The organism is Aeromonas sp. R6-2 (assembly GCF_040908155.1).
GTDB classification, from domain to species: domain Bacteria; phylum Pseudomonadota; class Gammaproteobacteria; order Enterobacterales; family Aeromonadaceae; genus Aeromonas; species Aeromonas schubertii.
The window spans coordinates 223,034-267,264 of record NZ_JBFODE010000032.1; the positions used below are offsets into that span (position 1 = coordinate 223,034).

Sequence of the window (44,231 nt, forward strand, 5' to 3'; positions counted from 1 at the left end):
TGGCGCAGCGGCCTCTCCCGCATCGAGGTGGCGGCCTTCGTCTCCCCCAAGCGCGTTCCCCAGATGGCCGACTCTGCGGCCCTGCTGGCCGCCCTGCCCCGCCACCCGGACCTGCGTCTCGGCGCCCTGGTACCCAACGAGCAGGGACTCATGGCCGCCCTTGGCGCCGGCGTGCAGGAGATTGGCCTCTTTACCGCCTGCTCCGAAGGCTTTACCTTGGCCAACATCGGCATGGGTATTGAGGAGTCTCTGCTGCGCTTTGGCCCCCTGGCCAGCGAAGCCCGCCGCCACGGGGTCCGGGTGCGGGGCTACCTCTCCACCGTCATCGCCTGTCCTTATGACGGCATCACCCGCCCCAAACGGGTGGCTCAACTCGCCGCCCGGCTGCTCGACCTTGGCTGTGACGAAATTTCCCTCGGCGATACCATAGGGGTCGGCACGCCGGGCAGCGTGGCGCCCATGCTCGACGCCGTGCTCGGCGAGGTACCTGCCGGCCAGGTGGCGGTCCACTTTCACGACACCTATGGCCAGGCCCTGGCCAATCTGTTACCGGCTCTGGAGCGGGGTATACGCATCATCGACAGCTCGGTGGCCGGGCTCGGCGGCTGTCCCTATGCACCGGGGGCCTCGGGTAACCTGGCCAGCGAAGAGGTGGTCTATCTGCTGCAAGGGCTGGGGCTCGACTGCGGAGTCACTCTCCCGCTCCTGGCCGCGACCGGAGAGTGGGTCAGCCGGGCGCTGGGGCGCCCCAACGGCTCGCGCACCGGGCGAGCCCTCTGTGCCAAGGCGCGTCAGGAGGTGCACTCATGAACCGAACCTATACCATCTCCCAGCTGGCCCAGGAGTTCGACATCACCCCCCGTACCATCCGCTACTACGAGGATGAGGGGCTGCTGACCCCCACCCGGGAGGGGCAGAGTCGCATCTATAACCAGCGGGATCGCACCCGCCTCAAGCTGATCCTGCGGGGCAAACGGCTGGGTTTTAGCCTGGCCGAGGTGCGCGAACTGTTTGAGCTCTACGATGCCGATCCCTCGAGCCGCACCCAGCTGCACTCCATGCTGGCGCTGATCACGGTGAGACGCGCCGCCCTGGATCAACAGATGGAGGATATCCGCATGGTGATGGCCGAGCTCGAGGCAGCCGCAAAACGCTGTCAAAGGGCCCTCGATGACTTGAATTCCGGTGCCGCCTAGGAAAAGCTGAGAGTGGGGCTTGAGCGGGGGATGATGGATGAGGTGGCTGACTGGATTGGGGTTCTTTTTCGCCTGCTTCGCCTGGGGTACTGTCGAGGTGAAGGTCGGCGGCTATCCTTTCGCCCCCTTCGTGGAGAAGCGCGCCGATGGGGGTTGGCAGGGGCTGACGCTGGATTTAATCGAGGCGCTCAACGCCGGGCAGTCTGACTATCACTTCCTCTTTGTCCCCACCTCGAGCGCCAACCGCTATGAGGCGCTGCAGCTTGGTCGTTTCGACATGATGCTGTTTGAAGACGTCAACTGGGGTTGGAGCAGTGAGCGGATCATGATCTCCCCACCCTTTCTGTTTGACGGCGAGCGTTACATCGCCCTCAACAAGCCGGGCCGGGACCAACGTCTGTTCGACCAGATCGACAAGCTGCGTCTCATCGGCGTCAAAGGGTATCACTACGGCTTCGCCGACTTCGAAGGGGATCCCGCCATCTTGCAACAGCGCTACGACATCCTGCTGGTCAAGGATAATGTCAGTATCATCAAGGCACTGCTCCTGGGCAGGGGCGATGTGGGGATCATCACCCAGGCCTATCTGCAGCGCTATCTTGACCAGCACCCCGAGCTCAGGAAGCAACTGCTCATCTCCCATAACTGGGATCAGCGCTATCAGCTCAGGGCCCTCATCCATCCCGCATCCAGGGTGAGCCTTCCCATGCTCCAGCATTATCTTGGCGAGCTGGAGCAAAAGGGGGTACTGACCAAACTGTGGCAAGCCTATGGTTTGAGCGCCGTCGCGGTGCGATAATGGCGCCATCAAAGGCCTGAGTGAATCCATGTCGTACTCCCAGCTTCGCCGTTACTGGCCCCTCATTCCGTTTACCCTGCTGATCTTGCTGATCTGGCAGACCCCCGTGCTCCTGCATCGCTATCTGCCCCCCTGGCTGGCCGAGCACACCGGCCTGCAACTTGAGTGGCAACCTCCGGTATTTGGCCTTCACACCCTGAGCCTTCCCGCCCTGAGCCTCAGGGACAGCGCAGGAGCCCCCCTGCTCGCCTGGGACGAGCTTACCGTGGCGCCGGCCTGGTGGGACTCACTGCGTCAGCAACGCCTCATCCTTCACACCCTGTATCTGGGCGGGGCTCGCCTCGAGCTGGTACGCACCGGTGACGCCACCCTCAATCTGATGACGGCGCTGGCCCCCTTGCGCGGCGATGCCAGTGCCGCGCCCTCCGGCACCCCACCCGGGCTGGAGATTGGGCAGCTGAGCGTGCGGCGCGGTGCGATTCACTATCGCGACGAACGCGCCCTGGCCAAAGGCCGCCGGGATCCGTCGCTCACTCTGGATAACATCGACCTGACCCTGCCCGGCGTTAACCTGATGGCCGCAGCGCCCCTGCCCTATACCCTGACCGCTCGCCTCAACGGGGCGGCGCTGCAGAGCAAGGGAGAGGTGCGTCTCTCCCCCTGGACGGTCAGTGGCGACAGCCGGCTCGAGGGGCTCTCCCTCGCCCCCTTCACCCCGCTCTGGCAACCCTGGTTCAAGGCAACGATCACCAAGGGCACCCTCACCGCGGCAGCCCGCTGGCAGGCTGGCGAGGCGGGCTGGAAGATAGAGGCAGGCAAGTTGCAACTGGGCAAGGTGCATCTGGCTCGCAGCAAGGCTCAGCCCGGCCGACCGGGCGAGTGGCTCAACTTCACCACCCTCGCCCTCGACGGGATCAAGGTCGATGGCCAAAAACAGCAACTGAGCGTCAAGAGCCTGAGCTGGCAATCCCCCCATCTGGCGCTGCTACTCGACGAGCGCTATGAGCCGGACCTGATGGCCCTGCTGCCCCCCACTGACACCAAAGACACTGCGCCTCCCACACCCTGGCGCTGGAAGCTGGATAAGGTGCAGCTCAAGGGGGGGAGTATCGACCTGTGGGAGTCCAGCTCCGGCAAGTCCCGCCAGCGTGCCTTCTCGAATCTGGATCTGACCCTGGGCGCTCTCTCGGAGCGGCTCGACAAGCAGAGCCCGTTCACCTTCTCAACCCGGCTCGACCAGGAGGCCAAAGGCTCGTTCAACGGAGCGATAAGCCTCTCCCCCCTGCGCCTGACGGGGGCCCTGGCGCTTGACGAGATTCCCCTGGGTTGGGCCCAGGCCTATGTACAAAACTACCTGAGGCTGCGCATCGAGTCGGGTGCGCTCACCACCCGCCAACAGCTGCATCTCGAGCAGGACAGCGCCGGACGTTGGCGCCAGGCCACCCTGGAAGGGGGGCTGACCATTCGTGATGTCCGGGTGGTGGACAAGCGCGACAACCAGCGACTGCTCGCCTGGCAGGAGCTGCAGGTGGAGCGGCTCAAGAGCGATCTGCTCACCCTCAAGAGCGAGATAGGCCGTGTTCTTCTTGAGCAGCCCTTCAGTCGCCTCGAGATAGACAAGGAGGGCAACACCAATCTCGCCTCCCTGCTGCTGCCCAACGCCCCGACCCGGGATCCGCAGAGCGCGGGCCCAACCCCTCGCCTGCATATCGATGAGGTCGTCACCCGTCAGGGCAACCTGCGCTTTGCCGATCGCCGCCTGAGCCGGGACTTTGTGGTCGATATCGCCGCACTCAACGGCATCACCCGCAACGTCAGCAACATCCCCGGCAATCGCTCCCGGATCAGCCTGCAGGGCAAGGTAGATCGCACCGCCCCCGTCTCTATCGAGGGGAGTGCCAACCTGCTGATCGAGGAGCCGGTGCTGGATCTGGTGGCCAATTTCAAGAGCCTGGAGCTCACCACCTTCACCCCCTACAGCGCCACCTATGCAGGCTACGCCATCGATCGGGGCCAGGTCTCCATGACCCTCAAATACCAGTTGGAGGGGAGCAGGCTCGAGGGGAGTAACGACATTCGCATCACCAAGCTCAAGCTGGGCGAGAAGGTGGAGAGCCCCCAGGCACTGGATCTCCCCCTCAAGCTCGCCATCGCCCTGCTGTCGGATGCCAATGGCGTGATCAACCTGGATCTCAAGGTCAAGGGGGATCTCAACCAGCCTGACTTCAAGATAGGCAGCCTGCTGTGGAACGTTCTTGGTAACACACTGAGCAAGGCGGTCACCGCGCCCTTCTCCCTGCTCGCCTCCCTCTCGGGGAGCAGTGAGTCTCTCGATGAGGTGCAGTTTGCCCCCGGTGAGAGTGAACTGGCGCCCGCCCAGCGTGAACGGGTCGCCAGCCTGGCCGATGCCCTGCAGCAGCGCCCCCGGCTCGGGATCAACCTGCGCGGTGAGGTCGACAAGCGGGGAGATCTGCTGGCGCTGCAGCGCCAGCAACTGGAGAACCAACTCGGCAAGGAGCTGGATCGCAGTATCTCCCTCGGCGACATCGGGCAGGATCCCGAGATGCAGGAAGCCCTGGAGGATCTCTTCCAGACCACCTTCGCTGGCCCGCTCAAGGAGCAGGCTCTGGCCCATCAACTGGTCCCGGGCAGCAACGGCGCCTGGCAGTGGGGCATAGAGACACTGGCCACCCGCCAGGAGGTGAGCGACAAGAGCCTGCGCCGGCTGGCGACACGCCGAGCCCAGGCCATCAAGGCAATGTTTGTGGATGATTACAAGATCCCGCCAGATCGGGTCTTCGTCCTCGACAGCCAGATAGCAGGTGAGCAAGGGGGGCCCCGCGTCCTCTTCTCTACCGAGCTCAACTAAAAAGAGCCGTTTTCACACCAAGTGTGCAACAGCGCAAAAACAGGGGGGAAACAATCGGTTTCTCCCCTTCCCATGTTGTGGTTTTTTTTCACCAAAGCCGAGCTTTCCCCCTTGTCTCGTCCCGTGGCCATGACTAGAATCCCGCGACTTTTTAATCAATCCCCCACCTTTGGAGATCCTCACGTGAGTGAAAAACTGGCCAACCCGGCACCCCTCGGTCTGATGGGCTTCGGCATGACCACCATCCTGCTCAACATCCACAACGCAGGTTTCTTCCCGATCAGCGCCATGATCCTGGCCATGGGTCTCTTCTACGGCGGCGTCGCCCAGATCATCGCCGGCATCATGGAGTACAAGCGTGGCAACACCTTCGGTGTGACCGCCTTTACCTCCTACGGTCTGTTCTGGCTGACCCTGGTGGCCCTGATCGTCATGCCGACCATGGGTCTGGCTGAAGCCACTCCCCACGCCTACATGGGCTGGTACCTGCTGATGTGGGGCGTCTTCACCCTCTTCATGCTGTGCGGCACCGTCAACTTCCCCAAGGTGAAGCAGTTTGTCTTCGCCTCATTGACCGTACTCTTCTTCCTGCTGGCCGCCCGCGACTTCACCGGCAGCACCCTGATCGGCACCATTGCCGGTTTTGAAGGGATCATCTGTGGTGCCAGCGCCATCTACCTGGCCATGGCTACCGTGCTGAACGAGCAGTTCGGTCGCGTCGTGCTGCCCATCGGTGAGAAGGCCAAGCCGGTCGCCACCCTGAAAGCCGCCGCCTGATCACGGCGCGTCGAGATGAAAAAGGGCTCCCGATGGGAGCCCTTTTTGTTGCCAATATCCCTCCCCCGTCGGGGAGGGCGAATGCACTTAAGCACGATCGAGCAGGATGTTGAGCATGCGGCGCAGGGGCTCGGCGGCGCCCCACAGCAGCTGATCACCCACGGTGAAGGCGGAGAGGTACTCAGGCCCCATGTTGAGCTTGCGCAGACGACCGACCGGGATGGCCAGGGTGCCGGTGACGGCGGCCGGGGTCAGCTCCCGTGCCGTGATATCGCGCTCGTTCGGGATCACCTTGACCCAATCGTTGTGGGCCGCCAGCAGGGCCTCGATCTCGGCCAGGGGCAGATCCTTCTTCAGCTTGATGGTGAAGGCCTGGCTGTGGCAGCGCAGGGCGCCGACGCGCACGCACAGACCGTCGACCGGCACCGGGGCGCCGTCAATGCCGAGGATCTTGTTGGTCTCGGCCTGACCCTTCCACTCTTCACGGCTCTGACCGTTGGGCAGGGCGGTGTCAATCCAGGGGATCAGGCTGCCGGCCAGGGGCACGCCGAAGTTATCGACCGGCAGGGTGCCGGAGCGGGTCTTCTCGGTGATCTTGCGCTCGATGTCGAGGATGGCAGAGGCGGGATCGGCCAGCTCCACCGCCACCTCGTCGCGCAGCAGCCCCATCTGGGTGACCAGCTCGCGCATATGGCGGGCGCCGCCGCCGGAGGCGGCCTGATAGGTGGCCACGCTTACCCACTCCACCAGATCGGCCTTGAACAGGCCACCCAGGGCCAGCAGCATCAGACTGACGGTACAGTTGCCGCCGACAAAGGCCTTGACGCCCTCGTCCAGGGCCCGCTCGATGACATCGCCGTTGACCGGGTCCAGGATGATAACCGCGTCTTTTTCCATGCGCAGGGCCGAGGCGGCATCAATCCAGTAGCCTTGCCAGCCGCTGGCCAGCAGGCGCGGGTAGACGTCCTTGGTGTAGTCGCCACCCTGACAGGTGATGATGATCTCCTGGCTGGCGAGCGCCTCGATGTCGAAGGCATCCTGCAGGGTGCCGGCATCGATACCGAAGTTGGGGGCGGCCTCGCCGGCTTGCGAGGTGGTGAAGAAGGTGGGCTGGATGCGGGCGAAGTCCTTCTCTTCCTGCATGCGGCTCATCAACACCGAGCCCACCATACCGCGCCAACCGACCAAACCGACTTTTTTCATGATATTTCCTACCCTGGATAGCTGAGAAACTCTCGATAAAAACGCCCTGAGCCCCTTTGGCAACAGAGCGGTAACAAACATTGCGCTGCGAAAAATGCGTCTCTCCACATTACGGATTGTGGGCCGACGCGCAAGTCGATTTCTGCAATATTCCTCGTCGCTTGCTGCAACAGTGTCCCATCCGGGCCAAAGATGGCGCAAAGGCCTCTCTCCCCATTATGATGAGGACCCATGGCAGCGCGCTGCCCCGCCGGGGACGACCCTGGCGGCCCTCCTTTCGCCGGGACGACCCGGCACCGATAGTGACGCGCTCATGTCCTGGATAGTGCTACTGCTGGCCGGCCTCTTCGAGGTCGCCTGGGCCATTGGCCTTAAATACACCCACGGGTTTAGCCGCCCCCTCCCCACCCTGCTCACCCTGGCGGCCATGGGGGTGAGCATAGCGCTGCTCGCCCAGGCGGTGCGCCAGCTGCCCCTTGGCACCGCCTATGCGGTGTGGACCGGCATAGGCGCAGTCGGTACCGTGCTGCTCGGCATCCTGCTCTTTAACGAGCCGGCCAATGGTGCCCGGCTGCTCTGTGTCGGGCTGATTATCGCCGGCATACTGGGGCTCAAACTGGTCGGTAAATCCCCTGAACGGGGTGGCCGCAGGCGAGCGAGAGGGTGGCGCGCCAAATTCCTCGCCCAATGGCCTGCCAAGCCCCCCCGCTCCTGCTATTATCTGCGACCAAACATGAGCCTATCAGGAACAACAGTGATGACTGACCATACCTTTATCCCCGGCAAGGACGCGGCACTGGAAGACTCCATCGAGCGCTTCCAGACCAAGCTGCAGGCCCTGGGCTTCGATATCGAAGAGGCCTCCTGGCTTAACCCCGTGCCCAACGTCTGGTCCGTGCACATCCGCGACAAGGAGTGCCCCCTGTGCTTTACCAATGGCAAGGGTGCCAGCAAGAAGGCCGCCCTGGCCTCGGCTCTGGGCGAATACTTCGAGCGTCTCTCCACCAACTACTTCTTCGCCGACTTCTACCTGGGTGAAGAGGTCGCCAATGGCGACTTCGTCCACTACCCGAACGAGAAGTGGTTCCCCATCGAGGGCGACAAACTGCCGGCGGGTCTGCTCGACGACTTCACCCGCAAGTTCTACAACCCGGAAGGGGAGGTGACCGCCGACATGCTGGTGGATCTGCAATCCAACAACGACACGCGTGGCATCGTGGCCCTGCCCTTCGAGCGTCAGTCGGATCACCAGACCGTCTACATCCCGATGAACATCATCGGCAACCTCTATGTCTCCAACGGCATGAGCGCCGGCAACACCAAGACCGAGGCGCGTACCCAGGGCCTGTCCGAGGTGTTCGAACGCCACGTCAAGAACAAGATCATCGCCGAGGCCATCAGCCTGCCGGAGATCCCGGACGAGGTGATCGCCCGCTATCCGGGGATCAAGGCAGCCATCGACGCCCTGGAGGCCGAAGGCTTCCCGATCCTGAGCTATGACGCCTCCCTCGGTGGTCGTTATCCGGTCATCTGCGTGGTGCTGCTCAACCCCAAAAACGGTACCTGCTTTGCCTCCTTCGGCGCCCACCCGCGCTTCGAGGTGGCCTTCGAGCGCACCGTGACCGAGCTGCTGCAGGGCCGCGGCCTCAAGGATCTCGACGTCTTCATGCCGCCGGCCTTCGATAACGACGAAGTGGCGGATCACCACAACCTGGAGACCCACTTCATCGACTCCTCGGGCCTCATCAGTTGGGATCTGTTCAAGCAAGACGCCGACTTCGAGTTCGCCGACTGGAACTTCGCTGGCTCTACCCAGGAGGAGTTCGACCATCTGATCGGTATCTTCCACGAGCTCGAGCAGCCGGTCTACATCGCCGACTACGAGCACCTGGGCGTCTACGCCTGCCGCATCCTGGTGCCGGGCATGTCCGACATCTACCCGGCCGAGGATCTGCTGCTGGCCAACAACAACATGGGCGCCCACCTGCGCGAGGTGATCCTGGCCCTGCCCTCCCTGGAGTGGGATGCCGAGCAGTACATGGCCCTCTACGACCAGCTGGAAGAGGAAGGACACGACGAGCGCACCCGGGTGCGCGAGCTGCTCGGCATCGCCGCCGCCAAGGGTACCGCCCTGCACACCCTGCGAGTGGGTGAGCTCAAGGCTATGCTGGCCCTGGCCGCCGGTGAGCTGGAGACCGCCCTGGAGTGGATCGACTGGACCATGGAGTTCAACCAGTCGGTCTTCACCCAGGATCGCGCCAACTACTACCGCGCCCTGAAGAGCTCGGTAGAGCTGCTGCTCGATGACGAGCGCGAGCCCGAGCAATACTTCGCCGTCTTCACCCGCATGTATGGCGAGGCCGCCTTCCAGGAGGCGTGGCGCCATGCCAACGGTGAGGCGCGCTTCCATGGCCTTGAAAGCGGCGACGAGTCGCTGGTTCAGTTCCCCCTGCACCAGAAACTGCTGGCCGCCTATGAGAAGCTGCAGCGGGCCAAACGAGCCTTCAGCTGGCAGTAACCACAAGAGGGGGCTCAGGCCCCCTCTCTCTTTCCCGACGCTGTGCCCTTCATCACAAAATGGTGATAAAGAACAATAATTACCCCTTATTGGCTAACCCATTTAGACGTAGCAACCTGTTGAAGTAGCACGACTTTTTTTTAGCGGTAATTGGCGACTGCCAATTTAAACGTTATCAATCATAGGGTTATAAACCCATTAAAAGTGGTTTCACCGGCAACTCAACCCTAAAATAAAGCCTCAAAAGAGGCCGATTAATGTAGTAAAATTACATTAATGATTTGCGAAAATTGATCATGGTCAACTTTGGCGCCAGGTGCCTTTGCTATGATTTCACCAGACATCAACTCTCGGGTGACACTGAATTGAAAGCCGAATCCCCCTTCGATAGTCTCAAGCCTGAAGCCATCGCCGCACTGGCAGAAGACATTACCTACGGAAAAGCCACCAAACCCGCTTACAAGGCTTTCCCCCTGGCCATCACGGCCGGTGCCTTTATCGCTATCGCCTTCATCTTCTATATCACTGTCACCACGGGTGCCGGCACCATGCCCTGGGGCATGACCAAGCTGGTGGGTGGCCTCTGTTTTGCTCTGGGCCTCATCCTCTGTGTGCTGCTCGGTGGTGAGCTGTTCACCTCCACCACCCTGACCCTGGTGGCCAAGGCGGCCAACCGCATCACCTGGGGTCAACTGTTTCGTAACTGGGGTATCGTCTATTTCGGTAACCTGGTGGGGGGTCTCATCATGGTGGCCCTGATCGCCCTCTCTTCCCAATACATGGCGGCCGATGGTCAGTGGGGCCTGAACGCCATGAAGGTGGCCCAGCACAAGATCCACCATACTTTTATCGAAGCCGTAGCGCTGGGCATCCTCTGTAACCTGATGGTGTGCCTCGCCGTGTGGATGGCTTTCGGTGCCCGCAGTGCAACCGACAAGGTGATCGTCATGCTGCTGCCGGTGGCCATGTTCGTCGCCTCCGGTTTCGAGCACAGCATCGCCAACATGTTTATGATTCCGGTCGGCATCGTCATCCACGCCATCGCAGGCCCCGAATTCTGGCAGGCCATCGCCGTGGACCCGGCCAAGTTTGCCGACCTGACCGTATCCAACTTTGTGTTCAACAACCTGATCCCCGTCACCATCGGCAACATCATAGGTGGTGGTGTCATGGTTGGTCTGACTTACTGGTTTATCTTCCGTCGTCATCATTAAGGATGATTGCGGACTACATCAATACCGTGAGAGGTAATGAAAATGGCAGAACTTAACGAACAGTTCCAAAAAGCATGGGAAGGCTTCGCAGCCGGTGAATGGCAGACCTCTGTCAACACCCGTGACTTCATCCAGAAGAACTACACCCCGTATGAAGGTGACGAGTCCTTCCTGGCTGGCGCGACCGAAGCTACCACCAAGCTGTGGGACAAGGTCATGGAAGGGATCAAGATCGAAAACCGCACTCACGCGCCGGTCGATTTTGATACCGACCTGCCCTCCACCATTACTTCTCACGATGCCGGCTATATCGAGCAGTCTCTGGAGAAGATCGTCGGCCTGCAGACCGACAAGCCGCTCAAGCGCGCCATCATCGCCAACGGCGGTATCAAGATGGTCAAGACCTCTTGCGAAGTCTACGGTCGTCAGCTGGACCCCATGGTCGAGAAGATCTTCACCGAGTACCGCAAGACCCACAACCAGGGCGTGTTCGATGTCTACACCAAGGACATCCTGAACTGCCGTAAGTCCGGCGTTATCACCGGTCTGCCTGATGCCTACGGCCGTGGCCGTATCATCGGTGACTACCGTCGTGTCGCCCTCTACGGTATCGACTTCCTGATGAAGGACAAGCTGGCCCAGTTCAAGTCCCTGCAGGACGATCTGGAAAACGGCGTCAACCTGGAAGCCACCATCCGCCTGCGCGAAGAGATCTCCGATCAGCACCGTGCCCTGGGTCAGATGAAGGAAATGGCCGCCAAGTATGGCTGCGACATCTCCGTACCGGCCACCAACGCCCGTGAAGCCGTGCAGTGGACCTACTTCGCCTACCTGGCGGCGGTCAAGTCCCAGAACGGCGCCGCCATGTCCTTCGGTCGCACCTCCAGCTTCCTCGACATCTACATCGAGCGTGACCTGCAGAAGGGTCTCATCACCGAGCAAGAAGCCCAGGAGCTGATGGACCACATGGTCATGAAGCTGCGTATGGTTCGCTTCCTGCGTACCCCGGAATACGATTCACTGTTCTCCGGCGACCCGATGTGGGCCACCGAGACCCTGGCCGGTATGGGCGTTGATGGCCGTACCCTGGTCACCAAGAACAGCTTCCGTATGCTGAACACCCTGTACACCATGGGTCCGTCCCCGGAGCCGAACCTGACCATCCTGTGGTCCGAGAAGCTGCCGACCGCGTTCAAGAAGTACTGCGCCAAGGTTTCCATCGAAACCTCTTCCGTTCAGTACGAGAACGACGACCTGATGCGTCCGGACTTCAACAACGATGACTACGCCATCGCCTGCTGCGTCTCCCCGATGATCGTCGGCAAGATGATGCAGTTCTTCGGTGCCCGTGCCAACCTGGCCAAGACCATGCTGTACGCCATCAATGGCGGCGTGGACGAGAAGCTCAAGCTGCAGGTCGGTCCGAAGACCGCACCGATCACCTCCGAGTACCTGGACTACGACGAAGTGATGGACAAGCTGGACCACTTCATGGACTGGCTGGCCAAGCAGTACGTCGCTGCCCTGAACATCATCCACTACATGCACGACAAGTACAGCTACGAAGCCTCCCTGATGGCGCTGCACGATCGTGATGTGTACCGTACCATGGCATGTGGTATCGCCGGCCTCTCCGTTGCCGCCGACTCCCTGTCTGCCATCAAGTACGCCAAGGTCAAGCCGGTGCGTGACGAAGACGGTATCTCCATCGACTTCGAAATCGAAGGTGAGTACCCGCAGTTCGGTAACAACGACGAGCGCGTCGATGCCATTGCCTGCGACCTGGTTGAGCGCTTCATGAAGAAAATTCAGCAGCTCAAGACCTACCGTGGTGCCGTTCCGACCCAGTCCGTGCTGACCATCACCTCCAACGTGGTGTACGGCAAGAAGACCGGTAACACCCCGGATGGCCGCCGCTCCGGCGCTCCGTTTGGCCCGGGTGCCAACCCGATGCACGGTCGTGACCAGAAGGGTGCCGTTGCCTCTCTGACCTCCGTCGCCAAGCTGCCGTTTGCCTATGCAAAGGATGGTATCTCCTATACCTTCTCCATCGTGCCGAACGCACTGGGCAAGGATATGGATGCCCAGAAGGCCAACCTGGCCGGTCTGATGGACGGTTACTTCCACCACGAAGAGAGCGTAGAGGGTGGCCAACACCTGAACGTCAACGTGATGAACCGCGAGATGCTGCTCGACGCCATGGAAAACCCCGAGAAGTACCCGCAGCTGACCATCCGTGTCTCCGGCTATGCCGTTCGCTTCAACTCCCTGACCAAGGAGCAGCAGCAGGACGTCATCACCCGTACTTTCACTGCCACCATGTAATTCATAGGTTCAGTGATAAAACCGGCGCCTCGTGCGCCGGTTTTTTTTTGGCCTCTTCAGGGCGACCGGGGTCAGGATGACCGGAGGCCCGGACTCTGGCGGAGATCCAATAAAAAAGCAGGGTCTCCCCTGCTTACTCTTTCTTGCCAAACCCTGACTGTTTCAGGGTATGGCCGCTGCTGTTGTGCCAGGCATCGAGACCGCTTCGGTTGTTCCCTGCCACCAGGCTGGCGGCGAGGCTCGGGCTGTTGAAGAGTTGATCCACCGTGAAGCGATATCCCTCGTCATGACGCGCGAGGGCCCCCTTGGCCAGCAGCTCTTCGCGCAGCTCGATCACCGCCTCGCGCAGGGAGGCCGCATCCTCGCCGTTGGCGGTGGAGCCCGCCAGCACCATGAAGCCCGGGCTCTGGCGCTTGCCCACCGGGTAGCCCTGCGCCTCAGCACCCTTCACCGAGAAGTGGTAGATCTCCCGCTCGCCGGGGCGACTCTCGGCCAAGGCCCGTTGCAGGGCCATCAACTCTTCATAGATGTCGATCGGCACCACAGCAGCCTGCCGGTTGCCCTTGCTATCGACGATGAAACTCACCTGTTTCTGTAACAGCATCCCTGAGATCCCCTGAGCCAGAATGGCTTCTATTTTAACCATCCCGGACAGAGGGGATCCAGCCTCGGGCGCCTCTGGTTTTGCCACCCATGTCACCAACTGGCATAGTAGTAACCTCTTGACCTGGCTGGATATCCCCATGATCACCCTGAGCGGCGTGCGCAAGTGTTTCGATACCGGACGCCAGTCCCTGACCCTTTTTACCGGGCTCGACCTCACCCTGGCGCCCGGCCGTCTGCACCTGCTGCTTGGGCAGAGCGGCTCGGGCAAGTCGACCCTGCTGCGCCTGATTGCCGGACTCGAGCGGCCCGACGCCGGCACCATTACCCTCGATGAGATCCGTCTCGATACCCTGGCTGCCGATCCCATGGCACGCCTGCGCGGTCGCCACTTCGGCATCGTCTACCAGGAGTACAATCTGCTGCCCACCCTCAAGGTGTGGGAGAACCTGGCCCTGGCCCTCGAGGTCAACCGCCTGCCGGTGGATAAGGGCGCCATCATGGCCCTGCTCGATCGCCTCGGCGTGGCGACCCAGGCCGATCGCTTCCCCGATACGCTATCCGGTGGGCAACGCCAGCGGGTCGCCCTGGCCCGCGCCCTCATCCACCGCCCGCGCTGGATCCTGGCCGACGAGCCCACCGGCAGCCTGGATGAGGCCAACGCCGCCCAGGTGATGGATCTGCTGGTGGCGGCGGTACGCGAGCAGGGGTGCGGCCTGCTGCTGGTCAGTCACAACCCGGCCTATGGGGCTCTGGCCGATCGGGTGCTGCACCTGGAAGGCGGCGCCTTGCACGAGTCACGCCCATGAGCCTGGCCCTGCGCTCCCTGCTGCGCCTCTATCGCACCCATCCCTGGTTGCTGCTGATGAGCCTGTTTGGCCTCATTCTGGGGGCCGCACTGGTGGTGGCTATCGATCTTATCAATCACAGCGCGCGCACCAACTTCGTGGCGGCCCGCACCCAGATAGAGGGAGAGGCCAACTGGCGCCTGGCTCCCGAGGGGGGCATCGACGAGCGGCGTTTCGTCACCTGGGCCACCTCCCTCCCGGGACTCGATGCCGCCCCCCAGATCCACGCCTGGCTGCGCGACGAGACCGGCCAGCCGTTTCAGCTGATCGGCATCGATCCTCTCTTCGGCGGACCATTGCGCCGCCTCATTCAATCCGGCGCCCCCGAGCCGGCCAGTGAGGATGAGCAGGCGGTCTGGATCGCCCGAAAAGAGGCGGCCCGCCTCGATTGGCAGCTTGGGCAGCCACGCACCTTCCTGCTCGCCGAGCGACGCCTCACCCTGCGCCTGGCGGGTCTGCTCGAGGAGGGGGAGATCCCCCTCGATCACCTGCTGGTGACCGATATCGGCCTGGCCCAGCAGTGGCTGGGACGCGAGGGGCGCATCGATCGGGTCTACTTTCGGCTGGACGAGGCCGGGGTGAAGGCGTTGACGGCCCGGCTTGCTCCCGGCGAAGCCCTCGAGCGCACCGGCCCCGAGCTCGATGCCAGCCGGCTCGGGGATGCCCTGGCCCTCAATCTCACCGCCCTCTCCCTGCTGGCCCTGGCGGTGGGGCTCTTCCTGGTCTTCAACGCCCAGCGCTTCGTGCTCTCGGTGCGTCGCCCCCATCTGGCACGTCTCATCACGGTCGGGCTGGGGCCAACGCGCCTGCTGCGCCTGCTCGCCACCGAGCTGCTGCTCATCACCTTAACCGGCGCCCTGCTCGGCATGATGCTGGGGGTGGCCCTGGCGGCCGCCCTGATGGGGCAGGTGGGGCAGGCCCTGGGGGATCTCTATGGCCCCAACCCCATCCATCTGCTGCGCCTGACCCCCCTCACCTTTATCAAGACGCTGCTGCTCTGTCTGGCCGGGGTGGTGGCCGCCAATCTTCCCGCCTGGTATGGCCTGCTGCGCCGCCCCCTGCGCGAGCTGGAGCTACCCGGCCCCGGGATGAGCCGGCCTCGCCTGCGCCGATGGATGGCGCTGATGCTGCTCGGACTTGGCGGCGTGCTGCTCGGTTGGCAAGCAAGCGGCCTGCCCGGCGCCCTGCTGCTCTCGGCCTGCTGGCTGCTCTCCATGGCCCTGTGGCTGCCGGATCTGCTCACCCCGCTGCTGGGGCGACTGCGCCACCTCAGGCGCAGAGAGCAGTCGAAGAATGGACACAGAGGCGGCCCCTGGCTGCTACGCCTGGCCATGAGCGATCTCGACTTCGAGCGCGAGCGCAACACGGTGGCGGTGATGGCCCTGCAGCTCGCCATCGCGGCGGCCATCGGCATCGGCGTCATGGTGGCGAGTTTTCGCCTGAGCGTGGAAGGGTGGCTGGTCCAGCGTCTGGCGGCCGATCTCTATGTGACGGCCCCTCGAGCCCCCCAGGGGGGCTATGCCAGCCTCCCGCCGACCCTGATCCCCTGGCTCGAGGCGCAAGGATCGCTTCAGCTCTCCCGGCGACGAGTCGACTCGGCCCTGCTCGGGGATCAGGCCATCGAGCTGGCGAGCATGGAGATGATCCCGCCCCTGATGCGCGGCTATCCCCTGCTCGCGGGGCGTCTGCCCGGCCCCGGCGAGGCCCTCGCCAGTGAGCCCCTGCTGCGCCGTTTCGACCTTAAGGTGGGAGACAGGGTGCACATCGAGGGCCCCTTCGGTCGACTCACCCTGCGCCTTTGCGGCAGCTACCGGGACTATGGCAGCGACAAGGGGCAATTACTGCGCCCCTGGCAGACAACTCTTAACCCCCACTCCCTGGCGCTCTTTGCCCCCCCACCCGGATTGGAGGCCGAGTTGGCGGCACGCTTTGGAGATAGGGTGCGCCTGCTGCCCGCCCGGGGGATCCTCACCCAGGCGCTGGCCATCTTCGATCAGACCTTTGTGGTGACCGAACTGCTCAAACTGCTCATCCTCGCCATTGCCTTCGCCGGGGTCGCCATCGCCTTCATGGTGCAGGGGCTGGCCCGCGCCCCCTGGCAGCAGACCCTGCACGCCCTCGGCCTCGCCCGGGGGGAGCTGCTGCGCCTGCAACTGTGGCAGGGGGGTGTGTTGGGGCTGCTCACCGCCCTGCTCGCCCTACCGGTGGGGTATGGCCTGGCCTGGATCCTGATCGAGGTGGTCAACCCCCGCGCCTTCGGCTGGAGCCTCGCCTTCACCCCGGCCCCCGCCCACGCCGCCCTGACCCTGCTGCTCGCCCCCCTGTCGGCACTGGCCGCCTCGGCCCTGGCCTGGCACCTGACGAGAAGAGCCTCATGACGCGCTTTCTGATCCTGCTGCTGTGCGCCCTCCCCCTCTGGGCCAGCGAGCTCGGCTCCCTGCTGGGGGGCGATGCCACCGGCTTTCGCAAGGCGAGCCGGGAGCATCCCCTGCGCCTGCCCCTCGATCACGGGGCGCACCCGGACTACCGCTCCGAGTGGTGGTATCTCACCGGCCATCTCAAGGATGAGCAGGGGCGCGAATATGGCCTGCAGTGGACCCTGTTTCGCCAGGGGATAAGACCCGGCGAGGCGGCCAGCAACCCTTGGCGCATTCCCCAGATCTGGCTGGCCCAGGCGGCCATCACGGATCTGGCCAGTGGCCGTCACCTGAGCGACGAGCGCATCAGCCGCCAGGGGCCCGGCCTTGCCGGGGCAAGCCGCGGGCGCTACTGGCTGCGGGATTGGGCGCTGATCGCCCGGGGTGACGATCTCTTCCCCGCGACCCTGACCGTGAGCGCCGCCCCCTTCACCCTGGACCTGGCGGCGATCGCCAGCAAGCCCGCCGTGCTGCAGGGGGATGGGGGCTACAGCGAAAAGAGCCCGGGTAACGCCTCTTACTACTACTCCTACCCGAGGCTCTCCTTGCGCGGCACCCTCACCCTGGACGGGGAGGCCCGTACGGTGCAGGGTCAGGGCTGGTTCGATCACGAGTGGAGCAGCTCGGTGTTGGCCCAGTGGCAGGCGGGGTGGGACTGGTTCTCCCTGCAGCTTGACGACGGGCGCGAGCTGATGCTCTTTCGCCTGCGCACCAAGGCAGGGCGCACTGAGCCCGAGAGCCGCTACGCCGTGGTGATTGAGCGAGACGGCCGCCAGCGGCAGATCCCGGCCGGGCAGATACGTTTTATCCCGGGCAAGGTGTGGCGCGGCCCCAAGGGGGAGGCCTATCCCATCGAGTGGCGACTCAAGGCCGGGGATCTTAACCTCACCATCCGGGCCCGCCAGGCGAGTCAGGCCATGAGCGGACGCTTCAACTACTGGGAGGGCGCGGTGAGCGTCTCGGGGGATGCCAGCGGCCTGGGTTATCTGGAGATGACCGGGTATTAGGTTGGCATTGAGCGCCACATGATCCCACGCCGGGTGAACCAGCGATTCGATACCGCCCCGACGGTCCTGACCGAACGAGGGTGACGTTCTGGCCACTGCTTAGGGGCGACTGTCACCTGTTTCTCTTTCCTGACTCAGACTCCCCATTGACGCCTCCTGTTTTGAGGCCAGGATCCCGGCCGGGATCCATCGCCCCCGACCACCCTGAGTGTCGATCTCAACAATTCATCACCTAAACTGCGCGCTCGCTCACAGCGTCACAAGCACAAAAGACACTCATCCTCCCGTGTCAGCCCCAGTACAAGGTGGCAACCCTATGATCGACCTTTATCGGCGACCAGAACCCGCCACCAGTACTGTTCGAAGGTTAATACCATGCACATGAGCACCCTCACTGCCGCACTGTTACTCCTGACCACCTTTGCCTCTCAGGCCGCCCAGAGCGACCCTCTGCCGGCCTGGAATAACACGGCCGCCAAACAAGGTGTCCTTGACTGGATTGCCAACGCCACCGACCCCGCCAAAGGAACCTTTATTCCCCGGGAAAAACGCCACGTAGTGTTTGATAACGACGGCACCCTCTGGCCAGAAGCACCGGTGACATTTCAACTGCAATTTGCCGTGGACGAGATCAAACGCCTGGCCCCGGCACACCCCGGGTGGAAGGCGGATCCCATCGTCCAAGCCGCACTCAACAACGATTTCCAGGCTATCGCCAAGTCCGGCCGGCGAGGCCTGGCACGCTTGCTGGCCCTGACGCACAGCGACATAGATTCGAGCGAGTTTCGTCAACGCGTGACCACCTGGCTTAACCACCACCGGGATCCACGTTATGGATGCCAGTACGATCAACTTGGCTACCTACCGATGAGACAGCTGCTTGATCTCCTCAGGGCCAATGACTTCCAGACCTGGATTGTCTCCGGCGGTGGCATCGATTTCATGCGGGTCGTGTCTGAAAAGATGTACGGTATCGCGCCTCAACAGGTTATTGGCTCCTTTGCCATCAACACCTTCGCGCTCAGCCAGGAGGGGAGCGAGATCCAGAAAGGCATGAGCGGGGCCTTCTTCAATGACGGGGCGAGTAAACCGGTGGCTATCCATCTCTTCATGGGTCAGCGCCCGGTGGCGGCGTTTGGTAACAGTGATGGGGATGTTCCCATGCTGCAATACACGTCGACCAACCCTGACTACGCCCCCCTTGGATTACTGATCCACCATACCGATGGCGAGCGTGAATACGCCTACGATAGCCATCCGCCGGCAAGCGGCAAGCTGGTCGATGGGCTTGCTCAAGCCAAGCGACGGGGCTGGGTCGTTGTGGATATGAAAAACGACTGGAACAGGGTTTTCGACCCGGCCCTTTGCCCGGGGACCCCTTAAGGGAGCTGCCGCCCCGCCAGGAGTGGGCGATTCAGGCCGGTATCCGGCCATTGCGCACCAGGGCCCGGCGAATATTGCGGCACATCTTGCCAAAGCGGCTGAGTTCGTCGAAGGTGGGGGGAATGCCCCGCTCGATCTGATGCTGCCAATAGCAAAGTTCGGTATCGACCAGCTCCATCAGCTTCTTGGGGCAACCGAGGCAGGTGTTGTCGGGACCACAGCGAAAGGTATCGGCCCGGTAGAGGGGGAACTCCCTCTTGACCGCATCGATAATTTGCTGCATTGCAGTGATCCTGTCCGGTTTTCTGCTCATCATGCGGCCCCCTCTCACTGGCCGGGGATGATAGGGGGGCCACGCCTTGAGATCCATACCTCCTCCGGTCGAGCACCGTGCCTGCAAACCCGATTTTGACCCGAAAGCCGAAGTTGCTTACTCTTGCCTCCTCTTTCCCTCTGGATCTTCCCATGTGCACCCTCTTTACTGGCCAGAGCCCTGACCACTATACCTGCACCACCCGCTCGCTCCGGCTCTGTGGCCACAGCACCAGTATCCGGCTCGAAAACAAGTTCTGGGATATCCTCGAGCAGATCTGCCAGGCCGAGGGACGCACCATGGGGCAGTTTCTCTCAGCGCTCTATCAGGAGTCTCTGGCCAGCGGCATGGACAAAAGTAACTTCACCTCTCTGCTGCGCTGCTCATGCCTTATCCACCTCGAGACTCGTACCGCTACATCCTAGGCAAAACGGCCGCTGCGCTCGATAAACTCGATCTTGTAGCCGTCGGGGTCGGTGATAAAGAAGAGGCGCGCCAACAGCATCCCCTCATGGCGCATCTCTCTGATCGGTGAAGGGGCAAGCCCGAGGCAGATCAGCCTGTGGTGGGCCGCCTCTATCTCCTCCACCGTCACGGCCATATGGCCATAGCCGCTACCGTGGCTGTAAGGCTCGCGCTGGTCGTGGTTGTGGGTCAGCTCGAGCTCGTAGCCGCTCTGCTCATTGGCCAGGTAGCTCAGGGAGAAGTCCTCGAAGAGAAAACGATCCTTCACCTCAAGCCCGAGGGCATCACGATAGAAACGGGTCGACGCATCCAGGTCGCGGACCCGGATCATGGTGTGGGCTAATTTGGTCATCTTGGCTCCTTGGTAACGAGAGCCTTAGGGTAACGAGTCGCTCATCGTGTGGGGTAGTAGCGCGCTACCACAGGCGCATGCCCCTCACACCCGCCCCGGTGCCGTCAGGGGAAAGCGCAGGATAAAGCGGCAACCCGCACCGGTAAGCACGGGGGCCAGATCCAGACTCCCCCCCAGGATGGCACTGGCAATACGCCGTGAGATGGCCAGCCCCATCCCTGAACCTTGCCCAAGTCGGGTGGTGAAGAAGGGATCGAAGGCGTGGGCCCGCACCTCGGGTGCCATACCGGTGCCATTGTCCTCCAGTGTCAGCTCTACCATTCCCCCTGTCACCCTGGCCTCCAGGGTGATTTGTGGATCACTCACCCCCGCCAGTCCGTGGCGCAACGCGTTTTGCAACAGATGGTGGAGCAAGAGTCCCAGTGGCTCGGGGAAGCTGTCACAGCCAATACCCTGCGGTACCCGGTTCTCGACCCTCACCCCCCCGGGCTCCAGCCCCTCGACCCTGACTTGCTCGGCAATACGCTCGCACAGATCGAAACGATGGCGCTGCTCGGAGACCTGCTCGACAGAGACCCGTTTAAAGTCATTGATGAGGCGGCTCAGACGCTGCAGCTCCTTGTCGGCCACCGAGCAGATCTCACGCCCACTCACCACAAACTCTTCGAGCAGTGAACGGGCCAGCGTCTTGCTCTCTAGCTGCCTCTCCAGGGCGGCGAAACGATCCCCCAGGGTGGTGAGCAGGGTGATCACGTTGCCAAGAGGGGTATTGAGTTCGTGCGAGACGCCCGCCACCATGGCCCCCAGCGCCGCCAGCTTCTCGTGATTAAGCAGCTCCTCCTGCTGCACCTTGACCGAGTACAGAGCAGTGGCAAGCTGCTCCCCGCGCTCCACCAACGCCTGCTGGGCCGATTCAAGCTGCAAATTGTCGAGCAGGATGTGCAAGCTGGCCTGCACGCTGTCGCGAAACTGCTCGAGCAGCTCGGGATAGGGAGAGGGATAGGGGTTCTCTTCCCGGCTCAGCACACAGATGGTGCCGAAGATATGGCCATCGGGCCAGAGGATGGGGAGACCGCAGTAGGAGATCATCTGCAGCTTGATATCGGGGTTGTGATCCCACAGGGGATCCTTGAGGGCATTGGGCACGATCAGGGGACGGCGGGTATCCATCACGTGCTCGCAGTAGAGCCCGGAGTCGAGGTGCTCCCGCGCCCCCTCCCCATAGCAGTTGTCGGGATGGTTACCGCTGACGAAGACCTCTATCTCCCGGGCATGGACCCGCATGATGAGGCTCGCCGGTACCTCGAACAGGCGGGCGATGAGATCCAGGGTCTGCTGCCATGAGGCCTTCAGGTTAACCGGGATCTCGATATCGGCGTGGATGGGGTACTTGGGGGAAAAGGCACTCATGGTGAACAGTCCAACGGGTTATCTCTGAATAAGATAGACCCGCGCCACCCGGCTCACCCGTCTTGAGCGGCAAGAAAGGCGATGGACTGACGATTGAATCGCTCCGGGCTCTCTACGTTACAGACGTGGCCGCATCCCTCGATCACCGCCAGCTCGCTATAGGGGTCGCGCGACACCTGCTCGCGCACCGGCGCGAGGAACATGTAGTCCTCCTCTCCCATGATATAGAGGGTCGGAATCGAGACCGGTCGCTCGCGAAAGTAGCGCATCAGGGGGTTGACCTCGGTGGCGAGACGAAACCAGCGTTTGAACTCCTTCTGACACAGGCGCCGCGCCTCGCGCACGAAGAGCAGGCGCGACTCGCGATGGCGATCCCGTGGCATGATGATGAAGGCAAACAGACGATAGAGCCACATATAGGGCAGGATGTGCTGGCCGAGGCGTCCCAGTTGCACCAGGATGCGTGAGCGAATATCGAGGCGCAAGATGGCGCCGCCCAGCACCATGCTCTTGACCCGCTCGGGGCAGAGCTCGGCCAGATGGCGGATAAGGATGGTGCCAAGGGAGATGCCGACGAAGTGGGCACGCTGGATCCCCAGGTGATCGAGCAGGCGGACGATATCCTCGGTCACCGCCCGAAAGCTGTATTTGCCCTGCACCACCTGCTGCAGGCGATGGGAGTGGCCGTGACCGCGCAGATCGAGCAGCAGCACATTGAAGCGCTCCCGGTACGCCTTGAGCTGGCGAAACCAGATGTTGGAACTCCCCCCCGCCCCGTGGACGAAGACAACCCAGGGCCTGTCGGGCCCAACTTCATAGGTCTTGTGATAGAGCATCCGCGCATGCGCCTCTGTCGGGGTTATACTGGGTCGCCGATTCTAACAGAAAAGCCGGAGCGAACCTTGATAACGCTCACTGCCGTGCGGGATCACCTGCTCAGCCTCCCCGCCGCCACCGAAGATACCCCCTTCGGCCCGGAAGTTCTGGTCTACCGCCTGCACGGCAAGATGTTTGCCCTGCTGCGCTGGGAGGCCAATCCCATGGTGCTCAACCTCAAGTGCGATCCCGAGCTGGCGCTGCTGCTGCGCGAGATCCACCCGGAAGTGACCCCGGGCTGGCACATGAACAAGCGCCACTGGAACAGCGTTACCTTGCAAGACACCCTGGCCGACGATCTCTGGCAGGGGTGGGTGCACCACTCTTATCAGAGGGTAAGTGCCACCCTGCCCCGCCGCCTGCAGAGGCCTCTATGATGCTGACCATCAGCCCCATGCAGCCAGGCGATCACGACGCGCTGGCAACCCTGTTCGAGCACTCGGTACGCCATAGCGCTCCCGGGCACTACACACCACAGCAGGTCGAAGCCTGGGCGGTCGGCGCCCGCAGCCCCGCCTTTCTAAGGGAGCTGGCCGCCAGCGAGGGCTGGGTGGCCTGGCTGGATGCAAACCGGGTGGGTTTCGTCACCCTGACCAGAACTGCCCATCTGGGTCTTCTCTATGTGGCACCGGATCACCAACGACAGGGCATAGGCGAACATCTGGTGACCACAGTGCTCGCCTCTGCCAGGGAGAGAGGCTGGCACGAGCTGCAAACCGAGGCCAGTCTGCTGAGTCTTGGGCTATTTTTAAGACTGGGTTTTCGGGTGACGGCGCTCGAGCAGATCCGGCGCGGGTCGGTACTCTTTTCCCGCCATCGTCTCCGTTACCGATTGTCATCCCCGGTGGGCTCACTACAATAGCTCCATTTCCATCACACATTGAGTAGCGCGACATGGTTGTAGACGGTGAAGGGTATCTGGCGCTCATCGAATATCTGGTCGAGAGCCTTGGACTGTTTGAGCAAAAGGGCGACGAGGCCGGAGGTGAGACCATCGAGCATCTGGTGAGCGACCAGGTCGCCGAGAGCCTGATCGCCTTGTGCGAGCAGAACCCTCAGCTCGACTCCAAGGTCCGCTTCGTCATTATGCGTGAAGCCGACTCAGTGGTGGCCGACCTGCAAGAGGTCCTCTCCGCCGTCTGGGAGCGTCCGGCCACGGCCGCCCAGCGGGAGTTTCTCATCGAATTTATCATTCTTATCAAGAACCTCTTCGACAGCGCCATCCGCTAACCTGATTCCCCCACCCAAAAAGAAACAGGCCGCCCGGTATGGGGCGGCCTGGCTTGCTGTCATCTTGTTTGGCAAGAAGTGTCTGGTCTGGGCCCCCGTCCATGAGGGCTCAACTGGTTGGAGCACTCCTGGCAAAGAAAGTTCATTTTATTTCTGCTTTTTTTACTATCGGTACAGTTTGCGTTCAATTCGCCCCAACGGGCAGGCAGACACCAATCCCCCCCAGACCACAATACCCCTCGGGATTCTTGGCCAGATATTGCTGGTGATACTCCTCGGCGTAATAAAACGGAACCAGGGGCAAGATGGCCGTGGTGATAGTCCGGCCATCACCGCTTTGTGCCATCGCCCCCTGATAGACGGCCAGGCTTGCCTCGGCCTCGGCCCGCTGCGCCTCGTCGGCCCAGAAGATGACAGAGCGATACTGAGTGCCCACATCACCGCCCTGGCGCATTCCCTGCGCCGGATCGTGATGCTCCCAGAAGAGGCGCAGCAGATCCCCGTAACGAATACGGGTCGGATCGAACACCACCTGCACCGTCTCGGCGTGACCGGTCAGGCCGCTGCATACCTCTCGATAAGTGGGATTGGGGGTCATCCCGCCCTGATAACCCGCCGCCGTCGACCAGACCCCTTCCTGCTGCCAGAAGAGGCGCTCGACGCCCCAAAAACAGCCCATGCCAAACCAGGCAACCGCCATCCCATCGGGCCAGGGCCCGACGGTGGCATGCCCGTTGACAACGTGCACCGGATTGACGGCGAGGGGCTCGCTACGCCCCGGCAGGGCATCGGCGGGCGATACCAGGCTGATGTTTTCCATGACTCTCTCCTGACGGCTCCATGAGCGAGCGACAATACGGGAGAGTCAGACCCGGGATCAAGAGGGGTCAGACGATCCAAAACCCTTCGACACCCTCCTCCCCGCTCACCTTGAGGTGGAGCAGCAACTCATCCTCACAACTCGAGAAGGTGCCCTTCCAGAGCAACAGGGTGTCGTGACCCCGCCGTAGCCGGGTCAGAAAGGTGAGACGAAGACAGGGGCCAAAACGCTCGCGAAACTGGAGGCTTCCCTTGTGAAACCGCTCGGCACCGTACTCCCCGGCAACGAAGTCGGGGGGCAAGAGGGCCGAGAAGCTGGCCAGATCCCCGTCGCCATAGGCCGTGAGCAGTTGCAGTAGCAGAGGGCCAAGCCGCTCGGCCAGAGGCTCATCCTCCGGCAACTCGAGATGTGGTTGGGTCATATGACTCTCCCCTCTGAAACAGGCTGTGATGCGCTCATCCTAGCACCTGGAGAAATAAAGAGCTCACCCAGAATAAATAAGCTTGATTTGTGAATTGATTTTCATATATTGACCCCATTCGTGACTTTCTATTGTTAGGGCTTCAGCTGTGCGTGAAAGGGATCCCGCTCTGGTCAATGCATTTCGTCAATCCACCCCCTATGTCAACTTCCATCGGGGTGGCACCTTCGTGTTGATGGCGGGGGGAGAAACCATCAGTCACCCCAACTTCAGCAACATCATCAATGATATCGCCCTGTTGCAGACGCTGGGTATCCGTCTGGTGCTGGTCTTCGGCGCCCGCCCCCAGATCGACGAGGCGCTGGCCCGCCACCAGATAGCCCCCCACTTCCACAAGCAGACCCGGGTCACCGACGAGGAGAGCCTCGCTATCATCAAGCAGGTGTGTGGCGGCATGCAGTTCGAGATCACCTCCCGCCTCTCCATGGGGCTGGCCCACACCCCCATGCAGGGGGCTCGCATCAGCGTGGTGAGCGGCAACTTCGTCACCGCCCAGCCGCTGGGGGTGGACGAAGGGGTCGACTACTGCCTGAGCGGCCGGGTACGACGCATCGACACCGACGGGATCCGTCGCCAGCTGGATCAGCAGAACCTGGTGCTCATCTCCCCCATCGGCTGCTCGGTCACCGGCGAGAGCTTTAACCTCTGCTCGGAAGAGGTGGCCCAGCGCATCGCCATTGATCTCAGAGCCGACAAGCTCATCTGCTTTAGCTCCCATCAGGGGGTGCTCGACGCGGGGGGCAATGCCATCTCCGAGCTCTTTCCCGAAGAGGCGCAGGAGCATCTGGCCCTGCTCGCCCAGGAGGGGGATCACCTCTCGGGCACGGCTCGCTATCTGCGCGCCGCCATCGCCTCCTGCCGCGGCGGGGTACCGCGCTCCCATCTGGTGAGCTACACGGAAGACGGGGCCCTGCTGCAGGAGCTCTTTACCCGGGAGGGGGTGGGCACCCAGATAGTGCGCGAGAGTGCCGAGCGGGCGCGCTCCGCCACCATAGACGACATCGGCGGCATACTGGACCTTATCCGCCCCCTGGAGGAGGAGGGCATTCTGGTGCGTCGCTCCAGGGAACAGTTGGAGATGGAGATCGAGCACTTCACCGTGATCGAGCGCGACGGCCTCATCATCGGCTGCGCCGCCCTCTACAGCTTTCCCGACGAGGCGATGGCCGAGATGGCCTGCGTGGCCATTCATCCCGAGTATCGCAGTGGCCACCGGGGGGACATGCTGGTCGGCCGGGTCAGCGAGCAGGCTCGCAGACAGGGGATAGAGCGCCTCTTCGTGCTCACCACCCGCTCCATCCACTGGTTTCAGGAGCGCGGTTTTTATCCTGTGGTCGTGGAGGATCTTCCTGTGGCCAAGCAGCGCCTCTACAACTGGCAGCGCCGCTCCAAGATTTTGCTAAAGAACATTGCTTAATTGATTGATTTAAAATGAGTAAAAAAAGAACCCTTAATGTTTGTCGATTCTTGATTGACACTGATGACCAAGACGGGTTATTTGTTTAATTACTCCACCGCCCAAGGGGTGGAGCCAGAAGAGGAGCGTTGCCCAGGCAGCCAGGGGGAGGAGTTCGGTCTCCGACGATCCCGGGCCAGGGGGAGCAGCGCCGAGATGGGAAGCATACCGTTATGCATCCCGTCGGCTGCGGGGGCTGAATCCCCCGGGCTGTCATCGGTGAAGGGTTAGCCCTTCTCAGGTGGAGCGCTTCTGGCCGGGATGTTCACCTATTCCTGCCATTTTACCGCTTCCCCTGTCTTTGCCCGATGGACCGGCTTTTTTATATAGACAGGAGTTTTCATGACCGCTCTCAACGTCGCCAAGTTTGGCGGCACCAGTGTCGCCGATGCCACCGCCATGGGCTGTTGCGCCGATGTCGTTCTCGCCAATCCCGCCACCCGTATTGTGGTGCTGAGCGCCAGCGCCGGCGTCACCAATCTGCTGGTCGCCCTGGCCCAGGGGGAACTCGGTGACGAGGCCCTGGGCGAGCAGCTGGCCCGGTTGACAGAGATCCAGCAGCGTATCCTCGACGCCCTCTCCCCCAGCCCCGAGCTGCGGGCGGCCATCTATGCCCAGCTTGCCGAGATCGAGGCCATGGCACGCCAGGCCAGGTTGCACACCGATGCGGAGCTGGCCGATCGCCTCATCGCCTGTGGCGAGATGATGTCGAGCCGCCTCTTCACCGAGCTGCTGCGCCAGCGCGGGGCCAGCGCCCAATGGATCGATGTGCGCCAGCTGCTGCGTACCGACAGCCGCTTTGGCAAGGCGAGCGTCGATCTCGAGACTACCCGTACCCTCTGCCAGCAGACGCTCTCACCCCTGCTCGGCGATACCATCGTCGTCACCCAGGGCTTTATCGGGGCCGACGAACATGGCCGCACCACCACCCTGGGCCGTGGTGGCTCGGATTACAGCGCAGCCCTGCTCGCCGAGGCGATGGATGCCGGCAGCATCGAGATCTGGACCGATGTTCCCGGCATCTACACCACGGATCCGCGCCTGGTGACCCGGGCCAGACCCATCCCCGAAATCAGCTTCGCCGAGGCGGCCGAGATGGCCACCTTCGGTGCCAAGGTGCTGCACCCCTCGACCCTGCAACCTGCGGTGCGCAAAGACATCCCCGTCTTCGTCGGCTCGAGCCGGGATCCGGCGGCCGGCGGCACCTGGATCCGCGCAGCCACCCGCAGCAGCCCCCTGTTTCGTGCCGTGGCCCTGCGCCGCAACCAGGTGCTGGTCACCCTGCACAGCCCCAACATGTTTCACGCCTACGGCTTTCTGGCCGAGGTGTTTGGCATCCTGTCACGCCACCGCATCTCGGTGGATCTCATCACCACCTCCGAGGTGAGCGTCTCCCTGACCCTGGATCACACCGGCAGCCAGAGCAATGGAGAGGCGACCCTGAGCGACAAGGTACTGGCCGAGCTCGGTGAGCTGTGCAAGGTCAAGGTAGAGAGCGGGCTCGCCCTGGTGGCCCTTATCGGCAATCGCATGAGCGAGGTCAATGGTGTGGGCAGCCAGGTCTTCGCCACCTTGCAGGATCACAATATCCGCATGATCTGCTATGGGGCCAGCGCCCACAACCTCTGCTTCCTGGTGGGCGAAGAGGAGGCCGGCGCCGTGGTCAACCGGCTGCATCAGGGTCTGCTCGGCTAATCGATCCGGGTCCATGGAGGGACCCGTCATCAACTGTTAATCAGATCTTCATTTTCCGGTCATAAAATTGACAACGAGAGGGCATTGGCCGCACCATCGGCCACTCTCGTTGCTCAAGGACAGGGCCAGATGAGATCCCGATTTGTCACTCCAGCCGCCGACTGGCGGCGCCTCCTGCTCCACCTGCTGTGGGGCCTGCTTCTCTTTGCCCTGCTGCTTCCCTGGCTGCGCCTCGACGCCGTGCTGAACCGTTTCGAGCCCATCGACTTTCACAGCGGCACCCTGCAGGTCGCCCGCCTCGAGCAGGCCTCCCTGCTCTACAAGAGTGACGAGCGCGGCATGTATGTGGTACTGCATCACAAGTGGCGACTGGCCGAGCCCCTGCAAGGAGCCGACCGTCTCACCTTCATCCTGCGCCGGGAAGACGGCGGTGAGGCCGGCCGCCTCGACATCGATGCCAGCAAGCGCCAACGCTGTGGCGACAAGGGGTGCCTTGTACAGCTCAACAGCACGATGCGCGTCCCCGATGATGCGGCCAGCCGGGAGTACTCCCTCTGGGTGAAACCGCAGATCCAGGGGGCACCGCTGCCCACCCGCTTCCTGCAGATCTTGCCGGCCCGGGGCTTCTCCCTGCCCCAACTGCTACTCGCTCTCGGCACCATAGTGCTGGTCAACGCCCTGTTGCTGCACCTGCTGGCTCCCCTGTTTCGCCTGCGCCGACGCTCCCGGCTGGCGGCCAGCCTGCTGCTGGGTAACCTTACCTTCCTGCTGCTGCACGGCTTTGCCTTCTTTCGCTTCGGTGAGTTCACCCTCTGGTCGGGATTTCGGATCGAACACTACTACCTGGCCTGGGGCACCATGGTGATAGGCTGGGGAGTGTGCGCCCTGGCCGGTTTTCATCTCTACATGGGACTGGCCTTCACCCTCTTGATGGGCTTAGGCCTTGTCGCCAACTTCACCAAGATCGCCATCTACGGGGTGCCCATCGGTGGCAATGATCTCGGCAACCTGCTGGGGCTGCTCCAGATCCTGCGCGAGGAGCACCCTTGGGCGCCCTGGGCGCTGGCCCTGCTGCTGGCGCTCGCCTGCTGGCGTTTCGCCCTGTCGCGCTGGCTGCTGCGCGGGGTTGCGGCTACCCTCGCCTTCTTCGCCCTGTGCGTCTTCGCCACCCAGGCCAGCAACCGCCTGCTCGGCCCCAACGTGCGTTATTTTCAGCACAGCGTCACCTATCACAGGGATCTGATCCGCGCCGGCCCCGGCCTCTACCTCTTCAACCTGGTGGATGACATGGTGAGCCAGGGATCCATCTTCCGCTACCCCCTGCTCAGCTCGGGTCTCGCCCCGCAGCGGGAGCACGCTCCCGACCATCACCCTCCCCTCTGGGACAGGGTGATCGTGCTGCAATATGAATCCCTCTGGCTCGGTTGGCAGGGGAAGATCTGTGCCAGGGCGCCGGAGCTCACCCTGCCCGCCGGCGTGCACCAGTGGCGCAAAACCATCCACTCCCCCACCACGGGAGGGATGACGGTGCTGGCCGAGTTCGAGATGAACACCGGGCTGCCGGTGGGACTGCTCAAGCAGGGCATAGTGCCCTATTACTATCTGCAGCCGAGTGTGCCGAGCCTCGCCAACACGGCGCGGGCCAACGGCTATCAGACCCTCTTCGTCCACCCCTATGTGGAGAAATTCTGGGGCAGGGATCGGGCGATCCCGGCGCTGGGCTACCAGACTCGCTGGTTTGAGGAGGCCTTTACCACCCTCTCTCACAAGGGACTCTATGTCTCGGACGATGCCATGATAGCTCGCCTGCTGAGCGGCGAGGCTCCCCAGTTTGCCTATGGGGTCACCATGCAGGGGCATGGTCCCTTCGATGGCCCGCGCTATCAGGGGGCCGAGCTCGATGGAGCCTGCCCCGATCTCCCCGCCGACGAGCGGCAGACCCTCAACACTTACTACACAGGCGTGGTGGATGCCATGGCCTCATTGCAGAAGCTGCTCGAGACCCTGACGGCCGGCGATGAACGTTTTTTGGTGATCGCCTTTGGCGATCACCAACCCTTCCTGATGGGTGCGGGGGATGGCATCCTGGGTCCCAACCCAACCCGGGCGGCCCGCTACGAGATCCCCCTGATGGTCTTCACCCGCGAGGGGGATCTGCTCGACCCGGCCATCGCCTTCGGCGAGGTGCGCCAGCTCTATGAGCTGGGCCAGATCACCCGAGCCCTGTTGGCCGGCCGCCTGCAGGCCGCCGAGCCTCAGCCCCTGCTGCACCCGGTATTGGGTGAAGAGGCGGGATTTGACCCCACGCCCCTGCTGCCCCAAATCCGCGCCACCTTCAAAAGCGATGCCCTTCCCTGATAACAAGGGGGTTGGCCCCGGGGTGAGGGCCGATTAGTATGGCTCCCCTCACCGCACACGGAGTCCTTTTCATGTCCGATTGTCCTTGCGGCCAGGGCCGCCCCTATGCCGACTGTTGCCAACCCCTGCATCTGGGCGCCGCCGCCCCCACTCCCGAAGCCCTGATGCGCTCCCGCTATTGTGCCTTCGTGCTGGGACTGGGGGAGTACCTGGTCGAGACCTGGCATCCGGACCATCTGGGGGGCCTCAGCGCCGAAGAGCTGGGGCAGCAAGATACCCACTGGGATCATCTGGAGATCCTCGGCAGCGGCGAGCAGGGCGATCAGGGGTGGGTCGAGTTCAAGGCCTGGTTTCAAGATGGCGGACAACTTGCCTGCCTGCACGAGCGCTCTCGCTTCCTGCGCGAGGCGGGACGCTGGCGCTACACGGAGGGGGAGATATCGCCGCCCCCCACCCGGATCGGTCGCAACGATCCCTGCCCCTGTGGCAGCGGCAAGAAGTTCAAGAAGTGTTGTGCCTCCTGAGGGAGCGGCCTTAAATGAAACACATCTCTGCATGTAAGGAGGCGTTGTGACAGAACAGAGCCAGGCCAGTGCCATCAAGCAGAAGCTGCTCGCCCAGCGGGAAAAAGGGACCCCAATCAAGGGGAGCGATGTGCTCTCCTACCTGCAACCCGCCAGCGAAGCCGGCGTCGAGGTGATCACGCCGACCGGGGTCAACCGGGCACTCCCCGCCGTCCTGATCGGGTCGGATCGCCGCGGATTCCTCTACTTCACCCTCTACACCGTCTCGGCCAACGAGGCGGCCCTCTGCTGCCGCCCCGGTTATCGGGTCGCCATCTCGCTGGTGTGTGAACGGGGCATGGGAGCCATGGTGCACTTCAGCAGCTTCATCGAGCAGTTCAGCAGTGCGCCGCTGGTATTCACGGTGCGCACACCCGAGAGCCTGCTCTTGAGCAAGATCCGCAAGGAGACGCGCTATCCGGTCCAGTGTGAAGGGCTGGCCGTGGTCGGGCAGCGCCAGGTCGAGATCAGCCTGCTCGATCTCTCCCAGGATGGCTGCGCCTTCGCCACCAATCACCTGGCCCCGCCCTTCTCCCCCGGTTGGCAGCTGGAGCTGCGCTTTCGACCCGCCACACGGGATGCCACCCAGTTTCGTCTCACCGGCACCCTCTGCAACCTGCGCACGGTCGGAGGACAACACCGCTACGGCATGCGCTTTGACGCCCATGGCCGCCAGCAGAGCGCACGCTTCTTCGAGCATCTGGAGTTCAATGGCCACCACATGGTGATGCGCCAACATCAGCCAGAGGCGCACCAATGACGCTCCCGACGAGTGCGATATGGCTCACAAAAAACCACACAACACCCATCACTTGAGCGTTTGCGCTCATTAATTTGGTCTGAATCAAACATTTTTCATGGCGTTCCCGTCACACTGCTCCTAACAAGAAGCAGTGAGATGAGCACAATGAAACGGATCACCACCCAGGTCGTTATCATAGGCGGCGGGGCAACGGGCGCAGGGATCATGCGCGATTGCGCCCTGCGCGGTATCGACTGTGTTTTGCTCGAGCGCGATGACATCGCCTCGGGCACCACGGGCCGCAACCACGGCCTGCTCCACTCCGGCGCCCGCTACGCCGTCACCGACCAAGAGTCTGCCCGCGAGTGCATTCAGGAAAACCGCATCCTCAAGCGCATCGCCAGCCACTGTGTGGAGGACACCGGCGGTCTCTTTCTCACCCTGCCGGAAGATGACATCGGCTTTCAGAAGACCTTTATGGAGGCCTGTGCCCGCGCCAGTATCGAGACCCGTCAGCTCGACCCGCGTGAGGCGCTGCGCCTCGAGCCCAACGCCAACCCGGCCATGATAGGGGCCATCCAGGTGCCGGATGGTACGGTCGACCCCTTCCGTCTCGCCGCCGCCAACGTGCTCGACGCCAAGGAGCACGGTGCGCGTATTTTCACTCACAGCAAGGTGCTGGGGCTGCTGCGCACCCAAGACAGAGTGCACGGCGTCAAGGCCATCAATACCCGCACCGGCGAGGCCTTCGAGGTAGAGTGCCAGGAGGTGATCAACGCCGCCGGGATCTGGGGCCAGCAGATCTGCGAATACGCCGATCTCGGCATCCGCATGTTCCCGGCCAAGGGCTCCCTGCTCATCATGGATTACCGCATCAACCAGCTGGTGCTCAACCGCTGCCGCAAGCCGGCCGACGCCGACATCCTGGTCCCCGGGGATACCATCTCCCTCATCGGCACCACCTCGAGCAAGGTGGACTACCACACCATCGACAACCTCAAGGTGACCCCGGAAGAGGTGGACGTCTTGCTGCGCGAGGGGATCAAGCTCTCCCCCATCATGGCGCGCACCCGATTGCTGCGCGCCTACGCCGGGGTACGCCCCCTGGTCGCCGTGGACGGGGACGAGTCGGGCCGCAACATCAGCCGCGGCATAGTGCTGCTCGATCACGGCGAGCGCGACGGCCTGCAGGGCTTTAACACCATCACGGGCGGCAAGCTGATGACCTATCGCCTGATGGCCGAATGGGCCACCGATCTGGTGGCCAGGAAACTCGGCAACAGCACCCCCTGCCGCACCGCCGAGCTGGCGCTGCCCGGCTCGCGCGACCCCGACAAGGTCTCGGCCCCGGGTCTGAGTGCCCCGGCCGAGGGGTCGGCCCAGTACCGCCACGGGGAGCGGGTCATCGCCTTCTTTCGTGACAATCCCAGGGCCAACGCCCTCATCTGCGAGTGCGAGATGGTAACCGCCGGCGAGATAGAGTACGCCCTGCGCGAGCTGGATGTGGACAACCTTATCGATCTGCGCCGCCGCACCCGGGTCGGCATGGGCCCCTGTCAGGGTGAGCTGTGCGCCTACCGCGCCGCCGGCCTGATGCACGAGTACGGCAAGGCCGATGGCCGCCAGGCCTGCGTCATGCTGCGCCAGTTTATCGAGGAGCGTTTCAAGGGCACCCGCCCGGTGTTGTGGGGGGATGCCCTGCGCGAAGCGGAATTTACCTACTGGATTTATGAGGGGCTGTTCGGGCTGGGTAGCTGGACCGCCGAGCCGCGCACTGAGGAGGCCGCATCATGAGATTCGACAGCATCATCATAGGTGGCGGTATCGCCGGCCTGTGCGCCGGCCTGCGTCTGGCCGAGGCGGGGCAGAAGAGCCTCATCATGGCCTCGGGTCAGAGTGCTCTGCATTTCTCCTCCGGCTCGGTAGACTTGCTCGGCGGCGAGGGGGATCCCCGCACCGCCCTGCCCGACTTCATCGACCGGCACCCGGAGCACCCCTATGCCCGGGTGGGCCACGCCAATGTGCTGGCCAGCCTGGACGATCTGCAGCGCCACTGCGCCGCCGAGGGACTCATCCTGACGGGCGGCGAGCGCAACCACAGACGCCTCACCCCCATCGGTACCCTCAAGGAGACCTGGCTCTCTCCCGATACCTGCGCCATCGCCGGCGACACGCCCCAGCCCGAGCGGCTGATGCTCGCCACCCTGGAGGGATTTCGTGACTTCCACCCGGCCCTGGCCGCCGCCAATCTGGCAAACCAGCCCGGGTTTGCCAATACCCGCATCCTCACCGGCGAGCTGCGCCTGCCCCAGCTGGCCGAATTTAGCCGCAATCCCCACGAGTTTCGCTCCGCCGACATCGCCCGCCTGTGCGATCGCCACGATCTGCTGGCCGACCTGGCCCGGGAGATCTCGCGCCTGATGCACGAGGCCGGTGGCCACTGCCACCATCTGGTGCTGCCCGCCTGTCTCACCCTGGGACTGGTAGGCGAGCGTCTGAGCGAGCTGGAAAAACGCACCGGCTGCACCATCCGCGAGGTCGCCACCATGCCGCCGTCGCTCATCGGCATGCGCCTGCAGGAGACCCTCAAACGCCGCTTCATCGCACTCGGCGGCACCTATCTCACCAGCGAGCGGGTGCAGGGGGCACACTGTGCAAACGACCGGGTGATAGGCCTCTACAGCCAAAACGGGGAAGACGTCCTGTTCGAGGCAGACCACTTCATCCTCGCCACCGGCAGCTTCTTTAGTCGCGGCCTGGAGTCGCGCCTGCGCGGCATTCGCGAGCCCATCTTCGGTGCCGACGTGCTCAGCGACCCGGAACGCGATGCCTGGGCCGGTCGCCGTCTGTTCAGCCACCACCCCTTCATGGGCTTCGGGGTCAAGACCGACGAGCGGCTGCGGGTACTGCGTTCAGGCCAGCCGCTCACCAACCTCTTTGGTGCCGGCAGCATACTGGCCCACTACGATCCGATTGCCGAGGGCTCAGGCTCCGGGGTGGCCGTCGCCACCGGCTGGCAGGCCGCCGGCCACATTCTGGAGTCGGCCCGATGAGACCTTTGCCCCACATCCCGTGCCTTCAATCCCAACGGGAGGAGAATTGATATGCTGCTCGATCACGCCAACCAGACCTTCGATCAATGCATCAAGTGCACCGTCTGCACCGCCTACTGCCCGGTGGCCAAGGCCAACCCCGCCTACCCGGGCCCCAAGCAGGCCGGTCCGGACGGGGAGCGCCTGCGCATCAAGAGCCCGGCCCTCTATGATGAGGCGCTCAAGCACTGCACCAACTGCAAACGCTGTGAGGTGGCCTGCCCGAGCGGGGTGCGCATCGGCGACATCATAGCCCGGGCCAAGCACCAGTACGGGGGGATGAAGCCGGGGATCCGGGAGTTCGTCCTCTCCCACACCGATCTGATGGGGGGCATGTCTACCCTGATGGCCCCTGTGGTCAACCTCACCACCAGCCTCAAGCCGGTCAAGATGGTGCTCGACAAAGCCCTCGGGGTCTCCTCCCACCGGGATCTTCCCAAGTACTCCCAGGGCACCTTCCGTGGCTGGTACAAGAAACAGAAGGCGACCCAGGCCAGCTATGGCCGTCAGGTGGCTTACTTCCACGGCTGCTACGTGAACTACAACCATCCTCAGCTCGGCAAGGAGCTGGTGCAGGTACTCAACGCCATGAACATAGGCGTGCAGCTGCTGGAGCGGGAGAAGTGTTGCGGCGTGCCGCTCATTGCCAACGGCTTCATGGAGAAGGCCAAGGCCCAGGCCGCCTTCAACATCCAGCAGATGGAGAGCACCCTCACGGGCAATGAGATGCCCCTGCTCACCACCTCCTCCACCTGTGGCTTTACCCTGCGTGACGAATATCCCCACCTGCTGGAGCAGGACAACCACAAGGTGCGCAGCCGCATCTCCCTCATTACCCGCTTCTTGTGGCAGGAGTTCCAGAAGGGCAACCTGCCGGCTATGAAGCCGCTCGATCTGCACATTGCCTACCACACCCCCTGCCACATGGAGAAGATGGGGGGCGTCATCTACACCCTCGAGATCCTGCGGGCCATCCCCGGGGTGCGCGTCACCGTGCTCGACTCCCAGTGCTGCGGCATCGCCGGCACCTATGGCTTCAAGTCGGAGAACTACGCCACCAGCCAGAGCATCGGCCAGGGGCTGTTCGAGCAGATTGGGCGCCTCAAGCCGGATCTGGTGATCACCGACTGCGAGACCTGCAAGTGGCAGATAGAGATGAGCACCCCCTACCGCTGCGAGCACCCGATCCACCTGCTGGCCCAGGCCCTGGCCTGAGCAATCCGTCACCCAAAAAAGAGCCGGCATCAATACCGGCTCTTTGCGTCACGCAACAGGAATCACTTCACGATCAGGTTGTGCTGCTCGATGAGAGACTGAAGTATGTCGTGGTTGCTGTGCCCACTGAGGCTCCATTGGCTCACATCGACGTTCTCCAGGGTGATCTGCTGGCTCACCTTCCCATCCCCGGCCGGGGAGACAGCGAGATCCAGCGTCTTGAGTCCATTGCTGCCATCGCTCACCGCCAGTTGCAGATGATTGAGCAGACCATCGACACTGTGGTCACTGGCCCCCTTGAGCAGCTCGGAGAGATCGATAGCATCCCCCTCGCCGGGGTTGAAGTCGGTGATGATATCGTGAGCCGGTGCATTACCCCCTTCGTCCCCTGCCCCCCACAAGAAGAGATCGCTCCCCTTGCCCCCGGTCAAAATGTCATTGCCGGCCCCGCCACGCAGCACATCGTGCCCGTCGGAGCCTGTCAGGGACTCCGCAGCCCCACTCCCGAGCAAGGGTCCACTGGCGTGAGCATGGATATCGATGCTCTCCGGCAGTGAAGCCAGCAGAGTGCCCCCGACGCTCGACTCGGCGCTCACGGTCAGATGGTGAACCCCCTCTGCCAGACCGCTCACAAAGAGTGGCTGATGATGATCGACCGGCAGCAGCCAATTACCCAGCCCCAGATCCGAGCCGATCACATTACCGTGCTCATCCACGATGTGGGCACCGTCCAGGCCGCTCAGTCGCAAGGAGAGCTCACCCGGCGCCGGATTGACCACATCTGCCGAGATACCGAGCGGTACCGCCGTTCCCACCAGGGTAACGATATCGCCGCTCTCCACCAGCAGGGTCGGCATATCCGGCTGAGCCAACACATGGACAGGCAGGGTGTCGCTGTCAGTCATCACACCGCCGGCCCCGCTGTTACCCAGATCAGAGGTGGTGACATGCAGGGTATCACTGCCCCAGAAATGGGCGTCAGGCTGATAGTGCACGGCACTGGCAAGCAGCAAATTAATCTCGCCAAGCGTCCCGGTCAGCACCAGTTGAGGAGATCCCGACCCACTCGCACTCACCGAGCCCGCACTGCCGCTCAGGGCCAAAGTGCCGTGAGAGACACTCAGGGTCATGGAGACGGGGTGTTGCCCCGCATCCACATCCTTCACGCTGATGCCAGAGAGGGAGAGAGCGCCATCCTCTTGCACCGTCAGGCTGGCCGGCACCTGGTTGACCGGGGCATCGTTGACCGCCTGCACCTCGATGGGCAAGACGTCGCTATCGCTCAGGGGCCCGCCACTGCCGGTGTTGCCAAGATCATCGGTGACCATGGTCAGAGCGTCCTGGCCATTGAAGTCCTGCGCCCCCTTATAGGTGACGCCGCCACTCAGCAGGGCGTTAAGATCGGTCAGGGTGCCGGTCAGTACCAGGGAGCCGGTGCCATTGCCGACCACGGTCACGCCGCTGCCTGCCGGCAGGTTAAGGGTGCCGTGTTCGACCGAGAGGCGCACCTCGATGGGGCTGTTGCCCGCATCCACATCCTTCACCTGCAGTCCCCGGATGACAAAGGGGGTATCCTCCTGCGCTACCTGGGGATCCGTCGGCAGCACATTGACCGGCGCATCGTTGACCGGACTGATATCCAGATGGATGTTGCCGCCCACCTCGGGGCCGAGGGCGCCGTTGTCCAGACTCTGGGCCATCACCTTGAGATCCACAGCGCCGTTGGCGTCGTTGGTCACCAGCTCCACCGCATCGAGCCTGCCGCCATCCGTGGTGATCTGCCAGACGCCGCCCCCGAGATCCACCACAGTGCCGGCGACCCCGTTTGGCAGCCGCACCTCTGCACCGTCCGGCACCCCTTCGAGGGTGACGCGAACCTGCTCGGGTCCATTTTCGTGCACATTGCCGGCACTGCCACCGGTGGCCTGGGTATCCCGGGTCTCCAGCCCCAGGTTCAGGGTGATCACCTCCCCTTCCGTACCGCTCGCCCTGTCCTGAATATCGGCGACGATGGGATCCCCCACCGGGTTGACGGTGACGGTGAAGCTGTCACTGGTTTCAAGAGGTAGCGTGAGCCCCTTGTCCAGGGTGAAGGCACTCAGGGTGAGATCCACGGTGCCGCTGAAATCTGCCGGCGGGATCAGGGTCAGTTTGGCGAAGTCCGTGCCCACCGGCACCTGCCAGACGCCGCCGCCATTGTTGACCGCGGGGGCCGAGAGGGTAAAGCCATCGGGTACCCCTTTTATCTGGAGCGCCACTATCTGCTCGGAGCCGTCGTTGTCCACCAGGGCGGCATCGAAGCCTGCAAGGCTGACGCTGCCATCTTCATTACCCGTCACGTCGTGCACGGTGAGCGTCGCCGGATCGTTGACCGGTATGACCTCGAAATTCACCTGGCCGCTCCAGCTGCCGCGATCGGTACCCGTGGTGGCGGTATCGAGAATATCCACCGTCACCGCAAGCGGCACCTGACCGCTGAAGTGCTCTTTGGGTACAAACACCACATCCTTGAGGCCATTGGCATCCACCACCAGCGACTGGACGGGATGACCGTTGCCATCGAGGAAGTGGCCGTACCTGGCATCGACGATCACGGTCACCCGCTCCACCGTCTCGAGACCGCCATTGGTCACCGAAGGGCTGATATCGGCGAGTTTCACCGAGAGATCGAGGTGGATCTCGGTGTCTTCCAGGTTATCCGGCTGGCCGTCGCCGTTGACATCCTTCACCGCCAGTTGCAGGCTCGGCGCCCCATCGTGGCCGCCATTGATATCGACCTCGGGGGTGATGGAGAGGGTGATCTCTTTCTCCACCATCTTGGTGTCACCGCTCACCGTATCGGTGTTAACCAGCCGCACAGTGAAATGCAGGCCATCACCGGCGTAGTCCTCTGGCAGGGTCAGGGTCAGGCTGTCGAGATCGCTCAGGCCATTGGGTAACTTGATCAGATACTCGCCGTTGACGAAATCAAAGGTGAGCCCCTGCACACTGACGCCGGCTGGCAAACCGGTAATGACGATGCTGAGCTCGTCGTCACCGTTGTCGCTGCTGCCCAGGGTCACCATCTGCCTCAGCTGGGCGCCAACATCGACGCTGTGATCTTCCACTCCCGTGATGGGCTGGCTGTTGTCAAGATCGACCGTCGCGGCAACCTGGCTCCCGTTGTTTGCCGCATGGAACTCGGCGCTGGTATTGAGCTCCCGGTACACTGGTGCACTGATATCCCCCTCACCGTTGTCCCCAAGATCGATCACCCTGGCGTTGACCTTGAAGGCGACGGTACCGGTAAAGCCATCCGGCGCGTGCAGCGCATAGCTGCCAAGAGCGCTGTTCGGCACAGTCCAGTTGCCCTTGCCATCGCTGATGCCCCCCACCACCACAAAGCCCGGCGGCAGGTCGCTGATGACCAGATAGTCGATGACCTCACTGCTGCCGGGATCGAGATCCTCGAAGGTGAACATGCCCTTGAGCGGGATATCATGCCCGTCCTGGCTATCCAGCTGGCCGGTTTGTACCAGCTGGCCATCGGGCTCCACCACAGCCCGAATATCCACGAGCAAGGAGCCCTCGATCACCTTCTGAGCCGTGGCACTGGAGTCCACATCCTGCTGGGTGATGGTGACATGGCTCTGGATACGGGTGTCCCTGTCGCTGTCTTCGGGGGCTTTGACCAGCAGCTGGCCGCCATTGAGCAGGTTCTGCAGGTCGGCGTCGCTCAAGTCCACGGCGCCCCCATTCACGGTCAACTGGGTATCCACTCCCCCGGCCCGGATCCAGATTTCATAACCGGGTTCGATGCCGGAGAGGCTGAGGTGCGTCACCCGTTCGGCGCTGTCACCCAGATCCGGGCGCCACTCGAGCAGAGTCAACTGATCTTCCAGACCATGGCTGGTCTTGGCATAGTCGCCAGCGTCGATCTCGGGCTCCACCTTGATGGTGAGTGGCACATCGAAGCGCTGGTGATCCCCGTCATTCTCGGTCACCACTAGGTGGCCGACGAGGTGAATATCGGCAGTACTGTTGGGAGGCGGCTGGATCTGCAGATTGCCAAGGGATGACACATTCACCTGATAGAGGGGATTGCCCTGGCCATCGAGCCCGGCAAAGGTCAGGGTCAGCTCCTTGCCGCTGCCGTCAAATACCCTGGCCCCGGCCGGCAAGCCTTCCAGCACCAGATTGAGGCTCTCGGAGGTGTCTTGCGGCGTGTCGACCTTCTCCCCCGACTCCAGCCGGAAATCGAGCGGCGCCCGGCCATCTTCCTTGATGGTGATGGTGTAACCGTCGCCCTCCTGGGCCCACCCCGTGGAGTGAAGGTCAACATGCGGTTTATCCACCACCCCGACCAGATCCACGTGCAGGGTCTGGCTGCCGGTCTCCTTCTCATTGACCAGGGTATGAATCTGGCCGTTGGCATCGGTCAGGGTGGCGCTGTCCTTCACCACCCCCTTGATGGTCAGATCAAAATCGACGTTGCTGTTTTTCGGCGGCTGCAGCTTGAGGTCATTGATGCGATCGTAGGGCACCTCGTAGTAGCCGTTGGCATCCAGGGTGACCGCCACCCCGCCGAGTAGCAGAGTGGCGCCGGTGGGCAGGCCGCTGATGCGCACAAACAGCTGCTCGGAGCCATCACTCGTGTCCCCCAGATGGCCGAGCACTATCTTGTTGCCAAGGTTGAGCAGGGTGTCTTCCTTACCCTGGATCTCGCGCACGGTCAGCTTGGCGTCATCGGCCAGGGGCTTGACGTTGATCACCACTTCGATGGCATCCCCAAAGGCCTTGTTCTGACCGCTGACCACCGGCGCCTTCTCGGTGCTGACCGGGGTGACCGAGAGCTTGATGTCGCCGCTGTAGTCCTTGCCGGGCACCACGGTGACCTTGTTGATGTTGCTGGCCGAGACGCTGTAGATGCCGCTGGCATTTGGCTTGAGCTCGGCGCCGTTGAGCATGAGGGTGCCCTTGCCCGCCTCCCATTTGATCTGGTAGCTCAGGCTCTCCGAGCGGTCCGTATCGGTCAGGCTCGCCTTCACATTGAGCCTGATGCCACTGCTGTCCTCATCGGTGCTGTCGTGCAGGCTGGTGCTACCGGTGACCCACACCGGCTTGTCGGCAATGCCGCGCACCGTGATGGCCAGATCGCCGGTGACAGGATCCGGCGCCGTGCCCTGGGTCACGCCAACTTGTAGCGCCACCTGGAAATGCAACGGCTGACCACTGTTGCTCCAGCTTGACCAGTTGGCATCCGGCACAAAGGTGAGGCCGGTGGTGGTGTAATGGACCTTGTCACCGGTGACCATGGCCTCGGGTGGTACGATAAACCACTGGCCATCGGCCGTGGTGGTCAGCGCCACCCCGTTGTAGTAGAAGGTGCCGTGGGCATTGGCAGGCGCCTGAATAAGAAGCTCATCCACATGCTCGCCCCGATCAAAATCGCCAATATCGAGCGCCATCTGGATGGGGATGCCCTGGCTCGGATCCTGGGCGCCCTGATCCTCCTGCCCGGTCACGGGATTTACGGTGAAGCGCACCGCCTCATCCTGCAGATTGAGGGTCAGGGTGCTCTGTGCGGTATCACCGTCGCCGTCGACGAGCTGGGCTGTGATGACCTGACTGAGGGTACTGGCATCGTGATCAACACCCGCCCTTGGGGTGAAGCTGTAGTTGCCATCCGCCCCTATGGTGAGGGAGCCCATCACCTGTTTGCCATCCGGGCTCATCACCTCCAGAGTCAGGCTGCCGTTGATGGCATGCATCTGCCCGTTGACGGTGACCGATGCCACCCTGGCGCCATCGGCCCCCTCGTTGGCCGGCGGCAGCAGATCGCCGCTCACGGCGCTGCCGGTCTCGCTCAGGCTGTGGGTCAGATGGGTGCCGACGGGCATGTCATCCTGCACCGTGACTCGCACGCTGACATTGGGGCTGCGATCTCCGTCGTGATCGGTGACAAAGAGTGGCACCTCGATGGCCAGCTCATCCTTGCCCTGGGCCCCGTGATCGAGCTGACCCACCAGATAGACGCCATAACTGCCGCTGGCATCGAGATGGATCCAGAACACCGGCTTGCCACCCTCGGCCATGGCCAGATACCAGCCTGGATTGCTATGGGCGACCAGGGTCACCGCCTTGCCACCCGAGGTGAGGTGATTGGCCTGATTGAAGGCGGCCACATCCAGCTGCAGCGACGCCACCCTGTCCGACCCGGCGCTGATAGTCACCCTGCCGCCCGCAGTCTCACCGCCCTCGGTCGGGGTGGTGCCCGGATGCTGGGTACTGCTGGCATCGAGATCCGACTCCTCAACCCGCACCGGCTCGATGGCGCTGACAAGCGGATTCTCACCATCGGTCACCATAATGGTGGCCGTCCCCTGGCGCTGGCTGCCGTCGCTGTCGGTGACCTGGACCGGCAAGGTCAGATTGAGCGTGTCGCTCGCCTTGTGATCCAGATTGGTGTGTACCGTCACCCGATAATCCAGGGTCGCCTCACTATGGGCCTCAATGCGCCCCGGCACACTCGGCAGGGTCACGCTCAGCACCAGGGTGCCGCTCGCCGTGACCGCCTGGAAGGTGTGCCCATGGCTGCCCGGTACCTCTTGCCAGGTGAGCGTCTGGCCGTTGTGGGTGATGGGGTTACCGCTTGCATCCAGCACCTGGCCGGAGAGGGTCAGGCGCACATCCGTCACGGGATCGGAATCTGCCTTGATGGTGATCTTGCCAGTATCCTGCTGATCATCCGCGCTCGAGTTGACGCCATCAAAGCGTCCTTCTTCCAGAGTCACGCCGGTGAGCGTCAAGGTCGGCTTGCCCCCTTCCGCAATGGTGACGTTGAGGGTGCCCGTGGTGCTGTCGTTGTTGCCGGTGCCCTTGTCGCTGTCGACAACGTTGACCTTGAATGGCAGCTCGGTGGCGTTGCCACCGCTTTGATGAACGCCTTCGAACAGGGTCACCTTGTAGTCGAAACCGTTGTTGGCGGCGTTGTCGAGCTTGCCAACCAGCTCCACCTGCAGCACCTCGATTCGCTGACCCGCCACCTCCACATAACCCTTGAGGATCTGGCTGCCGGGGATGGCTGGGTCGCCCTCCACCAGTTCGTATCTCACCGGTTGACCCAGGGCGGTCAACGCCGGCTGCTCGGCCGGATCGGCAAACGACACCTCGCTCACCCGATCTGAACCGGCGCTGATCTGGAACTGGCCCGTGCCGGTGAGAGGATTGTGACCATCGAGGTTGCCCTCATCCAGGCTGACACCGCTACCCGCGACAAAGGTGGGGGCGCTGCCATCCTTGATGACCAAGGGCAACCGGGTGGAGGCCCTGTCCCCATCTTTATCCGTGAGCGTCACCACCAGCGGCAAGTCGAGGGACTCGCTCCCCTGATGATCCAGCTCGCCGCTCAAGGTGACTTTGCTGGTGACGCTCCAGTTGCCATTGCTCTCCACCAGATCGAGCTCGGCCCGCAATACCTCGCGACCGTCCGCACTGGTGCCCACCAGATCGCCGTTGCCATCCAGGGTAAAGGTGACCGGGCTGCCATGGCTGCTGTATTTGCCATCCAGACTCTGCTGGATGGCCGAGATGTCGAACTTGAGACTATCGCGCGCCAAGGCATCTGCACCGTGGCTTACGGTAAAGCTCATGGTGCTCACCACAGCCCCCGCCCCCTGATTGGCCTCGGTCATCCCGGTGCCGGCCACGGCGCTGATCACCGGGTTGGCCCCGTCGCCGATGGCGACGCTCAAGCTGGAAGAGACGCGATCTCCGTCGCTATCGGTCAGGGTAAACGCGGCGCTAAGCAGGCTGTCGGCACTGCCCTGATCGAGCGGCTGATAGAGGGTGAAGCCATATTTGCCGTCGTTGCCGAGGGTGAGCGTGAACACCAGCTGGCCATCCGGCGTGCGTCCTTCAATCAGGTGATCGGCCACCGTTATGGCGACGCTCTGCTGGCCGGAGGTCAACCCCTGCAGCCCGGGCTGGCTGGCATCGAAGGTGATGCTGGCCAAGGGATCGCTG

At 62.9% G+C, this 44,231-nt stretch carries 33 protein-coding genes, 1 pseudogene and 1 riboswitch (1 of these 35 cut by a window edge); of the genes and pseudogenes, 25 read left to right on the plus strand and 9 right to left on the minus strand.

The genetic code is table 11. From position 1 onward, the window contains the following. The 5 genes from AB5Y48_RS07925 to AB5Y48_RS07945 all read left to right on the plus strand — a co-directional run. On the plus strand, positions 1-810 hold the 3' portion of the coding sequence (locus AB5Y48_RS07925) for a hydroxymethylglutaryl-CoA lyase (protein WP_060586728.1). The gene continues 105 nt to the left of window position 1, outside the view; 810 of the gene's 915 nt are visible here — the last part of the coding sequence; its start codon lies beyond the left edge, outside the window; the stop codon is at positions 808-810. Next, positions 807-1,196, plus strand: coding sequence for a MerR family DNA-binding transcriptional regulator (locus AB5Y48_RS07930; RefSeq protein WP_050665969.1), 390 nt, complete (start codon positions 807-809; stop codon positions 1,194-1,196). The genes AB5Y48_RS07925 and AB5Y48_RS07930 overlap by 4 nt, the downstream gene beginning before the upstream one ends. A gap of 37 nt (positions 1,197-1,233) precedes the next feature. After that, positions 1,234-1,995: a substrate-binding periplasmic protein gene (locus AB5Y48_RS07935; RefSeq protein ID WP_368164139.1), complete on the plus strand. Its 762-nt coding sequence runs from the start codon at positions 1,234-1,236 to the stop codon at positions 1,993-1,995. Positions 1,996-2,023: 28 nt separating this feature from the next. Further along, positions 2,024-4,864, plus strand: a complete 2,841-nt coding sequence (locus AB5Y48_RS07940; protein WP_136613733.1) for a DUF748 domain-containing protein — start codon at positions 2,024-2,026, stop codon at positions 4,862-4,864. 183 nt (positions 4,865-5,047) lie between these two features. Continuing rightward, positions 5,048-5,641 carry a GPR1/FUN34/YaaH family transporter gene (locus AB5Y48_RS07945; protein ID WP_050665966.1) on the plus strand — a complete coding sequence of 198 codons (594 nt, stop codon included), beginning with the start codon at positions 5,048-5,050 and terminating at the stop codon, positions 5,639-5,641. Positions 5,642-5,728: 87 nt separating this feature from the next. Here the strand turns inward: AB5Y48_RS07945 and asd are convergent, their stop codons facing one another. Further along, complete coding sequence (gene asd / locus AB5Y48_RS07950) at positions 5,729-6,844, minus strand: aspartate-semialdehyde dehydrogenase (protein WP_050665965.1); 1,116 nt, start codon at positions 6,842-6,844, stop codon at positions 5,729-5,731. A gap of 313 nt (positions 6,845-7,157) precedes the next feature. Between asd and sugE the strand changes: the two are divergent. The 4 genes and pseudogenes from sugE to pflB all read left to right on the plus strand — a co-directional run. Continuing rightward, positions 7,158-7,469 (plus strand): annotated as a pseudogene (sugE, locus tag AB5Y48_RS07955) (quaternary ammonium compound efflux SMR transporter SugE); the annotation flags it as partial. A gap of 132 nt (positions 7,470-7,601) precedes the next feature. Next, on the plus strand, positions 7,602-9,362 hold the full coding sequence (gene ycaO / locus AB5Y48_RS07960; RefSeq protein WP_368164152.1) for a 30S ribosomal protein S12 methylthiotransferase accessory factor YcaO: 1,761 nt from the start codon (positions 7,602-7,604) through the stop codon (positions 9,360-9,362). 365 nt (positions 9,363-9,727) lie between these two features. Next, positions 9,728-10,576: a formate transporter FocA gene (gene focA / locus AB5Y48_RS07965; protein ID WP_060588281.1), complete on the plus strand. Its 849-nt coding sequence runs from the start codon at positions 9,728-9,730 to the stop codon at positions 10,574-10,576. A 42-nt stretch (positions 10,577-10,618) separates the two neighbouring features. Further along, positions 10,619-12,901, plus strand: a complete 2,283-nt coding sequence (pflB, locus tag AB5Y48_RS07970) for a formate C-acetyltransferase (protein ID WP_050666015.1) — start codon at positions 10,619-10,621, stop codon at positions 12,899-12,901. A gap of 133 nt (positions 12,902-13,034) precedes the next feature. On the opposite strand, the gene AB5Y48_RS07975 is transcribed toward pflB, so the two are convergent. Continuing rightward, positions 13,035-13,502, minus strand: coding sequence for a DUF4357 domain-containing protein (locus AB5Y48_RS07975; protein ID WP_050666014.1), 468 nt, complete (start codon positions 13,500-13,502; stop codon positions 13,035-13,037). A 142-nt stretch (positions 13,503-13,644) separates the two neighbouring features. On the opposite strand from AB5Y48_RS07975, the gene AB5Y48_RS07980 reads away from it, so the two are divergent. The 4 genes from AB5Y48_RS07980 (at position 13,645) to AB5Y48_RS07995 (ending at position 19,159) form a co-directional block, all read left to right on the plus strand. Continuing rightward, positions 13,645-14,313, plus strand: a complete 669-nt coding sequence (locus AB5Y48_RS07980; protein ID WP_368164153.1) for an ABC transporter ATP-binding protein — start codon at positions 13,645-13,647, stop codon at positions 14,311-14,313. Next, positions 14,310-16,730, plus strand: coding sequence for an FtsX-like permease family protein (locus tag AB5Y48_RS07985; RefSeq protein ID WP_368164140.1), 2,421 nt, complete (start codon positions 14,310-14,312; stop codon positions 16,728-16,730). The genes AB5Y48_RS07980 and AB5Y48_RS07985 overlap by 4 nt, the downstream gene beginning before the upstream one ends. Further along, positions 16,727-17,776: a lipocalin-like domain-containing protein gene (locus AB5Y48_RS07990; protein WP_368164141.1), complete on the plus strand. Its 1,050-nt coding sequence runs from the start codon at positions 16,727-16,729 to the stop codon at positions 17,774-17,776. The genes AB5Y48_RS07985 and AB5Y48_RS07990 overlap by 4 nt, the downstream gene beginning before the upstream one ends. Positions 17,777-18,151: 375 nt before the next feature. Then, positions 18,152-19,159 (plus strand): HAD family hydrolase, encoded by a 1,008-nt coding sequence (locus tag AB5Y48_RS07995; RefSeq protein ID WP_368164142.1) that lies wholly within the window; start codon positions 18,152-18,154, stop codon positions 19,157-19,159. A gap of 31 nt (positions 19,160-19,190) precedes the next feature. Here AB5Y48_RS07995 and AB5Y48_RS08000 read toward each other — a convergent pair whose 3' ends face one another. Continuing rightward, positions 19,191-19,442 (minus strand): hypothetical protein, encoded by a 252-nt coding sequence (locus tag AB5Y48_RS08000; protein WP_050665959.1) that lies wholly within the window; start codon positions 19,440-19,442, stop codon positions 19,191-19,193. Between the two features lie 182 nt (positions 19,443-19,624). Between AB5Y48_RS08000 and AB5Y48_RS08005 the strand changes: the two genes are divergently transcribed. Then, positions 19,625-19,897 (plus strand): ribbon-helix-helix domain-containing protein, encoded by a 273-nt coding sequence (locus AB5Y48_RS08005; protein WP_368164143.1) that lies wholly within the window; start codon positions 19,625-19,627, stop codon positions 19,895-19,897. Here AB5Y48_RS08005 and AB5Y48_RS08010 read toward each other — a convergent pair. The 3 genes from AB5Y48_RS08010 to AB5Y48_RS08020 all read right to left on the minus strand — a co-directional run bounded on the left by AB5Y48_RS08010 (position 19,894) and on the right by AB5Y48_RS08020 (position 22,535). Beyond that, positions 19,894-20,289, minus strand: a complete 396-nt coding sequence (locus AB5Y48_RS08010) for a glyoxalase superfamily protein (protein ID WP_050665957.1) — start codon at positions 20,287-20,289, stop codon at positions 19,894-19,896. The genes AB5Y48_RS08005 and AB5Y48_RS08010 overlap by 4 nt on opposite strands. Before the next feature lie 84 nt (positions 20,290-20,373). Beyond that, positions 20,374-21,699, minus strand: coding sequence for an ATP-binding protein (locus AB5Y48_RS08015; RefSeq protein WP_368164144.1), 1,326 nt, complete (start codon positions 21,697-21,699; stop codon positions 20,374-20,376). A gap of 53 nt (positions 21,700-21,752) precedes the next feature. Next, positions 21,753-22,535 carry an alpha/beta fold hydrolase gene (locus tag AB5Y48_RS08020; protein ID WP_050665955.1) on the minus strand — a complete coding sequence of 261 codons (783 nt, stop codon included), beginning with the start codon at positions 22,533-22,535 and terminating at the stop codon, positions 21,753-21,755. Between the two features lie 69 nt (positions 22,536-22,604). Here AB5Y48_RS08020 and AB5Y48_RS08025 point away from each other — a divergent pair, with 69 nt between their 5' ends. Genes AB5Y48_RS08025 through AB5Y48_RS08035 form a run of 3 tightly spaced genes read left to right on the plus strand, consistent with a single transcriptional unit; the run spans position 22,605 to position 23,805 of the window. After that, complete coding sequence (locus AB5Y48_RS08025; RefSeq protein WP_050666012.1) at positions 22,605-22,952, plus strand: MmcQ/YjbR family DNA-binding protein; 348 nt, start codon at positions 22,605-22,607, stop codon at positions 22,950-22,952. Beyond that, entirely contained in the window at positions 22,949-23,437 is a 489-nt protein-coding gene (locus AB5Y48_RS08030; RefSeq protein ID WP_050665954.1) for a GNAT family N-acetyltransferase, read from the plus strand. The genes AB5Y48_RS08025 and AB5Y48_RS08030 overlap by 4 nt, the downstream gene beginning before the upstream one ends. Positions 23,438-23,469: 32 nt before the next feature. After that, on the plus strand, positions 23,470-23,805 hold the full coding sequence (locus AB5Y48_RS08035; protein WP_050665953.1) for a DUF3802 family protein: 336 nt from the start codon (positions 23,470-23,472) through the stop codon (positions 23,803-23,805). Between the two features lie 184 nt (positions 23,806-23,989). On the opposite strand, the gene msrA is transcribed toward AB5Y48_RS08035, so the two are convergent. Together msrA and AB5Y48_RS08045 are read right to left on the minus strand one after the other, a co-directional pair. Next, positions 23,990-24,625, minus strand: coding sequence for a peptide-methionine (S)-S-oxide reductase MsrA (gene msrA, locus AB5Y48_RS08040; protein ID WP_050665952.1), 636 nt, complete (start codon positions 24,623-24,625; stop codon positions 23,990-23,992). Positions 24,626-24,692: 67 nt separating this feature from the next. Then, positions 24,693-25,046: a hypothetical protein gene (locus tag AB5Y48_RS08045; RefSeq protein ID WP_050665951.1), complete on the minus strand. Its 354-nt coding sequence runs from the start codon at positions 25,044-25,046 to the stop codon at positions 24,693-24,695. A gap of 148 nt (positions 25,047-25,194) precedes the next feature. Between AB5Y48_RS08045 and argA the strand changes: the two genes are divergently transcribed. From argA to glpC, 8 genes are all read left to right on the plus strand, one after another. Then, positions 25,195-26,523 (plus strand): amino-acid N-acetyltransferase, encoded by a 1,329-nt coding sequence (gene argA, locus AB5Y48_RS08050; RefSeq protein ID WP_060586743.1) that lies wholly within the window; start codon positions 25,195-25,197, stop codon positions 26,521-26,523. Positions 26,524-26,633: 110 nt separating this feature from the next. After that, positions 26,634-26,822, plus strand: a riboswitch (Lysine riboswitch). A gap of 82 nt (positions 26,823-26,904) precedes the next feature. Then, complete coding sequence (gene lysC / locus AB5Y48_RS08055) at positions 26,905-28,257, plus strand: lysine-sensitive aspartokinase 3 (protein WP_136613745.1); 1,353 nt, start codon at positions 26,905-26,907, stop codon at positions 28,255-28,257. A gap of 129 nt (positions 28,258-28,386) precedes the next feature. After that, entirely contained in the window at positions 28,387-30,615 is a 2,229-nt protein-coding gene (locus AB5Y48_RS08060) for an LTA synthase family protein (protein ID WP_368164145.1), read from the plus strand. Positions 30,616-30,686: 71 nt separating this feature from the next. Next, positions 30,687-31,139, plus strand: a complete 453-nt coding sequence (locus AB5Y48_RS08065; RefSeq protein WP_368164146.1) for a YchJ family protein — start codon at positions 30,687-30,689, stop codon at positions 31,137-31,139. 46 nt (positions 31,140-31,185) lie between these two features. Then, positions 31,186-31,938, plus strand: coding sequence for a PilZ domain-containing protein (locus tag AB5Y48_RS08070; RefSeq protein WP_050665946.1), 753 nt, complete (start codon positions 31,186-31,188; stop codon positions 31,936-31,938). 147 nt (positions 31,939-32,085) lie between these two features. Further along, a complete protein-coding gene (gene glpA / locus AB5Y48_RS08075; protein WP_368164154.1) occupies positions 32,086-33,714 on the plus strand; it encodes an anaerobic glycerol-3-phosphate dehydrogenase subunit A in 1,629 nt (542 codons plus the stop codon). After that, entirely contained in the window at positions 33,711-34,973 is a 1,263-nt protein-coding gene (glpB, locus tag AB5Y48_RS08080; RefSeq protein ID WP_050665944.1) for a glycerol-3-phosphate dehydrogenase subunit GlpB, read from the plus strand. Before glpA ends, glpB begins: the two co-directional genes overlap by 4 nt. A gap of 51 nt (positions 34,974-35,024) precedes the next feature. After that, positions 35,025-36,227: an anaerobic glycerol-3-phosphate dehydrogenase subunit GlpC gene (gene glpC / locus AB5Y48_RS08085; protein WP_050665943.1), complete on the plus strand. Its 1,203-nt coding sequence runs from the start codon at positions 35,025-35,027 to the stop codon at positions 36,225-36,227. 62 nt (positions 36,228-36,289) lie between these two features. On the opposite strand, the gene AB5Y48_RS08090 is transcribed toward glpC, so the two are convergent. Continuing rightward, positions 36,290-44,231, minus strand: a 7,942-nt coding sequence (locus AB5Y48_RS08090; protein ID WP_368164147.1) for a type I secretion C-terminal target domain-containing protein, incomplete at its 5' end; no start/stop codon positions are given.

What these genes read in the sequence shown, in the direction of transcription:
- AB5Y48_RS07930 (WP_050665969.1), top strand. Translation starts at nt 807, where the DNA reads ATGAACCGAACCTATACCATCTCCCAGCTGGCCCAGGAGTTCGACATC.
- AB5Y48_RS07935 (WP_368164139.1), top strand. Translation starts at nt 1,234, where the DNA reads ATGAGGTGGCTGACTGGATTGGGGTTCTTTTTCGCCTGCTTCGCCTGG.
- AB5Y48_RS07940 (WP_136613733.1), top strand. Translation starts at nt 2,024, where the DNA reads ATGTCGTACTCCCAGCTTCGCCGTTACTGGCCCCTCATTCCGTTTACC.
- asd (WP_050665965.1), bottom strand. Translation starts at nt 6,844, where the DNA reads ATGAAAAAAGTCGGTTTGGTCGGTTGGCGCGGTATGGTGGGCTCGGTG.
- ycaO (WP_368164152.1), top strand. Translation starts at nt 7,602, where the DNA reads ATGACTGACCATACCTTTATCCCCGGCAAGGACGCGGCACTGGAAGAC.
- pflB (WP_050666015.1), top strand. Translation starts at nt 10,619, where the DNA reads ATGGCAGAACTTAACGAACAGTTCCAAAAAGCATGGGAAGGCTTCGCA.
- AB5Y48_RS07980 (WP_368164153.1), top strand. Translation starts at nt 13,645, where the DNA reads ATGATCACCCTGAGCGGCGTGCGCAAGTGTTTCGATACCGGACGCCAG.
- AB5Y48_RS07985 (WP_368164140.1), top strand. Translation starts at nt 14,310, where the DNA reads ATGAGCCTGGCCCTGCGCTCCCTGCTGCGCCTCTATCGCACCCATCCC.
- AB5Y48_RS07990 (WP_368164141.1), top strand. Translation starts at nt 16,727, where the DNA reads ATGACGCGCTTTCTGATCCTGCTGCTGTGCGCCCTCCCCCTCTGGGCC.
- AB5Y48_RS07995 (WP_368164142.1), top strand. Translation starts at nt 18,152, where the DNA reads ATGCACATGAGCACCCTCACTGCCGCACTGTTACTCCTGACCACCTTT.
- AB5Y48_RS08000 (WP_050665959.1), bottom strand. Translation starts at nt 19,442, where the DNA reads ATGCAGCAAATTATCGATGCGGTCAAGAGGGAGTTCCCCCTCTACCGG.
- AB5Y48_RS08005 (WP_368164143.1), top strand. Translation starts at nt 19,625, where the DNA reads ATGTGCACCCTCTTTACTGGCCAGAGCCCTGACCACTATACCTGCACC.
- AB5Y48_RS08010 (WP_050665957.1), bottom strand. Translation starts at nt 20,289, where the DNA reads ATGACCAAATTAGCCCACACCATGATCCGGGTCCGCGACCTGGATGCG.
- AB5Y48_RS08015 (WP_368164144.1), bottom strand. Translation starts at nt 21,699, where the DNA reads ATGAGTGCCTTTTCCCCCAAGTACCCCATCCACGCCGATATCGAGATC.
- AB5Y48_RS08020 (WP_050665955.1), bottom strand. Translation starts at nt 22,535, where the DNA reads ATGCTCTATCACAAGACCTATGAAGTTGGGCCCGACAGGCCCTGGGTT.
- AB5Y48_RS08030 (WP_050665954.1), top strand. Translation starts at nt 22,949, where the DNA reads ATGATGCTGACCATCAGCCCCATGCAGCCAGGCGATCACGACGCGCTG.
- AB5Y48_RS08035 (WP_050665953.1), top strand. Translation starts at nt 23,470, where the DNA reads ATGGTTGTAGACGGTGAAGGGTATCTGGCGCTCATCGAATATCTGGTC.
- msrA (WP_050665952.1), bottom strand. Translation starts at nt 24,625, where the DNA reads ATGGAAAACATCAGCCTGGTATCGCCCGCCGATGCCCTGCCGGGGCGT.
- AB5Y48_RS08045 (WP_050665951.1), bottom strand. Translation starts at nt 25,046, where the DNA reads ATGACCCAACCACATCTCGAGTTGCCGGAGGATGAGCCTCTGGCCGAG.
- lysC (WP_136613745.1), top strand. Translation starts at nt 26,905, where the DNA reads ATGACCGCTCTCAACGTCGCCAAGTTTGGCGGCACCAGTGTCGCCGAT.
- AB5Y48_RS08060 (WP_368164145.1), top strand. Translation starts at nt 28,387, where the DNA reads ATGAGATCCCGATTTGTCACTCCAGCCGCCGACTGGCGGCGCCTCCTG.
- AB5Y48_RS08065 (WP_368164146.1), top strand. Translation starts at nt 30,687, where the DNA reads ATGTCCGATTGTCCTTGCGGCCAGGGCCGCCCCTATGCCGACTGTTGC.
- glpA (WP_368164154.1), top strand. Translation starts at nt 32,086, where the DNA reads ATGAAACGGATCACCACCCAGGTCGTTATCATAGGCGGCGGGGCAACG.
- glpB (WP_050665944.1), top strand. Translation starts at nt 33,711, where the DNA reads ATGAGATTCGACAGCATCATCATAGGTGGCGGTATCGCCGGCCTGTGC.
- glpC (WP_050665943.1), top strand. Translation starts at nt 35,025, where the DNA reads ATGCTGCTCGATCACGCCAACCAGACCTTCGATCAATGCATCAAGTGC.